The following is a 47453-nucleotide window of genomic DNA, read 5'->3' on the forward strand; positions in this document are numbered from 1 at the left end:
GCGCAACATCGGGAATTCTGGTTTTTTGCAAATCATTCATATCAACTGTTGCAACCGAACCAGTAATCGATGCTTTCTTTTGAGAAGTATAACCTACAACTACAACATCATCTAATGCTTGTGAAGAAGGTTTTAATGCTACATTTAAACTACCACCGTTAGTATTTAGCGTTATTGCATTATAACCTATGTAATTAAAAGTTAAGGTTTGTGCGCCGCCAGCTTGCAGTGTTAACACATAAATTCCATCCTCGTTTGTAGTTGTTTTGTTTTGAGTATTGGTTTGAGCAACCACAACACCCGGCAAAGGTTGATTGGATTCATCGGTAACTTTCCCTGTTACTTTAGTTTGGGCATAACTTGTAAAACCGGTTATAACTAAAAACAAGAAAGCCAACAATCCATAGGTACGTCTGTTTTTTTCCATTTGATTTATATTTGATTAGTACACAAATATAGACCAGCGGTAGTGCAACATTAGTACACTATATTAACATTTTAGTTCACTATTGTTGCAAATGGTTAAAAAAAACAGCGTTTTTACTTATAAAGTTTCTTTATCCAAAATTCCTTCGTGTTGTTTCTGCCGATAATCATTTGGTGCAAAATGATATATTTTTTTAAACTCTCTAAAGAAATAAGACTTATTATTAAAGCCTGTTTTATAAAAAATTTCGGATACGTTGAGCGTAGAATTTTGCAATAAAACGGCGGCGTGTTTTAAGCGTATTCTTTTAATAAATTCAGAAGGAGTCATCCCTGCCAAGGTTTTAAGTTTACGATAAAGTTGCATTTTGCTGATACATAAAGCAGCTTCCAATTTAGAAGCATCCAAATCAGATTCGGCAAGATTATCTTCAACAGCTTTTACAAGTGCGTTTAAAAATTCTTTGTCTCCCTGCTCTAAATCTACATCTACAAAGTGATTATTAATATTTCCGTCTTTAATCAAACTATTCATCCGGTTACGATAATCTAACAATTTACGTACCCGCATTAGCAAATAATTAACATGAAAAGGTTTTGGAATGTAAGCATCTGCACCAGTTTCATACCCCTCAGTTTTATGCTCTTCACTCCCCTTTGCAGAGAGGATAATAAAAGGTATATGGCAAGTTGCAGGTGCGGTTTTAACATATTTGCACAGCTCCAAACCATCCATTTGCGGCATCATAACATCACTTATAATAATATCTGGCGTATTGTTTTTTAGAAAATCCATTGCGGCCAAACCATTTTCAGCTTCGTAAACTATATAATATTCGCTCAAGATATTTTTGATTAGAAACCGCAGCGCAACATCATCTTCAACAATCAATACCGCATGTTCTGCATTTTGTTTCAATGTATCAATTAATGCAGCTTTATTATTTTGTTCAACAGAAGCAGAAATTTCATTTGCATAAGGTTTTAAGATAGATTCGAAAAGGTATGATGGAGCCGATGCAATTACTTCATTTTCCTTTCCTTCTATAACTTGTTTTAAATTCAGTTTAAAGCTAAATGTAATCCAACCTTTATTTAAAGATGCAGTAATGGTTCCATTCATAATCGAAATTAATTCTTTTATAAAAGCCAAACCGATACCGGAATTAAACTTTTCGAATTGAGCTTCTACACCAACCTGAAATTCTTGGAAAATATTATCCAGGTCGCTTTCCTTTAATTTACAGCCTGAGTTAGAAACCACAATTTCAAGCACTTTATTATTCTCGTTGTAAAGTGCCTTAAATATTATTGATTCGTTATTTCCCGCATGTTTAAAAGCATTTGATAGAAGATTAAATAGTACTTTCTCAAACTTATCTTTATCGATAAAACCTGCAATAGATTGCTGTATATCACGGCTGTATTGTTGATTGTTTTTTTCGGATACCGGAATGAATAACTTTGATAAACCATCCAATAATTTCGTGATGTCGAAATAATCTTCATTGCTTTTTAAGTAACCCGCTTCGGCTCTTCTAAATTCTAATAATTGCTGCACCAAATAGGTAAGCCTTGCGGTATGCTGATGAACAAGCGATAGAAAGTAATTCTTGTCCTTCGGTTTCTCTACCTCTACATTCTTCTGCATAATATGTTCTACCGAACCCATTATCAACGTTAAAGGTGTTTGAATCTCGTGTGCAATGTTAGTAAAAAAATTAATCCTTTGGCGATGGGTTTCTTCGTCCTTTTGCCTGAATAAATATTCTCTTTCAAGCTTAAATTTCATCTCCAGCTTATTTTTTCTGTATAGATGAAACGCATAACCACCAAATATCAAGAGGAGAAAATATGTTAAATAAGCAGGGAGTGTTAGCCAAAAATATTGTTTTACGATGATGTTTAATGCGATGATATCCTGAGTCCAAATCCCTTCACCATTACTCCAGCGAACCATTAATTTATACTTACCTGCCGGGATATTATAGTATGCGATTTCTCCATTTGTACCTGTATAGCGCCATGTATTATCCAAACCCTCCAGTTTATATGCAAATTCGTTTTTTGATGCGTTGAAATAATTTAATGCATTAAAAGAAAACTGAAAAAAATTATTTTTCCTGTCTAACGTAAATGTTTCAGCATTTTCATAAATAGATTTTACAATAAGATATTGATTATTTTCGAATTTGATTCCGCCCATTTGTAGGTCGGTTATCAGGAGATTTGGTTGTGTTTTGTTTTCTACAATATCTTGTGGCATGAAATAATTAAAACCATAAATCCCTCCAAATAAGAGGTTTCCGGTTTTAGATTTAAGCACAGCACCATCACTAAACTCATTACTTTGTAAACCATCGCTATGCTGGTAATTTGCAATGCTATTATTTACTGGATTTAACTTTGCTAATCCTTTACTCGTACTGAGCCAAATATTGCCTTTATTATCTTCGTTAATGGCATGAATGGTATTGTTGGGCAAACCTGTTTCAGTTGTTATTTTTGAGAATTTAGGTTTTTCTTTTAACGATTCTGATTTACTCAAGTAGTTTAAACCATAGCTTGTACCTACCCATAATCTATCATTTTTATCATAAAACAAAGATAAAACATCACTGTGCGATAAACTTCCATCGTAACCCGAAGCCTTATAAGTTCTGAATTTTTGCGTTTTCTTGTTTAGCACACTTAAACCGCCATATCTACAGGCAATCCACAACCTACCATCATTTCCATCTGCAAGTGCATAAATAATATCATTTGCTGGTCCACCCTTCCCTGTTTCCGAAGAATAGTATTGCTTAAATTTCTTTATAGAAATGGTTGCATTTGCATTTCTTTCTACCTTTAGGTGAATTAAACCGTATCCACTCGTTCCAATCCATATAGAACTGTCTTTATCCTGAATAATCGTGTAAACGGATTTAAAATCTGGCAATTTCGATGTGCCTCTAATACCTTTCCAACTAAAGGTTTTAGCCGTTTTCTGGTCATATATCGAAATTCCTTTCCCATCAGTACCAATGTAAATTAGTTGGTCTAAACCTCGTTTTATAGCAAATACAGAGTTATTCTCTAAACCATTATTTAAGTCGATTTTTCCATTTCTGGCAATCTCATTTCCCTTTTTCCAAAAATCATTAAAAATCAATATTCCACTACCTTTTGTTCCTACCCACAGGTTATCATCAACTTCTGTAAATGCTCTAATTGGTTTATTTATATTGCTGTTATTTAACTTGGTTACCAAACCAAATAAATTTTCTTTAGGATATATTTGAATTAAACCATTTCCATCTGTTCCGAGCCACAAAATTTTGTTTTGCGTAACATTTAATGCTGTAATTCTTAAGTTTTCTAATAAATGTGATTCCTTTTTTAACAATTCCGTTTCCTTAAAATCTACATCATATACGCTAATACCCTGATTCTCCCAGGCAACTACATAGCTATTTTGATAGTAACATATTGCTTTGATTTTTTTATGAGAAATATTAATCTGATGATTTTGGTTATCATCACCTGCCAAAAAATGGCTATCGTTGTTAAGGGAATAAATTAGCTTACCATTAACCAGAAAAAAATTATTAATTCCGATTGATGAAGCATATTTTTTTACTATTGTGAGTTTATCATGAAAGGTGTTAGCAATTATTAATTCACCTTTTTTATTAAGATAATATAGTGATTTTCCGTTAAAACACATTTTTACTATGCCTTCGTTCCCACCGAAATAATGATAACGCTCAAACTTATCATCTTTAACATTATATTTTGTTAAATTCCCATCTGCTGAATAGCAAAAAACAGCTCCGTTGCTATTTACAACCAGTTCATATTGATTTTCGCTAACTTTTTGATTATTAGTATTACGGTAAAAATATCTGTAAAACTTACCACTAATTTTATTGTAACGAGAAATACCGCCAATGGTATTTATCCAGATGTTTTTATGCGTATCCTCATTAATAGATTGAATAACATTGCTACCAATACTGCTTTTAGCTTTTGCGATGTTATGATTGTAAACACTAAATTTTGTTCCATCATACCGATTTAAACCATCCCAGGTTCCTATCCATAAAAGCTGATCTGTATCTACAAAAATACTGTTTATAGAACTATTTGATAATCCATTTCTGTTATCTAACTGTTGGTAATAAAATGATACCTCTGCGTTATTTTTCTTTGCCTGAACAAAAGAATACGTAAAAGCAGAAAAACATATGCTAAATAGTAGCCACACCTTACTCATAAAAAATTCAAATATTTGGATAGATAACTATAGGATGCCTATAAATCTAAAGAAAATATTTAAGGAGGAAGCCACAATATACAAAAACAGGCAACCAAAATTGATTGCCTGTTTCTAAAATCATTAAAATAAATTCTACAAAGAATTAATCCATTTAACAAGTTCATCTCTTCCCTTGCCGGTTTTTTGCTGAAGCTTACCTAATAACTCGTCGTCTTTTCCTTCTTCATGCTTCAAATCATCATCCGTTAAATCTGCATATGTCTGTTTAACTTTCCCTTTTATCTCATTCCATTTTCCCTTTAATTCTAACTTATCCATTTTATTATTATTTATATGTTATTAATTAATGCATTCATAATTATAACCCACCAATCGAGAGTTTGTTTACAAAATCTATAAAATTTCGCTTAGTCATTGATAATTTAAACAAATTAGGAATGATATTTCTCGTAATTTTGTTACATTACAGCTTCATTTCCTATCAATTAAACTTTATTAACTAAACTAACAATTTGATGAAAAAACTACTATTAAGTTTCTTTTTGTCCTTTTGCGTTATTTTTTCTGTTTTTGCACAAGACAGAACAATTAGCGGAAAGGTAACTTCTGGCACAGGTGAGCCTCTGCCTGGAGTAAGCGTGTACGTTAAGGGAACACCATCTAACGGTACACAAACTAATGCATCTGGCGATTACAAATTAACTGTTGCCCAGAACGCAACTACACTCGTCTTTACCTTTGTCGGTTATAAAACCAAAGAACTTGCAATTAGAGGTGCAAGTGTAAATGCAAGCCTGGATGAAGATAATACAACCTTAACCGATGTGGTTGTGGTAGGTTACGGAACGCAAATCAAGAAAGATTTGACTGGCTCTGTAGCGTCTGTAAAAGCTAAAGATTTAGAAAATTTGCCTGTAACAACCTTTGAACAAGCTTTGCAAGGTAAAGCTTCAGGTGTTTTAATTTCTGCACAAAATGGAAAGCTTGGGCAAGGTATAACTGTGAGGGTTAGGGGTGCGGCATCAGTTACAGCTGGTAGCGAACCTTTATATGTTGTTGATGGTATTCCAATTACCTCTGGAGATTTTTCTGGAACTACGGCTCCGACAAGTGCTTTGGCAGATATTAATACTAATGATATCGAATCGATTGAGGTTTTAAAAGACGCTTCCGCATCAGCTATATATGGCGCTAGAGCATCAAACGGAGTTGTATTAATTACTACTAAACAAGGTAAAGTTGGTAAAACAAGCATCACTTTTAGTGCTTTAGGAGGTGTCAGCACACCTTCAAACCACAGAGATTTCATGGATGCACAACAATACGTACAGATTTTAAGAAGAGCTGGAGATGGAGCTGCAAACCAAGACTTTTTAAATGGAGATTATCCAACTTTAGCCGCAGCAAAAGCTGATTATGCAACAATAGTTGAAAATAGGCTTTTACGATATTCGGCTGGTAATACAGATTATCAAACATTCAAAGTAAATACAAATTGGGAAAGGGAAGCGTTTCAAAACGATCCAATTACTCAACAATATGATTTGAACTTAACTGGCGGCAATGAAAAAACCAAATTCTACATTGGTGGCCAAGCAATGGATCAAGATGGTATTATTGTTGGCAATAGCTACAAGCGTTACAGCGGAAGATTAAATTTAACAAATAAGGTGACTGATTTCATTGAATTAGGTGTGAATGTAAACTTCTCAAACAGTATAAATAATAGACTATCAAACGATAATGCGTTCTCAAGTCCATTGCAAGCTGTTGCGTTGTCTCCGATCACGCCTTTTATCGATCCAAGATCTGGTCTAATTAGTGGTACATTACCAGGAGCTGCGACTAATTATCCTGTATATTATAATCCATTCATTGGTATTGATAACGCATCTTATAAAGCAACAGTTTACCGTACAATCGGTAAAGCTTTTGCTAATGTCAATATTGCTAAGGGCTTGAAGTTTACTTCAGAATTTTCAATTGACAACTTAAACCAAAATGAGGAAGCTTATTATGGCGCTTTGACTTTTAGAAATACTGGAACATCAAACGGAGATGGCGTAAACATTTCAACATTTGTAATGAATTCGAATACGAACAACTTTTTCAGCTATAATACAAGCTTTGGAGAAAAAAGCAAGTTCGATGCTATTTTGGGTACAAGTTATCAGAAATCGACAACTAAATACAGCACAATTGAAGGACAAGATTTCCCAAGTGATGCTTATATAAAACTTGGTAGTGCGGCTACTAAAGTTACAGCCACAAGCAATGAAGGTGCTTTTAGTTTCTTATCATACTTTTTCAGAGCCAACTATAAATATAATGATCGATATTTAATTGGCGTGAGCGTAAGAGCTGATGGTTCATCCCGTTTCGGAGCAAATAATAAATATGGTTATTTCCCGGCAGGTTCATTGGGCTGGATTATGTCTGAAGAAGATTTTCTTAAAGATAGCGAAACCGTAAGCCTACTAAAGATTAGAGCAAGTTATGGTTTAACTGGTAATGCCGAAATCGGAAATTATTCTGCGAGAGGATTATTTAGCGGAACAGGCGCTTACGGTGGTTCTGCAGGTCAAATACCATCTCAAATTGCCAATCCTGATTTAACCTGGGAAAAAACAACGCAGTTAGATTTAGGTTTGGATTTTGGTATTCTTAAAAATAGAATTTCTGGTTCATTTGACTATTATAAAAAGAAAACAACAGAACTTTTATTAAATGTTCCAATTCCGCAAACAACAGGTTTTGCTGTAAAAACTCAAAATTTAGGAAAACTAGAAAACAATGGTTTCGAATTAGGAATTAATTCTGAAAACTTTGTAGGTGCATTCAAATGGTCGACGGCAATAACTGCATCAATAAACAACAATAAGATTACCGATTTGGGTGGACAAGTATTAAACTCGAATGAAATTAACGCTGCAGTTAGCGGACAGCCAATTGGTGTATTTTATTTACCAGAATACGCTGGTGTAAATCCGGCCAATGGTGATGCGACTTATTATAAAAACACAGTTCTTCCAGGTGGTAATATCGATAGAACAATAACAAATGATATTAACCAAGCACAAAGAATCTTCGCAGGGAATCCAAATCCAAAGTATTTATTTGGCTTTAACAATACCTTCTCTTTGAAGGATTTTGATTTAGGTGTTTTCTTCCAAGGTGTAACTGGCAATAAAATTTTTAATGCAGGTGGTCAATACATGAGTGCAAGTGGTTCAAATGGTTATGATAACCAAACTGCAGACCAAAGTGCTTATTGGAATGCTCCTGGTGATGTTACACTAGTTCCTGAACCTCGTTTGTTTTACGCAAATGGAACAGGAAATTCTACAAGATATTTATCTGATGGTTCTTATGTACGTTTAAAAACATTGTCGTTAGGCTATACTTTTCCGTCTAGTATCTTAACTAAAATTAAGCTTAGTAAATTAAGAATATTTGCAACAGCCCAAAACTTACTTACTATTACAGGTTATAAAGGCTGGGATCCTGAGGTTAATGCAGATTATCAATCAACAAATATCAACCAAGGTGTTGATTTTTATTCAGCTCCACAGCCAAGAGTTATTTCTTTCGGTTTAAACATTGGCCTATAATTTAAATGAGAATCATTATGAAAAAGACATATATATATAATTTAATTCTCGCATCAACTTTGCTTGCAGCAGTATCATCTTGTAAGAAAGCATTAGAATTAAATCCTGTTGATACAATAGAACAAGGTCAGGCACTACTTACGTCAAAAGATGTTGAAGTTGCCCTTGTTGGAAGTTATTCTGCATTAGGAAGCAGAAATTTTTATGGAGGTCGCCCCTTTTTAATGGCTGATTTCTTAGCAAATACAGACGCGATAGAATGGTATGGCACTTATGAGGAATTGACTCAAACTATAAATAAATCCTTATTAAAAACAAACACCTTCGTAAACAATGTTTGGTCTGCTGGTTATACTGCAATAAATGATGCAAACAATGTGCTAGCAGCCATTTCTAAAGTAGATGCTGCTAAGAAGAACAAAGTAGAAGGAGAAGCAAAATTTATACGAGGAGCAGCATATTTCGATTTAGTAAGATTATTTGGTAAAGCTTACAATGATGGCAGCCCTACATCAAATTTGGGTGTGCCAATCATATTAACACCAACTACAGCAATTACAGAAGCAAGTTATGTAACCAGAGCTACTGTTGCTGCAGTTTACACACAAGCTATCGCTGATTTAACTGAAGCTGAAGCTAAGTTGCCGGCGACTAATGGATTTTTTGCAACAAAATTTTCTGCAGCAGCAATGCTGGCAAGAGTTTACTTACAGATGGGCAATTATGCAGCAGCGGCAGCAGCAGCCAATCGCGTAATTACGTCTGGTAACTATAGCTTAACATCAACCTATCTTGATGCATTTCCTAGTATGGGTTCAACTCCAGGAGTAAATACAACTGAAGATGTTTTTGCAATGCAGGTTACAACATTAACTGGTTTCAACGGATATAACGAATTTTATGGTTCGTCGAGTTATGGAGGTAGAGGCGATGCCGTTATATCTCAAACCTGGATAGACAATAATTATGTTGCGGGAGATGACCGACTTAATGCTTTTTATGATGACGGCGATATGTTTACATCAAAATATGCTAACGTTTATGGAAATGTTCCGGTTATAAGATTGGCTGAAATGTATTTAGTTAGAGCTGAATGTAATGCTCGTTTGGCACCCGCCGCACCAGTTGGGGGTAGAACACCTTTGCAAGATTTAAGTGTTGTTAGAAGTAGAGCTGGTTTAACAACTACGACTGTAACTTTAGCGAACATTCTTAACGAGAGAAAATTAGAACTTGCTTTTGAAGGTTTTGCTTTGCACGACGCTAAAAGAACGCAAACCAACATTGGTTCATTAGCCTGGAATTCAAATTCTTTAGTATTTCCAATTCCGCAGAGAGAAATGGATGCTAACAAAAATTTGACTCAAAATCCAGGATATTAGAAAATTTCTCTTTAACAAAAAATGCCTTCCGAAATATTTCGGGAGGCATTTTTATTTATAAGCCAATTAGGTTTACTTCAAATTCTTCGAAGCTTCAATAATTTCCTCCACAACAGCTGGATCTAAAAGTGTAGAAGTATCACCCAAATTCGAAGTATCGCCTTCGGCTATTTTACGTAAAATACGACGCATGATTTTACCAGAGCGTGTTTTAGGTAAACCTGAAACAAATAATATTTTATCTGGTTTGGCTATTGCGCCAATAACTCTTGTCACAGTTTGCAAAATATCTTTCTTGGTTAATTCTGCTTCACCATGCATTTCAGGATTAATAACAAAAGCATAAATCCCCTGCCCTTTTACATCATGCGGATAACCAACAACCGCACTTTCTACAACACCAGCATGCATGTTAATTGCATTTTCTACCTCTGCAGTACCAATTCTATGTCCGGAAACGTTTAAAACATCATCTACTCGACCGGTAATTCTATAATAACCATCCTTATCACGCAAACAGCCATCACCAGTAAAATAAAGATTTTCGTAGGTAGAGAAATAAGTTTGTTTACAGCGTTCGTGGTCGCCATAAGTAGTTCTAAGCATGCCTGGCCAAGGGAATTTTATGCAAAGGTTTCCACTTACATCATTACCTTCAATTTCCTTTCCGTTTTCATCAACCAAAATTGGTTGAATCCCCGGTAATGGCAAAGTTGCATAACTAGGTTTTGTTGGTGTAACTGTAGCAATTGGCGAAATCATAATTCCACCGGTTTCTGTTTGCCACCAGGTATCAACAATTGGTGCTTTGCTTTTGCCTATTTTTTCATCAAACCAATGCCATGCTTCCTCATTAATTGGCTCACCAACAGAACCTAAAACTCTAATCGAACTTAAGTCTTTCCCATTTAATGGGTCATCACCAAAACTCATTAGAGAACGAATAGCTGTTGGAGCTGTATAAAGTGTATTCACTTTGTGTTTTTCTACAATATCCCAAAAACGAGAAGGACTTGGATAAGTTGGAATACCCTCGAACAGAACCGAAGTTGCCCCTTGAGAAAGCGGACCATAAACGATGTATGAGTGACCAGTAATCCAACCAATATCTGCGGTACAGAAATAGACTTCATCAGGCTGATAATTAAACACGTTTGTAAATGTGTAACCCGCATAAACCATATAGCCACCGCAAGTATGCACAACGCCTTTAGGCTTGCCAGTTGAGCCCGAGGTATACAAAATGAATAGCATATCCTCTGCATCCATTTCTTCGGCTTCACAAACATCGTTTACGTGTTTTACTTCATCTTCCCACCAAACATCTCTTCCTTTCAACATCGAAACCGGTGTACGAACATGTGTTAAAACAATACATTTTTCAACAGTAGGGCAACCAATTAAGGCATCATCAATCACATCTTTAAGTGGAATTTGTTTATTTCCACGATAAGCACCATCGGCAGTAATAACCAGTTTACATTGCGAATCGTTAATTCTATCGGCAATAGATTTTGCAGAAAAACCACCAAAAATTACAGAGTGCACCGCCCCAATTCTGGCACAAGCTAAAACTGCAATGGCCAGTTCTGGAACCATTGGCATGTAAATGCAAATACGATCACCTTTTTTAGCCCCGTTTCTCTTTAAAACATTTGCAAAACGGCAAACGCGTTCGTGCAACATTTTATAAGTATAGGTTACAGATTCTTCCTCTGGATTATTCGGCTCCCAGATAATGGCAGGTTTATCGCCGTTTGTAGCTAAATGCCTGTCTAAACAATTTTCAGTTATATTTAATTTTGCGCCTTCAAACCATTTAATGTTTGGTTCTTCGAAATTCCAGGACAGCACTTTAAACCAAGGTTTCCGCCATTGAAAGTTTTGTGCAACTTCTCCCCAAAATTGTTCGGGGTTTTCTACGCTCTTCTTATAATCTTCTTCGTATTGTTTAAAGGATGTAATTTGCATTGCTCGTTTATATCTTTGTTAGTATCGGCTAATTTAATGAAATAATAGTAACGATAAATGTTGAAATCGTATCAAAATGAATATGGCAAGCGGAAATAAAAAATATATGAAAAATTTTAGCCACGCTCTTGCTGTTTACAATTATTATTCAGATATTTGCACACTCTTAAAAAAATTAAGCGGACGATATTTAACAACTATATTTACAAGTCATGTCAAGAGTTTGTGATTTAACAGGAAAAAAGGCAATGGTAGGTAATAACGTTTCACACTCAAACGTTAAAACTAAACGCAAATTTTATCCTAATTTGAAACTTCAGAAATTTTATATCCCTGAAGAAGACCGTTGGATTACGTTGAAAGTTTCTACTTCAGCGATTAAAACCATCAATAAAGTGGGTATCAACGAGGCGATTAATCGTTTCGTTAAAAAAGGATTTTTGTAAAAAACATTAACTGTTGAGATTAACAGTTTACAATTTATATTAAAATGGCAAAAAAAGGTAACAGAGTTCAGGTTATTTTAGAATGTACTGAGCATAAAGAAAGTGGCATGCCAGGTATGTCTAGATATATTTCTACAAAGAACCGTAAAAACACTACTGAGCGTTTAGAATTGAAAAAATTCAACCCAGTATTGAGAAAAGTAACCGTACACAAAGAGATAAAATAATTGATAATTAGATTGATTTAATGGCTGATTAAATTCACTCATTCTAACATTCTCCAATTCAATCATTAAAATTATAAGAACATGGCAAAGAAAGTAGTTGCAACCCTTAAAACAGGTACAGGTAAAGAATATTCGAAAGTGATTACAATGGTTAAATCACCAAAAACTGGTGCTTACTCATTCAAAGAACTTATCGTACACAACGACCACGTAAAAGATGCTATTGCATCTAAATAAGGTTAATATTTTTTAATATTGATAAAAATATTAAAGGCCGTTCCGTTTTAACCGGAAGGGCTTTTTTTGTTATATAAAATTTTAATATGGGTTTATTCGATTTTTTCAAAAAGAAAGAAACTGCACCTGAAGCTCAGGAAGCTTTAGACAAAGGTTTAGAAAAAACTAAAGATGGTTTTTTTAATAAAATAACTAAGGCTGTTGCAGGTAAATCTTCTGTTGATGATGAAGTACTCGATAATTTGGAGGAAGTTCTGGTAACTTCTGATGTTGGCGTAAAAACCACATTAAAAATTATTGGTAGAATTGAAGAACGCGTAGCCCGCGATAAATACCTTTCTACTTCCGAATTAAACTTTTTGCTTCGTGATGAAATTCAATTATTGTTATCTGAAAATAACAGCAATGATTTTCGTCAGTTTGAATACGGCGACCATAAACCATATGTGATTATGGTTGTGGGTGTAAATGGCGTTGGCAAAACGACAACGATTGGCAAGCTTGCCCACAAATTAAAAGAAGCAAATTTAAAGGTTGTTTTAGGGGCCGCTGATACATTTCGTGCCGCTGCTGTAGACCAAATTAAACTTTGGGGCGAAAGAGTTGGCGTGCGTGTTGTTGCGCAGGCAATGGGTTCTGATCCAGCCTCTGTAGCTTTCGATACTTTACAATCGGCTGTAGCCAATAACGAAGATGTGGTAATTATTGATACCGCCGGTCGTTTACATAATAAAATTGGTTTGATGAACGAGCTTGGTAAAATTAAGCAGGTTATGCAAAAAGTTGTACCAAATGCGCCGCATGAAATTTTATTGGTTCTGGATGCTTCAACCGGGCAAAATGCTTTTGAACAATGCAAGCAATTTACTGAAGCTACTGATGTAAATGCCTTGGCCATAACAAAATTAGATGGTACAGCTAAAGGCGGCGTCGTAATCGGTATTTCAGACCAGTTTAAAATTCCGGTAAAATATATTGGTGTTGGCGAGAAAATAGGCGATTTACAGCTTTTTGATAAGAAGGAATTTGTAAATAGTTTGTTTAAGTAATAACACGGTCGTCATTGCGAGGCACGAAGCAATCTTTTAGTTTTTTATGAGATTGCTTCGTGCCTCGCAATGACGTGGTGTAAAAAAGCATTATAGTATAGATTAAGTGTAAAAGATGAATACCAAAACAATAAAAAAATCACCTATTAAACAGCCTAAAATCAATGTGATTACATTAGGTTGCTCTAAAAATATTTACGATTCTGAAGTATTGATGGGCCAGTTGCGTGGCAATAACCTAAACGTTATGCACGAATCTGATAAGATGGGCAAAGATGATATTGTAGTAATCAATACCTGCGGTTTTATTGATAATGCAAAGCAAGAGTCTATTGATACAATTTTGCAGTTCAGCGAACTTAAAGAAGCTGGTAAAATTAGCAAGGTGGTTGTTACCGGTTGCCTATCCGAGCGCTACAAGCCAGAATTAGAATCAGAAATTACTAACGTTGATGCTTTTTTTGGTACTAACGATTTACAAAACATCTTACACGAACTTGGTGCAAACTACAAGCATGAATTAATCGGCGAACGTTTACTAACTACACCATCGCACTTTGCATATTTTAAAATTGCCGAAGGTTGTAACCGCCCGTGTTCATTTTGTGCTATTCCGCTGATGCGTGGAAAACACATGAGCAAGCCAATGGAAGAATTGGTTAACGAAGCTAAGATTTTAGCAAAAAACGGTACTAAAGAACTTATTCTTATCGCTCAGGATTTAACTTACTACGGTTTAGATTTATACGGCGTTCGCAAATTGGACGAGTTGATGCGCCGACTATCTGATGTTCCGGGTATTGAATGGATTCGTCTACAATATGCTTATCCTTCAGGTTTTCCAATGGAGATTTTAGATGCCATGAATGAGCGTGAAAACATCTGTAAATATCTGGATATGCCTTTACAACACATTACAGATAACATGCTAAAATCGATGCGTAGAGGAACCACAAAACAAAAAACGATCGATTTAGTAAACCAAATTAGAGATAAAGTGCCGAATATCGCCATGCGTACAACACTCATTTGTGGTTACCCGGGCGAAACACAGCAAGATTTTGAAGAAATGGCCGCTTGGGTTGAAGAAACTAAATTTGATCGTTTAGGCTGCTTTACCTATTCCCATGAAGAAAAAACACATGCACACACTTTAGTTGACGATGTACCTGAAGAAGTTAAGCAACAACGCGTTGATGAAATTATGGAAATTCAGCAAGGCATTTCATTTGATATTAACCAGGAAAAAGTTGGTAAAACCTTTAAAGTTTTAGTTGATAAAAAAGAAGGCGATTTCTTTGTAGGCAGAACAGAATTTGATTCGCCTGAGGTTGATAATGAAGTTTTAATTGATGCAAGCACAGGTTATGCCGCAAACGGAAGTTTTGTTAACGTGAATATAGATAGAGCAGAAGATTTCGATTTATACGGAACGATTGTTTAATAATATTTACGCAATTATTTTGTACAAAAAAGCAGCTTAATGTAAGCTGCTTTTTTGTTATAATGCTAATCCAATTAATTTTTTGGCTCTGGCCTGTTTTTAATCTGACTAGCTTTTAACCATATTTTAGCGCCTTTTGCATTGACGTAATACTTTTCATTTTTTGAGTTAATGTAAACGTTTGATCCATCTGGTGCCATTTTGCCTTTCCAGGTTTTATCAGCCACTTTGGCCTCTCCTTTTACCGCAACCTCAGCAGTTTTATTGCCTACTGATTTAGCACCTTTCCCGATTGCTTTACCGGTTTGATCTAATGCTTTACCAACATCGGTTTTCTTTTCTTGAGCCTGAACACTAAGTGATAAACCTCCAAATAATGCGAGTGTTAATAGTCCTATTGCAAATTTCTTTTTCATAACGATTGATTTTATTTCCACTAATAACATTTGCTTTGGGCTTTTGTTTGGAATAGCAGCACCGCCAATTGTTAAATAAACCTAATTGAAGCGCTATCCTATTTTGTTGTACAATCTTTCAATTTGGAGGCCATTCATTGCAAAATAGATATTAGCGTAAAGTAGGACTATCGGAACCGATATGCAGAGCAATTGCTTTACAAATTTTTGAAGCGCAAAACCAGCAACTATTTTTAAAGGAAATTCCCGTGCTACGCTATATCCTTTCGCTACGCTGCAGGGATGCCGCTTTGCCCGGGGCTAAAAACAAAGTTATTGCAAGCAATTTTGCGCTAATTCAACTTCTCTGCTAAAAGTTTCATTTCTATAGAAGGCGATCGGTTCTCGTATAAAATGTTATGTACAGCCTTGCAGATTGGCATTTCTACGCCATAATCTTTGTTTTTTATGTGCATACATTTTGCGGCGTAATATCCTTCTGCAATCATATTCATTTCCAGTTGCGCAGATTTTACGGTATAACCCTTGCCTACCATATTGCCGAAAGTTCGGTTTCTGCTAAATTGAGAATAGGCAGTAACCAGTAGATCGCCCAAATAGGCCGACTCTTTAATGTCGCGGTTTATTGGGTGTACCGCATCTACAAACCGTTTAATTTCGCGAATGGCATTGCTTATTAATACCGCCTGGAAGTTATCGCCGTAGCCAATTCCATGACAAATTCCGCTTGCTACGGCATAAATATTTTTTAAAACAGCTGCATATTCTGTTCCGAAAATATCATCAGAAACATTAGTTTTGATGTACCGTGTATTCAAGAACGAAGCAAATGTTAAAGCATTTTCAATGTTGGTGCAGGCAATAGTTAGGTAAGAAAGCTTTTCAAAAGCAACTTCTTCTGCATGGCAAGGACCGCTCACCACCAAGATGTCATCGTAAGAAACATCGTATTTTTGGTGCAAAAACTCTCCAATAATCAGGTTATCTTCTGGCACAATGCCTTTTATGGCCGAAACAATTTTTTTACCCTTTAAATCTGCTGGACTTACATTTGCTAACGATTCTTTTAAAAACGCGGCGGGTACGTTTAAAACAATAAAATCGGCAGTGCTGATGATGCAATTAATATCAGAGGAAATATTGTTGGCAGGGAGTTTAATTTCTACAGAACTTATGTAATGCGGGTTGTGTTTAAATTTTTTAATATGTTCAATAGCATCGTTATTACGCATCCACCAAAAAATTTCTTTTTCGGTTAAATTATCAGAAAGCATTTTTACAATGGCAGTAGCCCAGCTCCCACCCCCTATCATAGCTATTTTTGGTAACATCAATATATAAAAAAAGGTTAAAGGTAAAAGGTGTAAGGTTTAAGCCTAAACGCAAACGCTTTAAACCTAAATCTTACACCTTAAAGCTGCAAGTTACTATTAATGGCAAATATTAAGGCAAAAAAAATAAAAGGCGTAAAGTGTAGGCACAAATATGTAACCTAAACCTTACGCCTTAAACCTTTTAGCTTAAAAAACTACTTCTTACCGTCTTTGCTAAATAATTGGTCTTTTGATGTTTTTTCTACAACCATACCGTCTTTTAACTTGCCTTGGATAGCAGAATAAGGGCCAGTTACAACTTCCTGGCCATTTTTTACACCGGTTTTAACAATTATAAATTGGTCGTTCTGAATACCTGTTGTTACTTCGGTTTGTTTAACTTTTTTGCTTGTCGCATCGTAAACATAAACGAATTGTTTTACAGTTTTATCTGATAACTTAGATTTCTGCTTATCGCTGTTTTCCTGGTTATTTGATTCTCCGTTATCGCCAGATTTATTTTTACTATCGGTAAATACTGCTTGTATTGGCACTGATAAGCCTTTTAATGATTCGCTTTCTATATCTACAGTTGCAGACATACCCGGACGGAAAATTGATTGTTGCTTACCAGATAATTCTTCAGTTATTCGAATTTTCACAGAGAAGTTAGTAACCTGATCTACAGAAGTAGAAGTTGTTGTTCCAACTGCTGTAGAAGAACTTGCAATTTCGGTAACCTCACCTCTAAATTTTTTATCAGAAAATGCATCAACTTCTATCGAAGCTTTATCTCCAACTTTAACACGGGTAATATCGTTTTCGTTTACATCAACATTTACTTCCATTGATGATAAGTTAGAAATACGCATAATCTCCGTACCAGCCATTTGCGAAGTACCTAAAATACGGTCGCCTAACTCTATTGAAAGTTTAGAAACTACACCATCAACAGGTGCATAAATAGTAGTTTTAGCAAGGTTTGCACCTGCTTCTTTTACATTTGCACCAGTTTGGTCTAAGGTAAATTTAGCACCAACAACATTTTCTTTAGCGCTTGCTAAATTTGCTTTTGCTGTTAAATACGCTGCCTTTGCCGCATCAAACTCCGAAACAGAAATCACCTTTTTATTAAACAATTCTACATTACGTTTATAGGTAGCTTCTGAATTTACAAAGTTTGCCTGGTTTTGGATAAGTTGTTGTTGTGCTGCTGCAACACTCGCTTTTTGAGCGTTAAATGATGCAACGGTTCTTTCATAACCTGATTGTAAAACATCTGGTCTAACCTTACAAAGTAATTGTCCGGCTTTAACAATATCACCCTCCTTAACCTTTAGCTCAACAACCTCACCCGAAACTTCAGAGCTTAGTTTTACTTCGGTTTCCGGCTGAATTTTACCACTTGCTGTTACAGTTTCGACAACTGTTCTTTCTGAAGCTTTTTCGGTCGTTATTTTTTCAGTTTTATTGCCACCAATAACGCCAGCAAGCCTTAATCCTACTAAAACAGCAAGGATAACGCCAATGGTAATTAGAATGTGTTTAAGTTTCATAATAATTTATTGTATTTCGTTTGTTTGTATTAAAGTTGTAATGTTGCAAAGTTGAAAGGTTTGGCTTTATGCTTAGTCTTTCTGCTTTAAGCTTTCAAATTTTTGCTTTCAGCTTAATTAAAAAGTTATCTGTTTCCCTAAATAGTAATCAATTACTTTAGCCCTAAAGATTAAATCATATTTCGCTAAAATGAAATCTATTTCGGCTCTGTTTCTATTGGTTTGAGCAGTACTATAATCTAAGGAGTTTACCAAGCCTTGCTCATACCTTAAATCAACTGCATAAAAGGCATCTTTTTGAGCCAGAAAAGCATTTTGAGTTGAAGAATATCTACTTTTTGCTGCAGTTAAATCTACCACTGCCTGATTGATTACTTTAATCAAATTATTTTTTGCTAATGCTTCATCAGTCTTGCGCTGCATTAAAGTAATTTTCGCCCTGCGAACATTTGAACGCGTTGAAAAACCATTAAAAATCGGAACTTGAATGCCCATGCTCACAAACTTTCCAAAGTTATCAGCTAACTGATCCGTTAAGCTAGAATTTTGACGAAATTGGCTTGCGTTAAATTGGTAATAGTAAGCAGACCCTAAACCTCCACCAAAAGAAATTTGAGGAAAGAAACTACCTTTTGCAACATTTACTGCTTTTTCAGCTGCTTTAGTGTAATTCCATGCTAATTTAATATCAGGAAATGTTTCCATCGCCTGTTTGTAAATATCGTCAGGTACGTAAGATGTTTTAACATTTTCAATTTCGTTAACCAATGGAGGCTGAACCTTGAAAGTCATTGGCGGCTGAATCTCCATCAACTGACCTAATGTTAAATATGAAACCGCCAATTGGTTTTGAGCATCTGTTACATTTAACTCTGCAGTTGCAGCCTGCGATTTCGCAAGTGAAATATCTGCAAGTGTTTTTGTACCGGCATCTAATAAAACCTGCTCACGTTTTAAAGTAGCATTTGCCACTTCTAATTGTTGCTGAGTCGCTTTAACCTGATCTTGATTATTTAAAACCTGAAGATAAGCCGTAACAACCTGTAAAATTAAATCGTTTTTAACTTTATCTACATTAGTTTTACTCGCATCCAGTAAAAACTTATTCTGTTTAATTTGATTAATTTTTGTACCACCGCCGAAAAGCGAAACGTTTGCATTAACGTTAGGATTTAAGTTATAATTCTGGGTATTTTCAAATAAACCCGAAACTTGCTGACTTCTACCCCATTGCATTGATTGATTAATACTTCCATTTACAGTAGGTAACAAAGCATTTTTCGACTGACGTAAATCTTCTTCGCTAATGGAAGCACTAAATGCAGCCTGTTTAATATTCAGGTTATTTTTAAGTGTGTTTTCAACTGCTTGTTCAATGGTAATAACATCTTGAGCTTTAACATTCTGACTAAAACTCAATGCAAACAACAATGCAGAACCGGTAATTAACTTATTTGTGGTAAACATCTTCATAATTTGTTTTTCAAATCTATATAAACAACTTTAATAATTTCAATCTATCAAGGCAATTATTACCTTTGAAAGCAATGTACCTTGTTAAATCGCCGCTTCTGCTTAAATGGTATTATCCATCATTATTATGGAATAAATCCCGAAAGGAAAAAGTTATTTATTTAACCTTTGACGATGGACCTATACCCAATGTTACAGATTTTGTATTAAAAACTTTAAAAGCCTTTAATGCAAAAGCGACATTCTTTTGTATTGGTGATAATATTTCAAAACATCCCGACGTTTTTGAAAGAATAAAAAACGATGGTCACGCTATTGGAAACCATACTTTTAATCACCTAAAAGGATGGATTACTGATGATAAAACCTATGTTGATAATTTTTTAAAATGCCAACAAATTACTCAAACTAATCTTTTTCGCCCCCCTTACGGAAGGATAAAAAAAAGTCAAGTCAAAAGCCTGAAATCCCAAATTCAAAGTCCAGACTCCGGACTAACAATCGTAATGTGGGATGTTTTAAGTGGCGATTTCGACATTAACCTTGCTCCTGAAAAATGCTATAAAAACGTAATAAAAAATACTCGCAATGGTTCTGTAATTGTTTTTCACGATAGTTTAAAAGCTTTCGACAGATTGCAATATGCATTACCAAAAGTTTTAAAGTATTTTGCTGATAAAGGTTTCGTTTTTTCATCACTGTAACCATCAGCCATAGTTATGCCATTATTGCTAACTATCCATTACTGATTTGAAAGACCGAATTTCTGAGAAATCACTAAAATCACCCGTCCGTAATTGAACATCACTGTTCGTTAGTGAACAATCATAAACTCATATAAATGATTACACTACGCAATGCTTGTAATACATTTCTATGGCTGATTTATGACTTTAAATTTACAGCAATTTTTCGTAGTTTAGAACAATTCCAAATTGCTTAATCGACTGCGTAAATTGCGGTTAAAGGTTGTTTTTTGCTATTTTTGTTTTGACTCAAGAAACATTGTTTTTTGACTAACCAACACAAATTAATACACAAAAACAGTAATTCTTTAAGCAAAAAGTAGGTGTATATTTATTGTATCACCTTATAGCAATAAAGAATAAAATATCTAAGATGAGTATTTATAACGATTATATCCAGGAAATCGAAGACAGAAAAACCCAGGGTCTTCATCCTAAACCTATTGATAGCGCTGAATTATTAAGTGAAATTATTGAACAAATCAAAAGTGTAAATAATTTTAACAGAGAAGAGTCAGTTAATTTTTTCATATATAATACCTTACCAGGAACAACTGCTGCAGCTGGGGTGAAGGCAGAATTTTTAAAAGAAATTATTTCAGGTCAAACTGTTGTTGCAGAAATCACACCTGATTTTGCTTTTGAATTATTATCGCACATGAAGGGCGGACCTTCTATCAAGGTTTTGTTAGATATCGCATTAGCAGATAATGGAGATAAAGCATACAAAGCTGCAGAAGTTCTTAAAACTCAGGTTTTCTTGTACGATGCTGACACCGATCGTTTAAAAGATGCTTACAACAACGGTAATGAAATTGCAAAAAAGATACTTGAAAGTTACGCTAAAGCAGAATTCTTTACAAAATTACCTCCTGTTGCCGAAGAAATTAAAGTGGTAACTTTTATAGCTGGTATCGGTGATATTTCGACAGATTTATTATCTCCAGGCAACCAGGCGCACTCTCGCTCAGATCGTGAATTGCATGGTAAATGTATGATTACACCTGAAGCTCAGGAGCAAATCAAAGCACTACAAGCACAACACCCAGATAAAAGCGTAATGCTTGTAGCCGAAAAAGGTACTATGGGCGTGGGTTCATCGCGTATGTCGGGCGTAAATAACGTAGCCCTTTGGACAGGTAAACGCTCTAGTCCATATATACCGTTTGTAAACATCGCCCCTATTGTTGCCGGAACTAACGGTATTTCGCCTATTTTTCTAACAACAGTTGATGTAACCGGTGGTATTGGTATAGATCTTCAAAACTGGGTAAAGAAAACTGACGAAAATGGCAATGTTATCCGTAACGAGAGTGGTGAACCTATATTAGAAGAAGTTTACTCTGTGGAAACAGGAACAGTACTGACTATTAATACAAGAACCAAGAAATTATATAACGGCGACCGGGAGTTAATCAGCATTCCAAAATCGTTTACGCCACAAAAATTAGAATTTATGAAAGCAGGTGGTTCTTATGCCATTGTTTTCGGTAAAAAAATTCAAACTTTTGCTGCTAGAATTTTAGGTATTGAAGCACCGGTTGTATTTGCTCCAGCTAAAGAATTATTTATTGAAGGGCAAGGCTTAACCGCTGTTGAGAAAATTTTTAACAGAAATGCTGTTGGTTTAACTCAAGGTAAAGTTTTACATGCAGGTTCTGATGTTCGCGTAGAGGTAAATATTGTAGGTTCTCAGGATACTACAGGTTTAATGACCGCTCAGGAATTAGAGGCAATGGCTGCTACCGTTATTTCTCCAATTGTTGATGGTGCATATCAATCTGGTTGCCACACCGCTTCAGTTTGGGACAAAAAAGCCCAGGCTAACATTCCTAAATTAATGAAGTTTATGAATGATTTTGGTGTGATTACCGCTCGCGACCCAAAAGGCGAATATCATTCAATGACAGATGTTATACATAAGGTATTGAACGATATTACAATCGATGAATGGGCAATCATTATCGGTGGTGATTCGCATACGCGTATGTCTAAAGGTGTAGCTTTTGGTGCAGATTCAGGAACAGTTGCTTTAGCATTGGCTACAGGCGAGGCATCGATGCCAATTCCTGATTCGGTAAAAGTTACTTTTAAAGGCGCAATGAAAGAACACATGGATTTCCGTGATGTTGTTCATGCTACACAGTTGCAGATGTTGCAACAGTTCGATGGAGAGAACGTTTTCCAGGGTCGTATTATTGAAGTACACATTGGCACTTTACTAGCCGACCAGGCGTTTACCTTTACTGATTGGACTGCTGAAATGAAAGCAAAAGCATCAATCTGTATTTCTCAGGATGATACGCTAATCCAATCATTAGAAATTGCGAAAAATCGTATCCAGATAATGATTGATAAAGGTATGGATAACCATAACCAAGTGCTTCAAGGATTAATCAACAAGGCAAATAAACGTATCGAAGAAGTTAAAACTGGTATCAAACCTGCTTTAATGCCTGATGATAATGCAAAATACTACGCAGAGGTGGTTATAGACCTTGATTTAATCAACGAGCCGATGATTGCCGATCCGGATGTAAATAATGCAGATGTTTCTAAACGCTACACGCATGATACCATTAGGGATTTAACCTATTACGGTGGTGATAAAAAAGTAGATCTTGGTTTCGTAGGTTCTTGCATGGTGCATAAAGACGATTTGAAGATTGTTTCTCAAATGCTGAGAAACGTTGAAAAGGCAAGCGGCAGTGTTTCATTTAAAGCACCATTAGTAGTTGCAGCGCCTACATACAACATCATTGATGAATTAAAAGCAGAAGGCGACTGGGAATACTTACAGAAATATTCCGGATTTGAATTTAGCGATGCGTTGCCAAAAAGTACAGCACGTACTGAATATGAAAACATAATGTATTTAGAACGTCCAGGTTGTAATTTATGTATGGGTAACCAAGAGAAAGCTGCTAAGGGCGATACTGTAATGGCAACATCAACGCGTTTATTTCAAGGCCGTGTGGTTGAAGATAAAGATGGCAAAAAAGGTGAATCGCTATTAGCATCTACGCCTGTTGTGGTGCTGTCTGCAATCTTAGGTCGTATTCCAAGCATCGAAGAATATAAAGTTGCTGTAGAAGGCATTAACTTAACAAAGTTTACCCCAATTTCTACAAAACAATAAGAACAAAAAAGCAATTTATTTGTTAATGAAGTAAAAGCTATCCAATAACTGGGTAGCTTTTTTATTTACAGAAACATTGCATAGAATGTTTTTAAATAATATATTTTGACAAATCTAAAAAACAAGTTTGCTTAAAATTGTTTAATTTAGGTAGCGTCGTTATTGACAATAATTTTAATAAAATAAAGTATGGCTTTTGATATAGAAATGATTAAAAAGGTTTATGCAAATTTTGGTAGCCGAGTAGATGCGGCCCGCAAGATAGTTGGCAGACCTTTAACATTATCTGAAAAAATATTATATGCTCACCTTTGGGATGGAGATCCTAAAAAAGCATTCTCTCGTGGAACAGATTATGTAGATTTTGCACCAGATCGTGTAGCGATGCAAGATGCAACTGCGCAAATGGCACTGTTACAATTTATGCAGGCTGGCCGACCAAAAGTAGCCGTTCCATCAACAGTTCATTGCGATCATTTAATTACGGCAAAAGAAGGTGCTGCAATAGATTTACCTCATGCAAGAACTGAAAGTGCCGAGGTTTTCGATTTCTTATCATCAGTATCAAATAAATATGGTATCGGATTTTGGAAACCAGGCGCTGGTATTATCCATCAGGTTGTTTTAGAAAATTACGCTTTCCCTGGCGGAATGATGATTGGAACTGACTCACACACCGTTAATGCTGGTGGTTTGGGTATGGTTGCAATTGGTGTTGGCGGTGCCGATGCTTGTGATGTTATGGCTGGCTTACCCTGGGAGCTAAAATTTCCAAAATTAATTGGCGTTAAGTTAACCGGTAAATTAAACGGTTGGACGGCCGCTAAAGATGTTATTCTTAAAGTTGCAGGTATTTTAACTGTAAAAGGCGGTACAGGTGCAATCGTAGAATATTTTGGCGATGGTGCCACATCAATGAGTTGTACAGGTAAGGGTACCATTTGCAACATGGGTGCCGAAATTGGTGCAACAACATCAACCTTTGGTTATGATGAAAGCATGGAACGTTATCTACGGGCTACTAATAGAAATGAAGTTGCTGACGAAGCAAATAAAATTGCAGCACATTTAACTGGTGATGCTGAAGTTTACGCCGATCCGGAAAACTATTTCGATCAGGTAATAGAAATTGATTTAGATACATTAGAGCCATATTTGAATGGCCCTTTTACGCCAGATTTAGCCACACCAGTTTCTCAGATGAAAACTGAAGCAGAGAAAAATGGCTGGCCTTTAAAGGTAGAATGGGGTTTAATAGGTTCTTGTACCAATTCATCTTATGAGGATTTATCAAGGGCAGCTTCAATTGCTAATCAAGCGATTTCAAAGGGTTTAACCACTAAGGCTGAGTTTGGCATTAACCCAGGCTCGGAGCAAGTGCGTTACACTGCCGACCGCGATGGCTATTTAAAAACTTTCGAAGATTTGAATGCTACCATTTTCACCAATGCTTGCGGACCATGTATTGGTATGTGGGACAGGACAGGTGCAGAAAAAGCTGAGAAAAATACAATTGTACATTCATTTAATAGAAACTTTGCTAAACGTGCCGATGGTAACCCAAACACATTTGCTTTCGTAGCATCACCAGAAATGGTAGCTGCAATTGCAATTTCAGGGAACTTAGGTTTTAATCCACTTACAGATACGCTGACTAACGATAAAGGCGAGGAAATTAAGTTAGACCCACCAACCGGAGATGAATTACCAACGAAAGGTTTCGCAGTAGAAGATGCAGGTTTTCAAGCACCTGCTGCCGATGGTTCAAAAGTTGAGGTTTTAGTATCTCCAACTTCTCATCGCCTACAATTATTAGATCCATTTACTCCATGGGAGGGTACGGATTTAAAAGGTCTAAAGCTATTAATTAAGGCTAAGGGCAAATGTACGACTGATCATATTTCAATGGCTGGCCCTTGGTTAAAATTCCGTGGTCATTTGGATAATATTTCCAACAACATGCTAATCGGTGCGGTAAACTACTTCAACGATAAAACGGATAATGTTAAAAACGAATTAACTGGCGAATACGGTCCGGTTCCGGCTACGCAACGCGATTATAAAGCAGCTGGATTAGGTTCAATTGTAGTTGGCGATGAAAATTATGGCGAAGGTTCATCTCGTGAGCACGCAGCTATGGAGCCTCGTCATTTAGGTGTTCGTGCGGTGTTGGTTAAATCTTTCGCTCGTATCCACGAAACTAACCTTAAAAAACAAGGAATGTTAGGCTTAACATTCGCCAACAAAGATGACTATGATAAAATCCTGGAAGGCGATACTGTCGACATTTTAGGTTTAACCGAATTCACGCCTGATAAACCTTTAACTTTGGTTTTACACCACTTGGACGGAACGCAGGAACAATTCCCGGTTAACCACAGCTATAATGCGCAGCAAATCGATTGGTTTAAGGCTGGCGGTGCTTTGAATATCATCAGAGCAGAAGCCGCAGCAAAGGCTGGACAAGAATAAAATAAGAGAGTATAATAAAGGAATAAAGACAAGATTGCCAATCATTGCACTTTATTCCTTTATCTTTAATCCGGCAAATTTGAAAAGCAATGTCAGTAATTCTTCGCTCCAGAAAGTCCCGTTGTCCGCTTCAATCTTTTTGTTTCCAGAACAAACCTTGATCGTCATTGCAAGGAGGAACGACGCGGCAATCTTTTAAGAATAGATAACAAAAAGTATTTCCGCTATTACCGGGTTTAGATAAACAGAGTCAACCTAAAAAAGTAAATAACTGCCCCAAAATGTAAGCTAAACATTAAGTTTTCAATATATATATTAGAAATTCAACTTTGGTTTCCCATTTTCACAGGTAATAGACTTTGGTCCAGCTAATGCAATACAGTCAGAACTTATTCCCCACTTCACATTAAAAGCTTTTTGCTTATTATTATATAAATCAACTTTTTTTAGGAAATCTACTGTATCAATTTTTATAGAATAGGCGATAAAACCACTCGCACCACCGCAAGCCTTCGCTCCAATCGGCACAACTCTCCAATCTGCAGCATTATCACAAGCAACCTGATCAGATATTTTTTGAATTTCACTTCGTAGCTTAGAAAGTTCCGGTTCATCATCAAACTTAGAGCCTTTTAAATCCTCTTCGCTACAAGAACTTAATACTGTTAAAAAAATAGATATAGTTGCAAGAAAGAGCTTGGAATATTTGAGGATCCTCATGTCGGTTTCAGTTTAAACAAAAAACGAAAGACCAAAACGAAAACGCTACAAGCTTAAAAACTTTTGCCACCAATAGCCAGAGTCTTTAATTGTTCTTTCCTGGGTTTTAAAATCGTTATGAATGAGCCCAAACCTTGCATTAAAACCTTCTGCCCATTCAAAATTATCCATTAATGTCCATGCCATATAACCTGTAACTGGTGCCCCATTTTGCTTCGCTTTAAGTAAGGCATCTAAATATAATTTGAAATATTCAATGCGTTCGCTGTCTTCAATTTTACCATCCACAAGCTTATCATGATACGCTGCACCATTTTCGGTAATTATAATCTTTTTAACGCCAGAATAAGTAGCAAACTTCATAATGATATTATAAAAACTATCTGGATTTATTTCCCAACCCATCGCCGTATGCGGCTTTTTCCTATTCTTGGCTTTAACCTCCCAAGCTTGAATAACCGGTATAAAGGCATTATATTTTACCGTTAACGGAAAGTAATTTTGCAAACCAATGTAATCAAACTCAAATTTATAGCGATCCATGTGCCTCCATGTTCCATATTCAATTTGAAACTTCTCCAAAACATCCCAGTTCGCGGTTGGAAAACCTAAACCAAGAGTTGGTTCTATAAACAGTCTGTTCATTAAGCAATCCACCCTATCAGCAGCCAAAACATCATTATCACTTTGCGTATGAGGCAAAATCTCTGAGCAAGAAAAAGTAGTACCAATGTTTGCACTATTAATTTCAGCACGGAGAATTTTACCACCATCGGCTTGTGCCAAAGCAGTATGATGAACCGCTGAAAAGAAATTGCCTAAACCGGTTCTACCAGGGGCATGTATACCCAACATATAGCCAAGCGATGTAAAACCAAACGGTTCGTTAATCACCAGCCAGTTTTTAACCTTATAGCCATATTCAATTGCACAAATACTAACGAATGTATTAAAAGCAGCATTGATACTGAAACTAGTCCAGCCGCCTTCATTTTCCAAAGCTTGCGGCAAATCCCAGTGGTATAAAGTTACGTAAGGCGTAATTCCGTTTTCGAGGCACTCATCAATTACATCGTGGTAAAACCTAATGCCTTCAGGGTTAATTTCGCCCCTACCTAAAGGTAAAATTCTGGTCCAGGCGATGGAAAATCTGAAAACTTTAAACCCTAAAATTTTTACAAGCGCAATGTCTTCCCTAAATCGATGATAAAAATCGCAGGTTACATTTATTTTATGCCCTTTTTTAATTTTACCATTTTTTGCCGAAAAAGCATCCCAGATAGATGGACCTTTGCCATACATATCTGACGTACCCTCTATTTGAGCTGCAGCAGTAGCCACACCCCATAAAAAGTCTTTACCAAAATCAGAAGCTTTAATCATTTACAAATAGCTTGCTTCAAGATGCAAGTTTAATATTAACAAATCATTAATAATCTTAATTATCTAAAAGGATTTTTTTTAATAGTTTTACGATATGCGCTTTCTACAATTCCTTTTACTAACCCTCTTACTCTCATTTAAAATGTGGGCTAAATCTGCACCACCCATTAATGATGAAATTGCTGATGCAATAAAAATAACAAATACCACAGCTTATTGTACGGATGATGCCGCATACAGCAATTTGGAAGCTACACAAACCACAACTTATGCTAAACCAATGGGTTGGATAGCTACAGGAAAAGATGTTTGGTTTAAATTTACAGCCTCTAAATACGATGTTAACATTTCTGTAAGCGGACAAATAAATGCTACAAGTATAAATACCTTGGTTACACCACTTGTTGCGTTATACACCTTTGAGCCTAATTCTACAGGAATTTCTGAAATGATAGGCACTAGCTTTACCTCTAACAATGTTACCTCACTTTACAAAGGCGCATTAACAATTGGTCAGGAATACTACATCAGAGTGAGTGGAGCCAATGACAATACCGGAACTTTTAAGTTATGCGTTGATAATTATTTTCCACCAATTAAGGCTGGTCAGGATTGCATTTCCGCATCAATTCTCTGTTCAAAAGAATCCTTTACCCAACTAAATGTAACCGGTTCTGGTGGTAATAACAAAGAATCTGCTGGTACATGTTTAGGTACTGAATCAAACTCTTCTTGGTATTTATTTAAGGCTTCAAAAGCAGGTAGTTTAACATTTGTGATTACGCCCTCAGTAACTACGAACGATATTGATTGGGTGTTTTATGATTTAGGTGTTGATGGAGATTGCAGCAAAATTAATGCAACCAATGCTATACGCTGTGCCGCAGGTAGCGGTGTAACCTGTTCGCCAAGTTATTATAAAACAGGTTTAAGTATGACTGAAACCGACTTAACCGAAAGTTCTGGCTGCCCCATTACTCCGCAGAATGGTTTTGTTAAATATGTTGATTTAATTGAAGGTCATAATTATGCACTGCTGATAGATAATTTCTCTAGCGGGAACAATGGCTTTACAATAGAATTTGACGGAACTGCAGATTTTGCTGGCCCCAGTGCAGAAATTTTAGTCGACAAGCTAAATCCTTGTACAGATAACCAAGCCTATATTTTTAGAAGTAACGCAACAAATTATGCATCCCTCAAGTGGTCTTTCGGTGAAGGCGCCAGCATGACATCAGCTACAACAGAAGGCCCTTTCACCATTACTTACAGTACGCCGGGAGAAAAAGTTGTGGTATTGGAAGCAAAGGCCGCTAATGGCTGTAATGTGGTCACTACTCAAAGTTTTATCGTTGCTAAAACACCCGATAAACCAATAATTACCACCTCGTCTGTAAATCTTTGTCAGGGAGATGTGCTGCAGCTTTCTACGCCTGCTGTAAACCTCGCAACATTCCACTGGACTGGTCCAAATGGTTTTACCTCAGCAGTCAGGAATCCATCAATACCAATAACAGGACCTGAAAACGCAGGCATTTACAAGTTATTTATTCAGGTTGGCGATTGCATTAGCCCGGAAAACAGTATCGAAATTTTATCTGTTGATTTAAAACCTGAAGCTGATTTTTCCATTGTAACCAATAATAAATGTGAACCAAATCAAAGCTTTACTTTGCTAAACTCCTCAAAAAATTACACCAAAATAAACTGGAACTTCGGCAATGCCGTTAGTAGCAACACGAATATTGTAAACAACGGAAAACTTATCACTTACTCAAGCCCGGGATTAAGAAGCATTACCTTAACGATAGAAACGCCAAATGGCTGTACATCAACAAAAACTATCGATTTATTGGTTGAAGTAAAACCCGAAATGCCCATAATTTCTGTCAACCAACCTTTATTCTGCCTGGGCGATGTGATAAAACTAGCTGTACCCAAAATAGAAAATATCATTTATGAGTGGACTGGTCCAAATAACTTCACGGCAAACACTAACGCTATAAAAATACCCATTACCACATTTAATCAGGCCGGAGCTTACAAAGTTTCATTAACCTCAGGCAGTTGTTCGCCGGTTATTGCAAGTTTAGTTATACCACCAATTGCCAAAATTCCTGTTGCCAATTTTTATACAGAACCAGGCTTTAACGGAAAATATTCTATCCCTGCGCCAATTAATTTCATCAATAAATCTACAGATGCAGATTTTTACGAGTGGGAATTTGGCGATGGGTTTACATCAACAGAAATTAATCCCTTACATACATTTAGAACAGATGGCTTATTTAAAATAAAACTTACTGCGTTTTCTAAAAATGGTTGCTTCAACAGCATCCTTCTGGGTGATTTATTAGTTAAAAAAGAAGGCTCTGTTTTTACGCCAAATTCTTTCACCCCAAATGGAGATGGAAGCAATGATGAATTTATCGTAGGCATTACCAATTTGAAGCGATATAGCATTCAAATATTTAACAGATATGGAAGTGTCGTATTTTCCAGCAACAATATTTACGATAACTGGAAAGGCACATTCAAAGGCAATGATTTACCCGTTGGCGTTTATTATTATTTAATACTTGGCACCACATTAGGCAACGAAAACGTAAAATATTCTGGCTCGGTAATGCTTTTGAGGTGATCTATTCCAAACTCAAACCAATTTCCTTTAATAAAATAGCGGCATTAAAAGTTGAACAAGGGCCTTGTTTTAACTTATAATCAAATTTCATCTCGCCATTATTTATTTGAATATCGAAGTGAAAATTTCTTAGTGTTTTTTCGTGTTCGTTTTTTAAATCGGCTAGTTGCAAATCATGTGTAGCAAATAATGCAGGTGTTTTTTCGGCAATAAGTTTCTCAACAAAAACTTTCGAACCCAAATATTTATCCCTACTATTCGTTCCCCGTAACATCTCATCAATCAAAACAAAAGTGTCTTTATGTTTTGCAACATTATCTAAAATCATTTTCAGGCGATTAAGCTCTGCCTTAAATGTTGATGTACTTTCGTTAAGCGAATCTTTTATCCGCATATAAGTATTAAGCTTAAATACAGAAAGTTTCATTTGCTCGGCACACACAGGCGCACCCGAGTAAGCCAAAACCGAATTAATACCAATGGTTCTTAAAAAAGTGCTTTTCCCAGCCATGTTCGAACCTGTGATCACATCAACGGTTGGCTCATTTTCTAAATGGAAATCGTTATTTACCCTGATGTTTTTAGCAATCAAAGGATGACCAATTTCCGTGGCTTGTCAAGTAAATTCATTCGTTATTTCCGGAAAAACCCATTCTGGATGGTTATGTGCAAGCGTAGCCAAAGCAATAAGTTCTTCGAAATCGCCAAGCTGATCTAGCGCTACAGCAACATCCTTTGATGAAGTTTTGTACCATTGTTCTAGATTGATGCAACATTTCAAATCCCACAACAAAAAGGCATTTAGTGCAGTTGCTACAACAATATTTAAGCGAGCATCAAAATTCTGGATAATTTTTGAAAGACTTTTTATTTCAGTGCTTACTGGTTTTTCAGAAGAAAATAAAGATAAAATATAGCTACTGCTCCAATTGTATTTTTCTGTCCAGCTGATGGCTTCGGCATAGCCGTTTAAAAGGTTAGAACTACCGCTAAAGCTATAGTAAACTTTATTAACTTTCGAGCCATTTGCAATAACCAAAGCGGTATTTATTAATAAATATAAGGTTAAAATATTCCAAAGCATTCCATTAAAAAATATGGCGGCGAGTAATAATCCTATCGAAATAAACGGCGCCGCCTTAACATAAAACCTTAAAGCTACACCTTTAAAAAAAGCCAATTGAGCATTCAACTTACCATCCAATTGTTCTTTTATTCTTTCAATTTTCTCAATACCATAGCCATGCAAATTAGCCCTAAATTCAAAAGTATCCTCAATGTAACTCAATACCTCTTTGATGGCCTCCTGTCTTAATAAAATGGTGTTAATATCCGTTTCATGTGATAAACTTTTAGCTAGAAGCGATTTGCCTTTTTTGGTATAACATCTGTTAATTACTGCATACAAAGAGGCATCACCAAAAATATCCAAATCAGAAGTAAAAGGATGGTTTTCAGATTCATATCGAACACCATCATCATAACCGTTCTTTAATCCGCTTAGCTGATTCCACTCATTTTGATAAACCCACAATAACTGTTTTTGATAATCTATTTCCTTATCAAGTTTGCTTTGCTTTTTCACTACAAAGGCAAAAACCAAAACCGGAATAATTAAGCCCACTTGTATAAAAGTTCTCCAGTTATTATCTTCAGAATTCAAAAGGAAGACGAATAAAGCAATCTCAACTAAAAATAATGTAATTCTTAGGTAAGAGAAATTTTCAAGCTGCTTTTGTGTTTCATCAATTTTAGCTTTAACCTGTTCTATATTTTGGCTATAACCAAATATTATCTGCGCTTGTGTTTTTAACATTATATTTGAATCTCGAAAAATTCTAAAGATAGAAAAATATTAAATGAAGATTACGCTTATCGCCATTGGCAAAACAGAAGATAAATATTTAATTGAGGGCATTGATAAATACATCAACCGTTTAAAGCATTACATAAACTTTAATTTTGTGGCCATACCTGATGTTAAGAATGTGAAAAATCTTTCAGAAGCACAGCAAAAAACAAAGGAAGCCGAGCTGCTACACAAACAAATTAATAATGGCGATGTTGTTATTTTATTGGATGAGAAAGGGAAAAAATATTCATCTGTGGCGTTTTCCAGTTATTTGAACAAGCAAATGGTTGGTAGTGTGCAGCATTTAATCTTTATCATTGGCGGACCATATGGTTTTGACGATACCATTTACAAACGGGCAAATGGATTGATTTCCTTATCCGACATGACTTTCTCACATCAAATGATTCGTTTATTTTTTGTTGAGCAATTGTACCGAGGATTTAGTATCTTAAAGGGAGAACCTTATCATCACGCATAATAATCAATGCTAACCTTGTGGAATTAGCAAAATAAAAACATCATTAAATAAAAAAACTATGTTACTGGATAAATATAAAAGACAATACAAATTTAAAAGCAGGCAATCGGGAAGCGATAAAGTGTTGTGGATTAGCCTTGCCATTTCAGCAGTCGTTATCGCTATTTTGTGGTACTTTTTTTAAAACCCGTTTTAAACAATAAAGCCATTGCAAGTAGCAATGGCTTTATTGTTTATTATTTAATTAGAAGTTTAAACTCCTTTTTTACTTGTCATGCTTGCTTTTTTAGCAGGAGCAGATGTTTTAGTGGTTGCTTTAGCGTTTGAAGCTTTAGCACCTGTACTTTTCTGTTTCTTATCAGCTGCAGCTTTTTCTTCAGATAATTTCACCTCAGCTGGTGTACCTGGAGCTTCAGGAGCATCCTCAGTAAACAAAGGCATATCTTTTAATAAGTTATACCAACCGATGATTTTCTTCATATCCGAAGCATATACTTTTTCTTCATCGTGTCCTGGTGCAACTTCGTTAAAATAAGCACGCAAAACTTTAGTATCCGCTTTAGTATCAGGCGTTGTACCTTTCTCGCTGATTTTTGCAAAAACATCTACCAGTTTAATTTCCTGGTCTTCGCCATAAACGGTAATATCTTCAAGCGATGCAAGTTTTGTATTTGTAATATTAGCTACAATTTTAACTTTTTGTGCATCAAGACTTTCTAAAATATAACCAACTTTATTTTGTCCAACTAGTTTAAACAAACCTGGTCTGCCAGAAACGGCAACTATTCCTCTTAAGTTCATAATATTTTTCTTTAGCGCTTAGCGGTTGGAGTTTAGCGGTTTAAATGCTTATCGCCAAACGCTTAACGCGATTTAATCTTCAATTATTTCTACAGTTAAAATCTTGTCTCCCTGACGGATGTCATCAACAAGATCAACATTTTCAACAGCTTTACCAAATACGGTATGGTTACGGTCTAAATGAGCAGTGTTTGTTCTGCTGTGGCAGATAAAAAACTGAGAACCACCTGTATTTCTACCAGCATGCGCCATAGATAATACACCACGATCGTGAAATTGGTTCTCACCATCTAATTCACAGTCAATTTTATAACCCGGACCACCAGTGCCCGGCATGCCAGTTGCACCGTCTTTAGAATTAGGGCAACCAGTTTGAACCATAAAATTAGGAATTACACGGTGAAAAGTTACTCCATCGTAAAAACCTTCTTTAGCCAGTTTTTTAAAGTTTTCTACTGCTTTAGGAGCATCTTTTTCAAAGAACTCAACAGTCATGTCACCTTTTTCAGTTTTTATTATTGCTTTACTCATATCAATTTTATTTATTAAAAAATTCCAACAAGTATTAAAACTTAATCGGGAAGCGCAAAAATAGTAAAATTTATAATTAGAACATCTTTAAAGATTTGAATAATGAATATTAGGCTATCATTATAAAAATAATTAGAAAACAAACGGTTAAGTAATTCTTGGGAATATGTAGCCCTGCCATTCGCTGTAGCCCTCGTAAAAAACTCGGGGCTGCCGCTGCTGTCAGGTTTAGAAACAAAGTTTTAAACCACCCCTTGCACTGTCCACTCCCCTCTTTTTTTCAAGGAGGGGCAGGGGGTGGTTTCTTTGTCCATAATGTACATACCTTAAACATAGCCCCGACATTCGCGGAAATACTTTTTGTTTGCAGTAACTCCGAATTTATTTGCTGCAACCTATGAAACAGATGCTTCGTTCCTCAGCATGACATTTGTTAACAAAAAGATTGCAGCATTGGCGGGACAGCAGTTGCCAAGAACTACTGACATTCCGCTTCAGATAATCCTAATCAATCAAGATTAACAAATTCTTTTCTCAGTTACTAGACACACAACCACCAAATTTATTTTCTTTAACAGACTAAATGAGGTATTTTAGTGTTTTATGTTATTATGGTCCTTAAAAAGAAACATTACCTCCTATTAATTTTCTTACTTATAAGCTTTGGCGTTAAGGCTTCATCAATATTAATTTATATGGATGAAGACCAAAAAAACCACTTAAAAGCTTACGGAATTGCTTATTGGACCATAAGCAAACAAGTTGAGGTAGATTGGCTTTTAAATTACCGTGGTGGTAGTTTCCTCATCAAATACAACAAAACTATCGAAGATGAATGCAAAGTTAGAGGTGTTTCTTATGAAGTTGTTGCCGATGGTAAAGTTGTAAATCTACTCAACGAAATCAGCGACCCATCTGTAAATATGGAGATGGTAAAACTCGAAAAGACCCCGAAAATTGCAGTCTACTCACCAAAAAGCAAATTACCTTGGGATGATGCCGTAACCCTTGTTTTAACTTACGCCGAAATACCCTATGATGTAATTTACGATGATGACATTTTGCAAGATAAACTAAGCAAATATGATTGGCTGCATTTACATCATGAAGATTTTACGGGCCAGTATGGACGGTTCTGGTCGTCATTCCGTTTTGCAAACTGGTACCAGGAAGATGTTAAAAACCAGGAAGCCTTAGCGAAAAGATTAGGCTACAAGAAAGTTTCGCAAATGAAACTCGCCGTTGCAAAACAGATTAAAGAGTATTGTGTTGGCGGTGGTTTTATGTTTGCCATGTGCTCTGGCACCGATAGTTTTGATATTGCACTAGCTGCTGAAGGTGTTGATATTTGTGCCGCAATGTTTGATGGCGATGCTGCAGACCCAAATGCACAAGCTAAACTGGATTTTTCGAAAACAATGGCTTTCCAGAATTTCAAGCTGGACAATAACCCAATGAATTATGAGTTTTCGGACATTGATGCCACAAATGGAAGGGGTTTAAACGAAAGCAACGATTATTTCACGCTGTTTGATTTTTCTGCAAAGTGGGATTTAGTACCAACCATGCTTACCCAAAATCATGATAAAGTAATTAAAGGTTTCATGGGGCAAACTACAGCATTTAAAAAAGGATTAATTAAAACAAGCGTAACCGTTTTAGGAGAGAATAAAGGTGCAGCAGAAGTGCGTTACCTACATGGAGAAGTTGGCAAAGGGCAATTTACCTTCTATGGCGGTCACGACCCGGAAGATTACCAGCACGCCGTTGGCGACCCGCCCACCGATTTAAACCTGCATCCTAACTCTGCCGGCTATAGATTAATTTTAAACAATGTACTGTTCCCTGCGGCAAAGAAAAAGCCTCAAAAAACTTAAGCTTCCGCTTAGCATTTCGCCAAAATTATTCTTTATCAGACTAAAATTCCTTTTAACTATACACTTCAAATATTCTTGGATAGAGTGTTGTAATGCAACATAAGATAAAAATATTGCAATCAAAACCTACTGTAAACCAATATTTTAATTAACACACACGTAACATTAATAATACTTTGGCATAGCTTTTGGAATGAAGGCGGTAATTAACATCCGATTTTAATAATTCGGAAATTATTTAAAACAAGATTCTTTACCTAAAGAAAGATATTATGAAAAAGTTATTATTAAGCGCAGGCGTTTTATTATTGGCAACAGGTGCATTTGCACAAACAACAATGAGTGGAAACACTGCAAGATTTGGTTTAAAAGCTGGTGTTAACTTGTCGAGTTACAGCGGTACTGGAGTGTTAGATAGAGATTACAAGAGCAATGTTGGATACAACGTTACAGCATTCGGCGATTTCGGAGTTGGAAATAATTTCTTTATCCAGCCAGGCGTTTCATTACAGAATAAAGGTGCAAAATTAGAGAGCACCAGTACTGTTGGCGGTTCTACGGTAACTGGTACATTTAAACAAGATGTAATGGCAATTGAAGTACCGGTAAACGCAGTAGTTAGAATCCCTACGGGTGATGCAGGTGCTTTCCAGATTAGTGCTGGTCCATATGTTGGCTTTAACATTTCCGGTAAAAATAAATATTCTGGTACTTACACAAATGCAGCTGTTGCAGGTTCTACATTTACAGATAGAGATATCGAATTTGGTAGCACAACCAGTGATGATTTAAGCAGCATTGATTTTGGTGCAAACTTCGGTTTAGCTTATCGCCTTAACAGTGGTGTATCAATCGGTGCGAACTATGGTTTAGGTATTTCGAATTTAGTGCCTAAAGATTTGAGATCAAACGATGATAAATTAAGAAACCGTGTTATCGGTTTTACAATTGGATATTCATTGTAAACAATAACTATTATAAAAAAAAGCTCCCGAATTATTTCGGGAGCTTTTTTTTTGAACTTAAATTTTTATGCAACCTGTGCTAAAATCAGTATACAACTTTGCGTTTTTTGCAACGTACCTTTTGCGCTCTTTGGGGTAAAACCACACCTAAACCTTAATCGTAAAAGTTCCAGGTTAAGCCAAACTTCAGCAATGCATCTGGCATTGGATACCGGTTTACGGTATAATAACCATTTGATAATAAACCTTGGTTAGCATAATCGTATTTAACGAAAATATTGGCTCTTTTTAAATTAGCTTTTAAATATACATCAACCACCGGAACAGATTTAAGAACGTTAGCTTCGCCATTGTAAAATTGAGCAACAACAGGCGAATACGAGTAATTGGCATAAGCCGTGTTGTACCTTACATCAAAACCAATATTAGTTTTTAACACCTTAAATAAATCTAAATCGAAAGAAAAACTATTGCAAGTGTAAAACTCCGGCGTTCTTAGCACATCAATGTTATCAGTTGTTTGGTATGCTAAATAGTTTTCGATTAAAAACTTACCAAAACGCCATTTTTTAGCAACATCCAACCTAATTAAACTTATATCTGCAGATTCTTGAATTGGTTTAATATTTACATCATTTATTCCAATTATTGTTGTACTTACAGTACCAAAATATAAATAATTACTGGTTAAGAAATATTTAGCGCCAGCTTCTAAACCTAACTTATCATTTATATACGCAAATGATAAATTGGCAACTTTAACATTTTGAAAACTATTGTTCCAAACAAAGTGATTGCCATCGTAAACATTAAAAATCTCTGAGGGTGATTGATTTTGAAGATAAGCACCCAATTGCAAACGACCTATTGATTTACTTAGCGCAATGTTACTTTTTGCTTCATATAGAAAATCACCAGCATTTCTTCCCTGAAAAACCTGATTAACGTCTAAATTAAAATCAATGTTATTGGAAAACCTGTAGCCTAGCGCACCTAAAACTGTCAAGTTCTGAAATCCGAATTCCCGGTTATTGTAAGTTGAGCCGTTAGACCGGCTACCTATAGATTGAAACTGATAGTAATCATGCCTAATACCTGCATCCAACTTCAATTCATTTTTAATAACTGTCGAATTTTTCGGACGAAGAAAGAAGCTGTATAAGAATTCATTTTTTACATGTTTAACATGTGTTGAATCACTGGTAAATGATAAATCAAGTAAGCCATCACTTTTAGTTAAAGCTTTTGGGATAACAGAATTATCATCGGCTTCATTTTTATAAAAACCGTAACTATCGTTGTTATATTCTAAAGTATATGTAACCTTATTGGTTGGCAAAACCGAACTGTTGGCTGCAGTACTATCAATGCGGCCAACATAATAGGTTTGCTTTACAAACAAGGTGTTTTTCTTATACATATTCCTGGCAGTAGTTAACCTGGTCGCTTCCGCCTTTCTATCAATTTTAGCGTAGCCATCCTCAAAAATACCCTGCTCAACTATCGAACCGTTTTCAAAGGTTCTGAGCGAATTAAAAATACCCGAAGCCCACATATTGTAACGTTTGCTTGGCGATTGGTACCAGCTGAATATTGCTATGTTTAAGTTATCACCTCTTTGCCTGCTGTAAAAACCCCTCGAATCCATTCTATTGAAATTCAACCCCATATTCCAGTTTTTCTTAATATTCTGACTGTGGGTAGCCTTAAAATACTGCTCCTTTTGTCCGGCACTTACTAAATACAAACTGGTATAAGGTGACCTTGCCTGGTAATAAATAATATCTTCAGGGCTTAAGGCGTAATAATCTAAAGAATGGAAACCGACATCAAAACCAATTCTCTTTGAGGGTTCGTAAAGTAAAGGCCTGGCAACCTGCCCTACACTACCTGTTGTTATAGATGGGTGCCTTGGCTGTAAAAGCGGACTATAATTTTGAATGTTGTAAGTTGAGGTATCCAAGGGCAAAAGCACAATACTATCTTTGCTCATCGCCATTTTGGTAAACTTGATAAACTTTGCCGTGAAAATAACAGAGTCTTTCTCACCTTCTTCTTTTTTACGTAAAGAATCAAGCTCCTTATTATTACCTACATTTGTTTTTAAATCTTGCGCACTCGCATCATTTTTGATGATGAAAAGCAAAATTGCCAAACACAACAGAATCGCCTTACGCATCTTACAGTTCAGAAATTAATCGGGTTAAAATTTCAGTCATTTTAGGTTCTGCCTTTGCTGCAGCTTCTAAAATTTCATCTAAATTAAATGGCTGTAAATCTTCAGGAAACCCTTCATCCGTTAAAACAGAAATGGCAAATACCGGTAAACCGGCATGGTTAGCCACAATAACTTCAGGTACGGTACTCATCCCAACGGCATCGGCACCAATTAAACGCAGGTATTTATATTCCGCTTTGGTTTCCAAATTCGGACCAGAAACCGCAACATAAACACCTTTATGGCATTTCACATCAACATCTTTGGCTATTTCTAAAGCTTTGGCAATTATAGAGCGCTTATAAGGCTGGCTCATATCTGGAAAACGCGGACCAAGCGAACTTTCAATTAAGCCGCGTAATGGATTATCGGGTTGAAGATTGATGTGGTCCTCAATAACCATCAAATCACCTTTCTTAAAATCTGGATTTAAAGAACCTGCAGCGTTTGATACGATTAAATTTTCGATACCTAAACCCTTCATCACCCTAACCGGGAAAGTGATTTGTTGCATACTGTAACCTTCATAATAATGCAAACGACCTTGCATGGCTACAATTTTCTTTCCGTTTAAGGTTCCAAAAATTAATTTACCGCTGTGAAATTCTAATGTTGATATCGGAAAATTTGGAATATTTGAGTACATCAACTGATGCTCAACGTCTATATCTTTAACTAAACCACCTAAACCCGTGCCCAAAATAATACCAATTTCAGGTTTAAAGTTTTCGGTTTTACGTTTTATGTATTCAACTGTTTCTTCTATTGCTCTTAACATAGTTTAAAATAAGTTCATCAAAGGTAATCTTATCTTCTTCAAATAATTCAACCTCGATGGGTAAAAAATATACAGGTAAATTTACCAGTAAATCTTTAAATCCCGCAGCTTTTAAACGTTTGCTATCCTTTTCTGTTGTGATGATGATCTTTTCTTTTTTCAGGCCTGCATCAAAAGCCGATATAAACTTTTTAATATCATCGCTTTTAAAGGCATAATGATCTGGAAATTCCTCGTGTTTTATCGTTTTAGAATACTTTTGCAGCTCCTCAATTAAAGGATCCGGATTGGCAATTCCAGTCAGCAAGAAAATTTCATGTTCCTTAATCGATTCCAATGAACGTGATTCATCAGCATATAAATGCTTTAAATCGCCATACTTTAAATACGAATGCAATACCTTCTGGTTATTATTGGGCTGTAATTCATTAATCGAAGCTTGTTGCGCAACATGCAAAAGCGGAACCGGAGCCTTAGTTACCAGCAAAACATCTGCCCTTTTTCTGGACGAAAAAACATCTCTTAAATTTCCTGCCGGAAGCAAGAACTGCAAAGTGCCTAATTTTCTAAACTCAAAAAGTAAAATATTTAAACCCGCTTTAACCGCCCGGTGCTGAAATGCATCATCCAGGATAATTAAATCATGATTTTCTTTAAGTTTTTCAATGCCTTTAACCCGTTCCTCACAAACGGCAACGGTCACATTTTCAAACTTTTGATAATATTGTAAAGGCTCATCACCAATAGTTTCGGCAGTTGCACTTCCATCCGCTAAAACAAAACCCTTCGTCTTGCGACCATAACCCCTGCTTAAAATCGCGATTTTATAATCACTGAGCAGTCGAACTAAATATTCTGTAGTTGGTGTTTTTCCGGAGCCGCCAACAGCTAAATTACCAACACAAATTACCGGCAAATCAAATTTTACAGATGGCATAAAGCCCCAATCATAAAGTTTTTTACGAAGCGTAATCGCTAAACCGTAAATCAGTGAAAATGGAAGTAGTAAAAGGCGTAGGTAGTTAAGTAGCATAATTATATTTTCAAAATTACTTATTATTTAAAAAAGATAGGCACTGCACTTTGCAAAGCCTATTAAAGCAACCCAAGTAAGCAAAAAAGGTTTGTCTGTTTTTTTATAAGTTTTTGTAAAGCAGTTGCAACAACACAGATTATTGTCAGTCGGGCTTTACGCTAAATCTTTTAAAACACCTCTGTCATACTGAGGAACGAAGTATCTGTTTCATAGGCTGCAGATGCTTCGTTCCTCAGCATGACAGTAAATTCAGAGTTGCTGCAATTTAAAAGTATACCGCTGCAATCCCGTTTATAAATCAAGGTTTCTGCAAAACACAACGACTTAAAACCATACCCAAAAATAGAGCTGTTTCAATTTTACATTGATTTTTTTATTATAATTGTTAATTAACAAACTCTACCTCAATGTCTCAAAGAAAACGATTAATAGTTGGCGAAGGCCAGATTAGTGGCTATATTTCTATTTTTTTAGCGGTTCTGGCTTTACTTGGAATCTTATGCTTCCACTATCCTGAAAAATTAACTACCCCAGAATTTAGAGAAGTTTATACAAAAGATAGCATGGAAATACTCATGCTTGGTGGTGTAATCGCATCCTTCTTTTTCGCCGCATTAAGTGTGGTATTAAGCAAAAAACTAAAATGGGGTTGGCCAGGTTTTCTATTGGCTGCGTTGGCCGTAATCTTGGGTGCATTAAGTGTCGAAGGTAGAGATGTAGCCAAATCCAGCTGGCATTTCGGTTTAGACTGGATGATTCTGGATTTACTTTTAATGGTCGCCATTTTTGTGCCGCTGGAATTATTCTTCCCTAAAAATGATAAGCAAACCAAATTCCACGAAGAGTGGCGAACCGATCTAACTTACTTCGTCATCAGCCATTTATTTATTCAGTTTTTTGGTATCGTTACACAAAAACCCGCCGTACTATTTTTTGGTTGGATAGGCTTAGACAAATTGCACACCTGGGTACAAGGTTTGCCTTTTATTGTCGCATTGTTTTTGGCTTTCTTCACCACCGATTTATTTCAGTATTGGGCGCACCGCTTCTTCCATACCCGTGTTTCGCTATGGCGGTTTCACTCCATTCACCACTCTACACAAAACATGGATTGGCTCGCCGGAAGCAGAACCCACTTTATCGATATCTTCTTTACCAGAGCAATGACGTTTATTCCATTGTATATTTTAGGTTTTTCATCAACTGTATTTAACGTGTACATTATTTTTATTGCGATACACGCGGTTCTAATCCATGCCAATACCCGCATTAACTTCGGCCCACTGAAATACATTTTCACCACGCCACAATACCACCATTGGCACCATTGTGAAGACCCTAAATACTACGGACATAACTTTGCTTCCATATTTCCATTTATAGATATGATATTTGGCACCTATTACTTACCCAAAAACGAATGGCCCGCCGGAACAGGCGTACATGAAGCAGAATATCCGAAAGGCTTTGTAAAACAAACCATTTATCCTTTCACAAAAAGTCCCTTTGATACCGATTTAAAAATGGAAGAGCGAAGCGATAGGTAGCTCGATAGTTCATTGGTCATTGGTTCATTGGTTTGTTGGTCATTGGTTCATTGGTCATTAGTCTATTGGTTTATACCCCCTCCGTCATTCCCGAATAGTCGGGACAAGTAGCGAGGCTTGGGCATGAGCGAGCCGAAGCAATCTATTCTCAAAACGTTGTCCCGAAGCCCCTCCATTGTCATCCTGAGCCTGTCGAAGGACAACACTCCACTTTATACTTTAAACTTTTTTGTCATCCTGAGCGGAGCCGAAGGACTAACCACAACACCACTTTCAACTTTTAACTTTAAACTTTTTACTATTGTCATCCTGAGCGGAGTCGAAGGACTAACCACAACACCACTTTCAACTTTTAACTTTAAACTTTTAACTATTGTCACCCTGAGCGGAGTCGAAGGACTAACTACAACACCACTTTCAACTTTTAACTTTAAACTATTGTCACCCTGAGCGGAGTCGAAGGGCAAAACCATAACTCCACTGTTAGCTTAGCGCATCACGTCTTCCATAAAGTACAAAGATCTCTCCACTACGGTCGAGATGACGGAAGGAGTTAACAAACCTCATTACAAGGCCTGGGCTTGAGAGAGCCAATTTATGCCGATTTCACATCGGTAAAGCAATCTATTTTCAAAATGATATCCCCAACCTTTCAGCTGTCACCCTGAGCGGAGTCGAAGGACTAACCACAACACCACTTTCAACTTTTAACTTTCTACTTTTCACTTTAAACTCTATTGTCATCCTGAGCGGAGTCGAAGGACTAACCACAACACCACTTTCAACTTTTAACTTTCTACTTTTCACTTTAAACTCATTTGTCATCCTGAGCGGAGTCGAAGGGCAAAACAATAACTCCCCTTTATACTTTAAACTTTTAACTATCTAAACTCCACCTCATAATACCGCTCTAACCGATTCACATACCTTTCGAAATGAACCGCATAATACGCCTTTGGCACCTGAATTTTATATTTAAAGCCACCAAAAAATGTAACCAATTCCACATCCATCTCCGCTTCCAGTAAATACCATAAATCGGGCTGGGACTGACTACAAACCAATGGTAAAGCCTGCCTGTCATTACTAAACTGCATTCGTTTACCCTTAATTTTAAAGCGAAGAAAAAGTTCATAATAATCGCCCTTGTCACTTAACAGAAAACTTAAATGAGGCACTTCAATGGAAAATGCAGCCGACTCCATTAATTTCTTCATAGGCCTGTTCTTAACGTTTCGCATACCATAGCTAAACCAATAGTGGGTAAAGCTTTGTGCAACCAATAATGGTAATACGCGATTCCAAAGCACATGAATTGCACTTTTATTTGCTTCATTTTTCTCTTCAGCCTCTTGCCCCTTTTCAGGCGTATAGTTACCAACCCAGCTGTGCAGTGGCGCAATTTTCTTCATCTCAAAACTGTATTCATCCAAGGCTTCCTGTTCTGGACTAAGCGTTATTTCATCAGTATCTGCTTCACTTAAAACAAAATGCTCAAATGATTTTACCGTTTTGCGGTTTGCATTTACAGTAAAAACATAAGGTATTAAAAATGGGTAATGCTGCGACCCATAATGGTATAAACTCGTTTGCGCCAGGCAATAGCCAATTCCCTTACTAGTTAAAGTTAGGGTGTGGGTGGTCGTTCGTAGCGGGGCCCGCTCCATTACTTTACGACCATCGGGCAACGGAAATGGGTCATCAGGTCTGAACAAACCCTTAAAGCCGTCCTTTAATTCGATATCGAAACCCTGGCGATCGTTAAAAATCTTGATAAACTTCAGCCTTCCCGTTATTTCATCATAGCAGGCAGGCCAGTAATAAACATTAAAATCATACGCACCATTTCGCATCACTAGCCTTAAGGCGATGTAAACATCCCAACTTAAATAAGTATTATCCGTATCAAGGGTACAGCTGATCAATAAATGATCGTACTCTACTTTGAAGTAAATCCTTATAGGTTTGTAAATAGTCCAATTTTCATCAATCTGCGATACCTCCATTGTAACCAGACCATGCTTAAAACTAATGATGTCTTTGCCATTCAGATAATACTGCTTATCATCCGCCCCAAAATCCGTATGTGCATCCAGTACCTGCTGCTTTAAAATTCGGCTCCCCTTTTCAAATGGTAACTTATAAAACCGCTCAAGGGGTTTTCCGGCTATTGTAAGTGTCTTATCCATTTAGGGTGCCTCCTTTCAATACTTTAACCTGATCTACTTCTTCCTGTAATACCTTAAACTGCGCCTCACATAAATCATCTGCAAGTTTTACAAAACTTTCTACCAGTTCCGAAAAGCGATAAATGGAGTGATTGTTTAAAGAAAAACCATCATCATATCCGCCCCGACTCAAACACTTTATCATAATTTTCAGTAAGGCCTCATTATCAGGGGTGCCCATAAAATGCTGAAACGGAAGATTTGAAAAACAGGCAGATAAATACAGTAAGTGTTCAAGGTTACGCCCATCAGGCTGGTAATCCATAAACACGTAAATAAGCCCAACACAAGCCTGCTCTGTGGCATGGTGTAACAAAAACAAACTAACACGCTCTTGCCCAATTTCAATAGCTTGCTCAGCCGCAGCAAAAAAACCCTTAGCCATTTCCCTACGCTTTCGCCAATGTAAAATAGCCCTGCCCAATCGCTTTTTTATATTCGGTAATCGAAGTGTCCCAAGCTTTTCTATTCCTGGCGCAGCATATCGTAATTTGCCCTTATTAATCACAGAAGCTAAATAACCGTTACAATGGTTAACACTTCCTAAAACTTGCTCCTTTTCGTGTATTTGTATAATCACCTTATAATTTCCATCTGCAAATTCCTGAACACGGCTTTCTATGGAGACCTTGCCTTCTACAACCAGGAATAAATAGTAAATGGATTGTCGCTCACCTTCACCATCACAGAAAACACTGTTAAGCTTTTTTTGATGAACTTTTTTAGCGAAATGATAAATGTACAATGGAGCGAACTCCTGCACCAATGCCTCAATTAAGGGCTCCAGTGGCTGAGGTTTTTCAAGTTTTGGGAACTGTTTTATTTGCTTCATAGCTTTAGGTTGTAAAATAAAACCTTAAATTAGCCATGCAACAAAGCGTACCGAACCACAAGCGATTGTAAAATACGCTTTGTTGGTTGTATTAAACCTAACCAATCAACGCACATTTTTCTCCTAACAGCTGATAACCTCACCTGCGGAATCATAAATCCCTATCCGTTGCCACCCTGCTATTTCCACTCCGCTTTCCGACAGAAAGTTGATGAGTAGTAGGTTTACTTCTTACAACGTGTTTTTTTCCTCTTCGATAAAAAATAAGATCCCCCAGTTGACCGGAAAATCTAACAATCCCATTTAATGTAGCCATAATTGATTATATTTGATTTAACCAAGGGATTGATCAATCCAATATACAAAATTTCCAATTATTTCAGCAAACAAATCCGTATCAAATCCGACTCTAGTCCGTGTGCAGTCCGTGTTTCGGCTATATTTACTTGTCTCTTGCTTTTATACTGCTTTAGGTCTGCCTTGGAAACTATTCGCCCCAAACCTACTGCTTCCTGAGTAATTGGCCTGTCTGTAAATAGTTAAAAGGTAACGAAAGGGTTAAGCAGAAGCGAAGATTTGGTATGGCTTGTCCGAACAAGGTGCGCACCTTATCCAATTCTTTCTCGATTTAATTGCAGATACTTCGCGAAATGAAAGCAGGCGCATTCGCATCCTCCTTCCACCACGCCTAAACCAAGTCGAATAATTTTCGAACCAGCTACCTTACTGTAGCACAGGAATAGGTATCGGATGGGTAATGTGCTAGAGATGGTTGGGCTGGTGCTTGGATGTTTGATTAAAGAAGAACATATATCTTTCGACAGCTTCGATACAAAAAAGTCAAATAAACCACCCCCAACCTCCCGAATAATCGGGATAAACAATCCTTTGAAAATAAGGAGGGGAGTTCCCCTCAATTTGTAAATCCTCCCCCTGCCCTCCCGAATCGTCGGGATAGAATCCTCCAAAGTGGCATAGCAACTCTTTGAAGCAAACACAGCTTAAACCATTCGAGACGTTCTGCGCTTTGCTACGCGGCTTAGGGAATGTTGGATTGCATGTCCCGAGTATTGGGGAAGCCTTGATGTTATGCCTGGTTGTTTATTTTTTTAATGGTTAAGCATGCTTTCGCTATGCTCAGGTTTGTTTCTTTTGTATCAAGACAAACTGCGAAGCAAGCTTGAAGACCAAAAAGCAAAATAATGACAGTTGAAAAAAGTTTAGAGCCCCTCGGCGGCGGCGAGCCCAGACAATCCTAAGTGAAGTTACACACTCATTTATAAATGAACAAACCACCCCCAACCCCCAATGTCATTAACTTAAGGGAATCATAGGGTAAGGAACTGTAAAAACAGTTCCTTTGTGCTTTCGAAACAACCCCCATGACATCAACA

The 47453-nt window shown here is 36.5% G+C and carries 35 protein-coding genes (1 of these 35 only partly in view); 15 read left to right on the forward strand and 20 right to left on the reverse strand.

Translation table 11 applies throughout. The features are described 5' to 3' along the window. The 3 genes from QWY86_RS10640 to QWY86_RS10650 all read right to left on the reverse strand — a co-directional run. Window positions 1–427 carry the 5' end (the start) of a SusC/RagA family TonB-linked outer membrane protein gene (locus QWY86_RS10640; protein ID WP_290241832.1) on the reverse strand. The gene continues 2648 nt to the left of window position 1, outside the view, so the window shows 427 of its 3075 coding nt (coding positions 1–427); the start codon lies at window positions 425–427; its stop codon lies off the left edge, out of view. 117 nt (window positions 428–544) lie between these two features. Further along, window positions 545–4684, reverse strand: coding sequence for a hybrid sensor histidine kinase/response regulator transcription factor (locus QWY86_RS10645; protein WP_290241834.1), 4140 nt, complete (start codon window positions 4682–4684; stop codon window positions 545–547). 135 nt (window positions 4685–4819) lie between these two features. After that, window positions 4820–5005 carry a CsbD family protein gene (locus tag QWY86_RS10650; protein WP_290241836.1) on the reverse strand — a complete coding sequence of 62 codons (186 nt, stop codon included), beginning with the start codon at window positions 5003–5005 and terminating at the stop codon, window positions 4820–4822. Between the two features lie 197 nt (window positions 5006–5202). Here QWY86_RS10650 and QWY86_RS10655 point away from each other — a divergent pair, with 197 nt between their 5' ends. Continuing rightward, window positions 5203–8298 carry a SusC/RagA family TonB-linked outer membrane protein gene (locus QWY86_RS10655; protein WP_290241838.1) on the forward strand — a complete coding sequence of 1032 codons (3096 nt, stop codon included), beginning with the start codon at window positions 5203–5205 and terminating at the stop codon, window positions 8296–8298. A 17-nt stretch (window positions 8299–8315) separates the two neighbouring features. Beyond that, complete coding sequence (locus QWY86_RS10660; RefSeq protein ID WP_290241841.1) at window positions 8316–9680, forward strand: RagB/SusD family nutrient uptake outer membrane protein; 1365 nt, start codon at window positions 8316–8318, stop codon at window positions 9678–9680. Between the two features lie 72 nt (window positions 9681–9752). Here QWY86_RS10660 and acs read toward each other — a convergent pair whose 3' ends face one another. Beyond that, on the reverse strand, window positions 9753–11651 hold the full coding sequence (gene acs, locus QWY86_RS10665; protein WP_290241843.1) for an acetate--CoA ligase: 1899 nt from the start codon (window positions 11649–11651) through the stop codon (window positions 9753–9755). A gap of 212 nt (window positions 11652–11863) precedes the next feature. On the opposite strand from acs, the gene rpmB reads away from it, so the two are divergent. The 5 genes from rpmB (at window position 11864) to rimO (ending at window position 15054) form a co-directional block, all read left to right on the forward strand. Then, complete coding sequence (gene rpmB / locus QWY86_RS10670; RefSeq protein ID WP_231464193.1) at window positions 11864–12097, forward strand: 50S ribosomal protein L28; 234 nt, start codon at window positions 11864–11866, stop codon at window positions 12095–12097. Between the two features lie 44 nt (window positions 12098–12141). Continuing rightward, the gene (gene rpmG, locus QWY86_RS10675) at window positions 12142–12324 is read left to right on the forward strand and encodes a 50S ribosomal protein L33 (RefSeq protein WP_010599807.1); all 183 of its coding nucleotides are present in this window, start codon (window positions 12142–12144) and stop codon (window positions 12322–12324) included. A gap of 81 nt (window positions 12325–12405) precedes the next feature. Next, complete coding sequence (locus tag QWY86_RS10680; RefSeq protein WP_010599808.1) at window positions 12406–12561, forward strand: DUF4295 domain-containing protein; 156 nt, start codon at window positions 12406–12408, stop codon at window positions 12559–12561. An 86-nt stretch (window positions 12562–12647) separates the two neighbouring features. Further along, a complete protein-coding gene (gene ftsY / locus QWY86_RS10685) occupies window positions 12648–13610 on the forward strand; it encodes a signal recognition particle-docking protein FtsY (RefSeq protein ID WP_290241867.1) in 963 nt (320 codons plus the stop codon). A gap of 115 nt (window positions 13611–13725) precedes the next feature. Continuing rightward, window positions 13726–15054, forward strand: coding sequence for a 30S ribosomal protein S12 methylthiotransferase RimO (gene rimO, locus QWY86_RS10690; RefSeq protein WP_290241869.1), 1329 nt, complete (start codon window positions 13726–13728; stop codon window positions 15052–15054). A gap of 74 nt (window positions 15055–15128) precedes the next feature. Here rimO and QWY86_RS10695 read toward each other — a convergent pair whose 3' ends face one another. The 4 genes from QWY86_RS10695 to QWY86_RS10710 all read right to left on the reverse strand — a co-directional run bounded on the left by QWY86_RS10695 (window position 15129) and on the right by QWY86_RS10710 (window position 19806). After that, window positions 15129–15470, reverse strand: coding sequence for a hypothetical protein (locus tag QWY86_RS10695; protein WP_290241871.1), 342 nt, complete (start codon window positions 15468–15470; stop codon window positions 15129–15131). A 332-nt stretch (window positions 15471–15802) separates the two neighbouring features. Continuing rightward, window positions 15803–16783, reverse strand: a complete 981-nt coding sequence (locus QWY86_RS10700) for an NAD(P)H-dependent glycerol-3-phosphate dehydrogenase (RefSeq protein WP_290241873.1) — start codon at window positions 16781–16783, stop codon at window positions 15803–15805. A gap of 215 nt (window positions 16784–16998) precedes the next feature. Continuing rightward, a complete protein-coding gene (locus tag QWY86_RS10705) occupies window positions 16999–18339 on the reverse strand; it encodes an efflux RND transporter periplasmic adaptor subunit (RefSeq protein WP_290241875.1) in 1341 nt (446 codons plus the stop codon). A gap of 117 nt (window positions 18340–18456) precedes the next feature. Beyond that, the gene (locus tag QWY86_RS10710; RefSeq protein WP_290241877.1) at window positions 18457–19806 is read right to left on the reverse strand and encodes a TolC family protein; all 1350 of its coding nucleotides are present in this window, start codon (window positions 19804–19806) and stop codon (window positions 18457–18459) included. An 80-nt stretch (window positions 19807–19886) separates the two neighbouring features. On the opposite strand from QWY86_RS10710, the gene QWY86_RS10715 reads away from it, so the two are divergent. From QWY86_RS10715 to QWY86_RS10725, 3 genes are all read left to right on the forward strand, one after another. Next, complete coding sequence (locus tag QWY86_RS10715) at window positions 19887–20516, forward strand: polysaccharide deacetylase family protein (protein ID WP_290241879.1); 630 nt, start codon at window positions 19887–19889, stop codon at window positions 20514–20516. A gap of 415 nt (window positions 20517–20931) precedes the next feature. Next, window positions 20932–23697, forward strand: a complete 2766-nt coding sequence (locus QWY86_RS10720) for a bifunctional aconitate hydratase 2/2-methylisocitrate dehydratase (protein ID WP_290241883.1) — start codon at window positions 20932–20934, stop codon at window positions 23695–23697. 189 nt (window positions 23698–23886) lie between these two features. Next, window positions 23887–26169, forward strand: coding sequence for an aconitate hydratase (locus QWY86_RS10725; protein WP_290241885.1), 2283 nt, complete (start codon window positions 23887–23889; stop codon window positions 26167–26169). Between the two features lie 315 nt (window positions 26170–26484). Here QWY86_RS10725 and QWY86_RS10730 read toward each other — a convergent pair whose 3' ends face one another. Together QWY86_RS10730 and QWY86_RS10735 are read right to left on the reverse strand one after the other, a co-directional pair. Then, the gene (locus tag QWY86_RS10730; protein WP_290241887.1) at window positions 26485–26889 is read right to left on the reverse strand and encodes a hypothetical protein; all 405 of its coding nucleotides are present in this window, start codon (window positions 26887–26889) and stop codon (window positions 26485–26487) included. A 45-nt stretch (window positions 26890–26934) separates the two neighbouring features. Next, complete coding sequence (locus QWY86_RS10735; RefSeq protein WP_290241890.1) at window positions 26935–28272, reverse strand: GH1 family beta-glucosidase; 1338 nt, start codon at window positions 28270–28272, stop codon at window positions 26935–26937. 142 nt (window positions 28273–28414) lie between these two features. Here QWY86_RS10735 and QWY86_RS10740 point away from each other — a divergent pair, with 142 nt between their 5' ends. Further along, window positions 28415–30913 carry a PKD domain-containing protein gene (locus QWY86_RS10740; protein WP_290241892.1) on the forward strand — a complete coding sequence of 833 codons (2499 nt, stop codon included), beginning with the start codon at window positions 28415–28417 and terminating at the stop codon, window positions 30911–30913. 1 nt (window position 30914) lies between these two features. Here the strand turns inward: QWY86_RS10740 and QWY86_RS10745 are convergent, their stop codons facing one another. Together QWY86_RS10745 and QWY86_RS10750 are read right to left on the reverse strand one after the other, a co-directional pair. Next, window positions 30915–31505: a MutS-related protein gene (locus QWY86_RS10745; protein ID WP_290241895.1), complete on the reverse strand. Its 591-nt coding sequence runs from the start codon at window positions 31503–31505 to the stop codon at window positions 30915–30917. A gap of 24 nt (window positions 31506–31529) precedes the next feature. Then, on the reverse strand, window positions 31530–32729 hold the full coding sequence (locus QWY86_RS10750) for a MutS family DNA mismatch repair protein (RefSeq protein ID WP_290241897.1): 1200 nt from the start codon (window positions 32727–32729) through the stop codon (window positions 31530–31532). A gap of 43 nt (window positions 32730–32772) precedes the next feature. Here QWY86_RS10750 and rlmH point away from each other — a divergent pair, with 43 nt between their 5' ends. After that, complete coding sequence (rlmH, locus tag QWY86_RS10755) at window positions 32773–33246, forward strand: 23S rRNA (pseudouridine(1915)-N(3))-methyltransferase RlmH (RefSeq protein WP_290241899.1); 474 nt, start codon at window positions 32773–32775, stop codon at window positions 33244–33246. Window positions 33247–33498: 252 nt separating this feature from the next. Here the strand turns inward: rlmH and QWY86_RS10760 are convergent, their stop codons facing one another. Next, the gene (locus QWY86_RS10760; RefSeq protein WP_290241902.1) at window positions 33499–34047 is read right to left on the reverse strand and encodes a DUF5606 family protein; all 549 of its coding nucleotides are present in this window, start codon (window positions 34045–34047) and stop codon (window positions 33499–33501) included. Window positions 34048–34119: 72 nt separating this feature from the next. Continuing rightward, on the reverse strand, window positions 34120–34578 hold the full coding sequence (locus tag QWY86_RS10765; RefSeq protein WP_290241904.1) for a peptidylprolyl isomerase: 459 nt from the start codon (window positions 34576–34578) through the stop codon (window positions 34120–34122). Window positions 34579–35273: 695 nt separating this feature from the next. Between QWY86_RS10765 and QWY86_RS10770 the strand changes: the two genes are divergently transcribed. Beyond that, entirely contained in the window at window positions 35274–36455 is a 1182-nt protein-coding gene (locus tag QWY86_RS10770; RefSeq protein WP_290241906.1) for an asparagine synthetase B, read from the forward strand. Window positions 36456–36727: 272 nt separating this feature from the next. Beyond that, window positions 36728–37420 (forward strand): porin family protein, encoded by a 693-nt coding sequence (locus tag QWY86_RS10775; protein ID WP_290241908.1) that lies wholly within the window; start codon window positions 36728–36730, stop codon window positions 37418–37420. A 154-nt stretch (window positions 37421–37574) separates the two neighbouring features. On the opposite strand, the gene QWY86_RS10780 is transcribed toward QWY86_RS10775, so the two are convergent. From QWY86_RS10780 to lpxK, 3 genes are read right to left on the reverse strand one after another with little or no spacing between them, the layout of a single operon-like run. Continuing rightward, window positions 37575–39599: a putative porin gene (locus tag QWY86_RS10780; protein ID WP_290241910.1), complete on the reverse strand. Its 2025-nt coding sequence runs from the start codon at window positions 39597–39599 to the stop codon at window positions 37575–37577. A 1-nt stretch (window position 39600) separates the two neighbouring features. Continuing rightward, window positions 39601–40416, reverse strand: coding sequence for a purine-nucleoside phosphorylase (locus QWY86_RS10785; RefSeq protein ID WP_290241911.1), 816 nt, complete (start codon window positions 40414–40416; stop codon window positions 39601–39603). Continuing rightward, window positions 40388–41449: a tetraacyldisaccharide 4'-kinase gene (gene lpxK / locus QWY86_RS10790; protein WP_290241914.1), complete on the reverse strand. Its 1062-nt coding sequence runs from the start codon at window positions 41447–41449 to the stop codon at window positions 40388–40390. Before lpxK ends, QWY86_RS10785 begins: the two co-directional genes overlap by 29 nt. A 410-nt stretch (window positions 41450–41859) precedes the next feature. Here lpxK and QWY86_RS10795 point away from each other — a divergent pair, with 410 nt between their 5' ends. Beyond that, window positions 41860–42999 (forward strand): sterol desaturase family protein, encoded by a 1140-nt coding sequence (locus tag QWY86_RS10795; RefSeq protein ID WP_290241916.1) that lies wholly within the window; start codon window positions 41860–41862, stop codon window positions 42997–42999. A 212-nt stretch (window positions 43000–43211) separates the two neighbouring features. Here the strand turns inward: QWY86_RS10795 and QWY86_RS10800 are convergent, their stop codons facing one another. From QWY86_RS10800 to QWY86_RS10810, 3 genes are all read right to left on the reverse strand, one after another. Then, on the reverse strand, window positions 43212–43472 hold the full coding sequence (locus QWY86_RS10800) for a hypothetical protein (RefSeq protein WP_290241919.1): 261 nt from the start codon (window positions 43470–43472) through the stop codon (window positions 43212–43214). A 408-nt stretch (window positions 43473–43880) separates the two neighbouring features. Continuing rightward, window positions 43881–45188, reverse strand: a complete 1308-nt coding sequence (locus QWY86_RS10805; protein ID WP_290241921.1) for a hypothetical protein — start codon at window positions 45186–45188, stop codon at window positions 43881–43883. After that, window positions 45181–46059, reverse strand: coding sequence for a hypothetical protein (locus tag QWY86_RS10810; RefSeq protein ID WP_290241923.1), 879 nt, complete (start codon window positions 46057–46059; stop codon window positions 45181–45183). Before QWY86_RS10810 ends, QWY86_RS10805 begins: the two co-directional genes overlap by 8 nt. Window positions 46060–47453: the final 1394 nt, after the last annotated feature.

It is taken from the genome of Pedobacter aquatilis (assembly GCF_030409415.1).
Classification (GTDB): Bacteria; Bacteroidota; Bacteroidia; order Sphingobacteriales; family Sphingobacteriaceae; genus Pedobacter; species Pedobacter aquatilis.

Excerpts from the sequence above, each read along its gene's own strand:
- QWY86_RS10705 (WP_290241875.1), bottom strand. The coding sequence starts at position 18,339 with ATGAAACTTAAACACATTCTAATTACCATTGGCGTTATCCTTGCTGTT.
- QWY86_RS10740 (WP_290241892.1), top strand. The coding sequence starts at position 28,415 with ATGTGGGCTAAATCTGCACCACCCATTAATGATGAAATTGCTGATGCA.
- QWY86_RS10785 (WP_290241911.1), bottom strand. The coding sequence starts at position 40,416 with ATGTTAAGAGCAATAGAAGAAACAGTTGAATACATAAAACGTAAAACC.
- QWY86_RS10795 (WP_290241916.1), top strand. The coding sequence starts at position 41,860 with ATGTCTCAAAGAAAACGATTAATAGTTGGCGAAGGCCAGATTAGTGGC.
- rlmH (WP_290241899.1), top strand. The coding sequence starts at position 32,773 with ATGAAGATTACGCTTATCGCCATTGGCAAAACAGAAGATAAATATTTA.
- QWY86_RS10710 (WP_290241877.1), bottom strand. The coding sequence starts at position 19,806 with ATGTTTACCACAAATAAGTTAATTACCGGTTCTGCATTGTTGTTTGCA.
- QWY86_RS10765 (WP_290241904.1), bottom strand. The coding sequence starts at position 34,578 with ATGAGTAAAGCAATAATAAAAACTGAAAAAGGTGACATGACTGTTGAG.
- QWY86_RS10800 (WP_290241919.1), bottom strand. The coding sequence starts at position 43,472 with ATGGTTTTGCCCTTCGACTCCGCTCAGGGTGACAATAGTTTAAAGTTA.
- QWY86_RS10720 (WP_290241883.1), top strand. The coding sequence starts at position 20,932 with ATGAGTATTTATAACGATTATATCCAGGAAATCGAAGACAGAAAAACC.
- QWY86_RS10700 (WP_290241873.1), bottom strand. The coding sequence starts at position 16,783 with ATGATAGGGGGTGGGAGCTGGGCTACTGCCATTGTAAAAATGCTTTCT.
- QWY86_RS10750 (WP_290241897.1), bottom strand. The coding sequence starts at position 32,729 with ATGTTAAAAACACAAGCGCAGATAATATTTGGTTATAGCCAAAATATA.
- QWY86_RS10650 (WP_290241836.1), bottom strand. The coding sequence starts at position 5,005 with ATGGATAAGTTAGAATTAAAGGGAAAATGGAATGAGATAAAAGGGAAA.
- rpmB (WP_231464193.1), top strand. The coding sequence starts at position 11,864 with ATGTCAAGAGTTTGTGATTTAACAGGAAAAAAGGCAATGGTAGGTAAT.
- QWY86_RS10735 (WP_290241890.1), bottom strand. The coding sequence starts at position 28,272 with ATGATTAAAGCTTCTGATTTTGGTAAAGACTTTTTATGGGGTGTGGCT.
- QWY86_RS10655 (WP_290241838.1), top strand. The coding sequence starts at position 5,203 with ATGAAAAAACTACTATTAAGTTTCTTTTTGTCCTTTTGCGTTATTTTT.
- QWY86_RS10660 (WP_290241841.1), top strand. The coding sequence starts at position 8,316 with ATGAAAAAGACATATATATATAATTTAATTCTCGCATCAACTTTGCTT.
- QWY86_RS10775 (WP_290241908.1), top strand. The coding sequence starts at position 36,728 with ATGAAAAAGTTATTATTAAGCGCAGGCGTTTTATTATTGGCAACAGGT.
- lpxK (WP_290241914.1), bottom strand. The coding sequence starts at position 41,449 with ATGCTACTTAACTACCTACGCCTTTTACTACTTCCATTTTCACTGATT.
- QWY86_RS10760 (WP_290241902.1), bottom strand. The coding sequence starts at position 34,047 with ATGAACTTAAGAGGAATAGTTGCCGTTTCTGGCAGACCAGGTTTGTTT.
- QWY86_RS10695 (WP_290241871.1), bottom strand. The coding sequence starts at position 15,470 with ATGAAAAAGAAATTTGCAATAGGACTATTAACACTCGCATTATTTGGA.
- QWY86_RS10645 (WP_290241834.1), bottom strand. The coding sequence starts at position 4,684 with ATGAGTAAGGTGTGGCTACTATTTAGCATATGTTTTTCTGCTTTTACG.
- QWY86_RS10725 (WP_290241885.1), top strand. The coding sequence starts at position 23,887 with ATGGCTTTTGATATAGAAATGATTAAAAAGGTTTATGCAAATTTTGGT.
- QWY86_RS10730 (WP_290241887.1), bottom strand. The coding sequence starts at position 26,889 with ATGAGGATCCTCAAATATTCCAAGCTCTTTCTTGCAACTATATCTATT.
- ftsY (WP_290241867.1), top strand. The coding sequence starts at position 12,648 with ATGGGTTTATTCGATTTTTTCAAAAAGAAAGAAACTGCACCTGAAGCT.
- rimO (WP_290241869.1), top strand. The coding sequence starts at position 13,726 with ATGAATACCAAAACAATAAAAAAATCACCTATTAAACAGCCTAAAATC.
- QWY86_RS10780 (WP_290241910.1), bottom strand. The coding sequence starts at position 39,599 with ATGCGTAAGGCGATTCTGTTGTGTTTGGCAATTTTGCTTTTCATCATC.
- rpmG (WP_010599807.1), top strand. The coding sequence starts at position 12,142 with ATGGCAAAAAAAGGTAACAGAGTTCAGGTTATTTTAGAATGTACTGAG.
- QWY86_RS10770 (WP_290241906.1), top strand. The coding sequence starts at position 35,274 with ATGGATGAAGACCAAAAAAACCACTTAAAAGCTTACGGAATTGCTTAT.
- QWY86_RS10810 (WP_290241923.1), bottom strand. The coding sequence starts at position 46,059 with ATGAAGCAAATAAAACAGTTCCCAAAACTTGAAAAACCTCAGCCACTG.
- acs (WP_290241843.1), bottom strand. The coding sequence starts at position 11,651 with ATGCAAATTACATCCTTTAAACAATACGAAGAAGATTATAAGAAGAGC.
- QWY86_RS10680 (WP_010599808.1), top strand. The coding sequence starts at position 12,406 with ATGGCAAAGAAAGTAGTTGCAACCCTTAAAACAGGTACAGGTAAAGAA.
- QWY86_RS10715 (WP_290241879.1), top strand. The coding sequence starts at position 19,887 with ATGTACCTTGTTAAATCGCCGCTTCTGCTTAAATGGTATTATCCATCA.
- QWY86_RS10805 (WP_290241921.1), bottom strand. The coding sequence starts at position 45,188 with ATGGATAAGACACTTACAATAGCCGGAAAACCCCTTGAGCGGTTTTAT.